Annotated in this window: 42 protein-coding genes and 1 tRNA gene; 24 read left to right on the forward strand and 19 right to left on the reverse strand. The window is 61.2% G+C overall.

The features are described from left to right. From B5E41_RS28435 to B5E41_RS28455, 5 genes are all read right to left on the reverse strand, one after another. Positions 1 to 493 (reverse strand): electron transfer flavoprotein subunit beta/FixA family protein (locus B5E41_RS28435; RefSeq protein ID WP_088396257.1); only part of this gene is annotated, 493 nt, incomplete at its 3' end. 184 nt (positions 494 to 677) lie between these two features. After that, positions 678 to 1,460 (reverse strand): rhomboid family intramembrane serine protease, encoded by a 783-nt coding sequence (locus B5E41_RS28440; RefSeq protein WP_088397007.1) that lies wholly within the window; start codon positions 1,458 to 1,460, stop codon positions 678 to 680. Between the two features lie 32 nt (positions 1,461 to 1,492). Beyond that, positions 1,493 to 2,071 (reverse strand): cob(I)yrinic acid a,c-diamide adenosyltransferase, encoded by a 579-nt coding sequence (locus B5E41_RS28445; RefSeq protein ID WP_088397008.1) that lies wholly within the window; start codon positions 2,069 to 2,071, stop codon positions 1,493 to 1,495. Between the two features lie 415 nt (positions 2,072 to 2,486). Continuing rightward, entirely contained in the window at positions 2,487 to 2,690 is a 204-nt protein-coding gene (locus B5E41_RS28450; protein WP_088397009.1) for a twin transmembrane helix small protein, read from the reverse strand. Between the two features lie 18 nt (positions 2,691 to 2,708). Then, positions 2,709 to 3,542 (reverse strand): SDR family oxidoreductase, encoded by an 834-nt coding sequence (locus tag B5E41_RS28455; RefSeq protein WP_088397010.1) that lies wholly within the window; start codon positions 3,540 to 3,542, stop codon positions 2,709 to 2,711. A gap of 75 nt (positions 3,543 to 3,617) precedes the next feature. On the opposite strand from B5E41_RS28455, the gene B5E41_RS28460 reads away from it, so the two are divergent. Then, positions 3,618 to 4,541 (forward strand): YihY/virulence factor BrkB family protein, encoded by a 924-nt coding sequence (locus tag B5E41_RS28460; protein WP_088397011.1) that lies wholly within the window; start codon positions 3,618 to 3,620, stop codon positions 4,539 to 4,541. Here the strand turns inward: B5E41_RS28460 and gluQRS are convergent. Further along, a complete protein-coding gene (gene gluQRS, locus B5E41_RS28465; RefSeq protein WP_088397012.1) occupies positions 4,506 to 5,387 on the reverse strand; it encodes a tRNA glutamyl-Q(34) synthetase GluQRS in 882 nt (293 codons plus the stop codon). The genes B5E41_RS28460 and gluQRS overlap by 36 nt on opposite strands. Between gluQRS and B5E41_RS28470 the strand changes: the two genes are divergently transcribed. Further along, positions 5,386 to 6,078 (forward strand): DNA-3-methyladenine glycosylase family protein, encoded by a 693-nt coding sequence (locus tag B5E41_RS28470; RefSeq protein WP_088397013.1) that lies wholly within the window; start codon positions 5,386 to 5,388, stop codon positions 6,076 to 6,078. The two genes, gluQRS and B5E41_RS28470, sit on opposite strands and share 2 nt — an antisense overlap. Positions 6,079 to 6,189: 111 nt before the next feature. Further along, positions 6,190 to 6,747: an HNH endonuclease gene (locus B5E41_RS28475; protein WP_088397014.1), complete on the forward strand. Its 558-nt coding sequence runs from the start codon at positions 6,190 to 6,192 to the stop codon at positions 6,745 to 6,747. Positions 6,748 to 6,757: 10 nt separating this feature from the next. On the opposite strand, the gene B5E41_RS28480 is transcribed toward B5E41_RS28475, so the two are convergent. Both B5E41_RS28480 and B5E41_RS28485 read right to left on the reverse strand, forming a co-directional pair. Then, the gene (locus B5E41_RS28480) at positions 6,758 to 7,273 is read right to left on the reverse strand and encodes a disulfide bond formation protein B (protein WP_088397015.1); all 516 of its coding nucleotides are present in this window, start codon (positions 7,271 to 7,273) and stop codon (positions 6,758 to 6,760) included. 22 nt (positions 7,274 to 7,295) lie between these two features. After that, complete coding sequence (locus tag B5E41_RS28485; RefSeq protein WP_088397016.1) at positions 7,296 to 7,886, reverse strand: YqaA family protein; 591 nt, start codon at positions 7,884 to 7,886, stop codon at positions 7,296 to 7,298. Between the two features lie 195 nt (positions 7,887 to 8,081). Here B5E41_RS28485 and B5E41_RS28490 point away from each other — a divergent pair, with 195 nt between their 5' ends. Then, a complete protein-coding gene (locus tag B5E41_RS28490; protein WP_088397017.1) occupies positions 8,082 to 8,372 on the forward strand; it encodes a hypothetical protein in 291 nt (96 codons plus the stop codon). A gap of 13 nt (positions 8,373 to 8,385) precedes the next feature. On the opposite strand, the gene B5E41_RS28495 is transcribed toward B5E41_RS28490, so the two are convergent. Beyond that, a complete protein-coding gene (locus B5E41_RS28495) occupies positions 8,386 to 10,131 on the reverse strand; it encodes a cation:proton antiporter domain-containing protein (RefSeq protein WP_088397038.1) in 1,746 nt (581 codons plus the stop codon). A 209-nt stretch (positions 10,132 to 10,340) separates the two neighbouring features. Between B5E41_RS28495 and B5E41_RS28500 the strand changes: the two genes are divergently transcribed. After that, a complete protein-coding gene (locus tag B5E41_RS28500; RefSeq protein WP_088397018.1) occupies positions 10,341 to 10,622 on the forward strand; it encodes a hypothetical protein in 282 nt (93 codons plus the stop codon). 168 nt (positions 10,623 to 10,790) lie between these two features. Further along, positions 10,791 to 11,078 (forward strand): hypothetical protein, encoded by a 288-nt coding sequence (locus tag B5E41_RS28505; protein WP_064697599.1) that lies wholly within the window; start codon positions 10,791 to 10,793, stop codon positions 11,076 to 11,078. 161 nt (positions 11,079 to 11,239) lie between these two features. Here B5E41_RS28505 and B5E41_RS28510 read toward each other — a convergent pair. Both B5E41_RS28510 and B5E41_RS28515 read right to left on the reverse strand, forming a co-directional pair. Then, positions 11,240 to 11,324: transfer RNA gene (locus B5E41_RS28510), tRNA-Leu, on the reverse strand. A 124-nt stretch (positions 11,325 to 11,448) separates the two neighbouring features. Continuing rightward, positions 11,449 to 12,744 (reverse strand): MFS transporter, encoded by a 1,296-nt coding sequence (locus B5E41_RS28515; protein WP_088397019.1) that lies wholly within the window; start codon positions 12,742 to 12,744, stop codon positions 11,449 to 11,451. A gap of 125 nt (positions 12,745 to 12,869) precedes the next feature. Here B5E41_RS28515 and B5E41_RS28520 point away from each other — a divergent pair, with 125 nt between their 5' ends. Next, complete coding sequence (locus B5E41_RS28520; RefSeq protein ID WP_088397039.1) at positions 12,870 to 13,448, forward strand: TetR/AcrR family transcriptional regulator; 579 nt, start codon at positions 12,870 to 12,872, stop codon at positions 13,446 to 13,448. 64 nt (positions 13,449 to 13,512) lie between these two features. On the opposite strand, the gene B5E41_RS28525 is transcribed toward B5E41_RS28520, so the two are convergent. After that, positions 13,513 to 14,493, reverse strand: a complete 981-nt coding sequence (locus B5E41_RS28525; RefSeq protein ID WP_088397020.1) for an aldo/keto reductase — start codon at positions 14,491 to 14,493, stop codon at positions 13,513 to 13,515. 186 nt (positions 14,494 to 14,679) lie between these two features. Here B5E41_RS28525 and B5E41_RS28530 point away from each other — a divergent pair, with 186 nt between their 5' ends. Further along, positions 14,680 to 16,308: an AMP-binding protein gene (locus tag B5E41_RS28530; protein WP_088397021.1), complete on the forward strand. Its 1,629-nt coding sequence runs from the start codon at positions 14,680 to 14,682 to the stop codon at positions 16,306 to 16,308. Between the two features lie 15 nt (positions 16,309 to 16,323). Here the strand turns inward: B5E41_RS28530 and B5E41_RS28535 are convergent, their stop codons facing one another. From B5E41_RS28535 to secA, 3 genes are all read right to left on the reverse strand, one after another. Then, positions 16,324 to 17,601, reverse strand: coding sequence for a GNAT family N-acetyltransferase (locus B5E41_RS28535; RefSeq protein ID WP_088397022.1), 1,278 nt, complete (start codon positions 17,599 to 17,601; stop codon positions 16,324 to 16,326). Further along, positions 17,602 to 19,017: a lipopolysaccharide biosynthesis protein gene (locus B5E41_RS28540; protein WP_088397040.1), complete on the reverse strand. Its 1,416-nt coding sequence runs from the start codon at positions 19,015 to 19,017 to the stop codon at positions 17,602 to 17,604. A 178-nt stretch (positions 19,018 to 19,195) separates the two neighbouring features. Continuing rightward, on the reverse strand, positions 19,196 to 21,910 hold the full coding sequence (gene secA, locus B5E41_RS28545) for a preprotein translocase subunit SecA (protein ID WP_088397023.1): 2,715 nt from the start codon (positions 21,908 to 21,910) through the stop codon (positions 19,196 to 19,198). Positions 21,911 to 22,156: 246 nt separating this feature from the next. Here secA and B5E41_RS28550 point away from each other — a divergent pair, with 246 nt between their 5' ends. The 6 genes from B5E41_RS28550 (at position 22,157) to B5E41_RS28575 (ending at position 26,384) form a co-directional block, all read left to right on the forward strand. Beyond that, positions 22,157 to 23,038 carry a peptidylprolyl isomerase gene (locus B5E41_RS28550; protein ID WP_088397024.1) on the forward strand — a complete coding sequence of 294 codons (882 nt, stop codon included), beginning with the start codon at positions 22,157 to 22,159 and terminating at the stop codon, positions 23,036 to 23,038. 113 nt (positions 23,039 to 23,151) lie between these two features. Next, positions 23,152 to 24,393, forward strand: coding sequence for a bifunctional glutamate N-acetyltransferase/amino-acid acetyltransferase ArgJ (gene argJ / locus B5E41_RS28555; protein WP_088397041.1), 1,242 nt, complete (start codon positions 23,152 to 23,154; stop codon positions 24,391 to 24,393). Further along, positions 24,374 to 25,180 carry a GNAT family N-acetyltransferase gene (locus tag B5E41_RS28560; protein ID WP_088397025.1) on the forward strand — a complete coding sequence of 269 codons (807 nt, stop codon included), beginning with the start codon at positions 24,374 to 24,376 and terminating at the stop codon, positions 25,178 to 25,180. Before argJ ends, B5E41_RS28560 begins: the two co-directional genes overlap by 20 nt. Then, entirely contained in the window at positions 25,177 to 25,590 is a 414-nt protein-coding gene (mutT, locus tag B5E41_RS28565; protein ID WP_088397026.1) for an 8-oxo-dGTP diphosphatase MutT, read from the forward strand. The genes B5E41_RS28560 and mutT overlap by 4 nt, the downstream gene beginning before the upstream one ends. 227 nt (positions 25,591 to 25,817) lie before the next feature. Next, entirely contained in the window at positions 25,818 to 26,135 is a 318-nt protein-coding gene (locus B5E41_RS28570; RefSeq protein WP_064697586.1) for a hypothetical protein, read from the forward strand. An 81-nt stretch (positions 26,136 to 26,216) separates the two neighbouring features. Further along, the gene (locus B5E41_RS28575) at positions 26,217 to 26,384 is read left to right on the forward strand and encodes a Flp family type IVb pilin (RefSeq protein WP_088397027.1); all 168 of its coding nucleotides are present in this window, start codon (positions 26,217 to 26,219) and stop codon (positions 26,382 to 26,384) included. Positions 26,385 to 26,399: 15 nt separating this feature from the next. On the opposite strand, the gene B5E41_RS28580 is transcribed toward B5E41_RS28575, so the two are convergent. Then, positions 26,400 to 27,284 carry a methyltransferase domain-containing protein gene (locus tag B5E41_RS28580; RefSeq protein ID WP_088397042.1) on the reverse strand — a complete coding sequence of 295 codons (885 nt, stop codon included), beginning with the start codon at positions 27,282 to 27,284 and terminating at the stop codon, positions 26,400 to 26,402. 77 nt (positions 27,285 to 27,361) lie between these two features. Between B5E41_RS28580 and B5E41_RS28585 the strand changes: the two genes are divergently transcribed. Genes B5E41_RS28585 through B5E41_RS28600 form a run of 4 tightly spaced genes read left to right on the forward strand, consistent with a single transcriptional unit; the run spans position 27,362 to position 29,718 of the window. Further along, positions 27,362 to 28,138, forward strand: coding sequence for a ComF family protein (locus B5E41_RS28585; RefSeq protein WP_088397028.1), 777 nt, complete (start codon positions 27,362 to 27,364; stop codon positions 28,136 to 28,138). A gap of 28 nt (positions 28,139 to 28,166) precedes the next feature. Beyond that, the gene (grxC, locus tag B5E41_RS28590) at positions 28,167 to 28,424 is read left to right on the forward strand and encodes a glutaredoxin 3 (protein ID WP_088397029.1); all 258 of its coding nucleotides are present in this window, start codon (positions 28,167 to 28,169) and stop codon (positions 28,422 to 28,424) included. An 11-nt stretch (positions 28,425 to 28,435) separates the two neighbouring features. Further along, positions 28,436 to 29,293 carry a carbon-nitrogen hydrolase family protein gene (locus tag B5E41_RS28595; RefSeq protein ID WP_088397030.1) on the forward strand — a complete coding sequence of 286 codons (858 nt, stop codon included), beginning with the start codon at positions 28,436 to 28,438 and terminating at the stop codon, positions 29,291 to 29,293. Further along, positions 29,290 to 29,718, forward strand: coding sequence for a DUF1178 family protein (locus B5E41_RS28600; RefSeq protein ID WP_088397031.1), 429 nt, complete (start codon positions 29,290 to 29,292; stop codon positions 29,716 to 29,718). The genes B5E41_RS28595 and B5E41_RS28600 overlap by 4 nt, the downstream gene beginning before the upstream one ends. Before the next feature lie 82 nt (positions 29,719 to 29,800). On the opposite strand, the gene ubiG is transcribed toward B5E41_RS28600, so the two are convergent. Then, a complete protein-coding gene (gene ubiG / locus B5E41_RS28605; protein WP_088397032.1) occupies positions 29,801 to 30,547 on the reverse strand; it encodes a bifunctional 2-polyprenyl-6-hydroxyphenol methylase/3-demethylubiquinol 3-O-methyltransferase UbiG in 747 nt (248 codons plus the stop codon). 296 nt (positions 30,548 to 30,843) lie between these two features. Between ubiG and B5E41_RS28610 the strand changes: the two genes are divergently transcribed. The 6 genes from B5E41_RS28610 to clpB all read left to right on the forward strand — a co-directional run bounded on the left by B5E41_RS28610 (position 30,844) and on the right by clpB (position 40,364). Further along, the gene (locus tag B5E41_RS28610; RefSeq protein WP_064697592.1) at positions 30,844 to 32,118 is read left to right on the forward strand and encodes an aspartate kinase; all 1,275 of its coding nucleotides are present in this window, start codon (positions 30,844 to 30,846) and stop codon (positions 32,116 to 32,118) included. An 89-nt stretch (positions 32,119 to 32,207) separates the two neighbouring features. Beyond that, positions 32,208 to 34,475 carry a phosphoenolpyruvate--protein phosphotransferase gene (gene ptsP, locus B5E41_RS28615; RefSeq protein WP_088397033.1) on the forward strand — a complete coding sequence of 756 codons (2,268 nt, stop codon included), beginning with the start codon at positions 32,208 to 32,210 and terminating at the stop codon, positions 34,473 to 34,475. Positions 34,476 to 34,503: 28 nt separating this feature from the next. Then, positions 34,504 to 35,583: a peptide chain release factor 1 gene (gene prfA, locus B5E41_RS28620; protein WP_088397034.1), complete on the forward strand. Its 1,080-nt coding sequence runs from the start codon at positions 34,504 to 34,506 to the stop codon at positions 35,581 to 35,583. Continuing rightward, positions 35,580 to 36,440: a peptide chain release factor N(5)-glutamine methyltransferase gene (prmC, locus tag B5E41_RS28625; RefSeq protein WP_088397035.1), complete on the forward strand. Its 861-nt coding sequence runs from the start codon at positions 35,580 to 35,582 to the stop codon at positions 36,438 to 36,440. Before prfA ends, prmC begins: the two co-directional genes overlap by 4 nt. 342 nt (positions 36,441 to 36,782) lie before the next feature. Then, on the forward strand, positions 36,783 to 37,511 hold the full coding sequence (locus tag B5E41_RS28630) for a DUF4167 domain-containing protein (RefSeq protein WP_088397036.1): 729 nt from the start codon (positions 36,783 to 36,785) through the stop codon (positions 37,509 to 37,511). A gap of 252 nt (positions 37,512 to 37,763) precedes the next feature. Then, positions 37,764 to 40,364, forward strand: coding sequence for an ATP-dependent chaperone ClpB (gene clpB / locus B5E41_RS28635; protein WP_064805196.1), 2,601 nt, complete (start codon positions 37,764 to 37,766; stop codon positions 40,362 to 40,364). A 57-nt stretch (positions 40,365 to 40,421) separates the two neighbouring features. Here clpB and B5E41_RS28640 read toward each other — a convergent pair whose 3' ends face one another. Then, entirely contained in the window at positions 40,422 to 42,362 is a 1,941-nt protein-coding gene (locus B5E41_RS28640) for a M23 family metallopeptidase (protein WP_088397037.1), read from the reverse strand. Positions 42,363 to 42,754: 392 nt separating this feature from the next. After that, positions 42,755 to 43,016, reverse strand: a 262-nt coding sequence (locus B5E41_RS32025) for a hypothetical protein (protein ID WP_176439453.1), incomplete at its 5' end; no start/stop codon positions are given.

A 43,016-nucleotide genomic window follows, 5' to 3' on the forward strand; every position in this document is an offset into this window, starting at 1 on the left:
TCTGCAGGCCGCCATCGACCTCGCGAGTGACCTGCGCCTTGCCATCCCCGATCTCGATCTTCGAGGCGAAGGTCGCCTGGGCCGAACCGAGCAGTGCCGCCAGCATCTGGCCGGTCTGATTGCTGTCGTCGTCGATCGCCTGCTTGCCGACGATGACAAGCCCCGGCTGTTCGGCATCGGCCACACCCTTGAGGATCTTGGCGACGGCGAGCGGCTCGACTTGCTCGTCGGTCTCGACCAGGATCGCCCGGTCGGCGCCCATGGCGAGCGCCGTCCGCAGCGTCTCCTCGGCCTTGGCCGGGCCGATCGACACCACCACCACTTCTTCCGCCTTGCCGGCCTCCTTCAATCGCAGCGCCTCTTCCACCGAGATCTCGTCGAACGGGTTCATCGACATCTTCACATTGGCAAGCTCGACACCCGAACCATCCGGCTTCACCCGGATCTTCACGTTGTAGTCGACAACCCGCTTGACGGGCACGAGAATCTTCATGGGAGCCTTCCTTCAAGAGAAACTGATTTCACGAGTTTTTTGAAAAATGCGCGCTCAGGCGCCGCTTCGATTGTCGAATGGCGACATGGATACGCGTTTTTCCTCCAAATACAACGCTTGCATGACGCCAGCGGGGAATCGCCGCGGCAATATATGGACGTTTACGTACACGTCAACATGTTGATCAGCGCCGGCCTCGGCCCCAGGGAAGACGCTGCTCGTTGCGGCCGCCCGTGGCGGCCGCAACGGCGCCGGCGTCATCCCTTACGGCGCGGGGCGTTACGATTTCCCGGTCGAAGAGTGGCACGCCTGGACGGCGCAGGACGAGGATCAGCAGGGCACCGACAAGGATGCCGCCGACATGGGCGCCCCAGGAAACATCGCCATCCGGCGCACTCGCCAGCATGAAGAATTGCTGTCCGATCCACAAAAGCAGCGGCACGAAGGCCGGCAGGGGCAAGGGCACACGCAGGAACACCAGCACCCAGACCCTGACGCGCGGATGCAGCATGACATAGGCGGCAACGACGCCGGAGATCGCCCCGGAAGCGCCGACCAGCGGCGCTTCCGACGTCGTCGTCAGCAGACCATGGCAAAGGGCGCCGGCAGCCGCGCAGAGGAGGTAGAAAAGCAGGAAACGCATATGCCCCATCGCATCCTCGACATTGTCGCCGAAAACCCAGAGGAAGACCATGTTGGAGGCCAGATGCCAGAAACCCGCATGGACGAACGCATAGGTGAGATAGGTCAGCGGCTCCGGCACGATTTCCAATCCCTGTGCCAATTGTGCGTGCCCGAAGGCGATCGCCGGGATGAAGCCGAGGCCGACCGTCGTCGCCTGGGCTGCCAGTTCGCTCTCCAGACTGGTGAAGAGCCAGACCGCGACGTTCAAGGTGATCAAGGCCAGGGTCACCCACTGGACCTTGATATGCTTGAGCGTATTGGCATCGTGAAGTGGTATGAACATAAGGCCCCCCGGCGATCGTGATCGCGGCAAACCTATCTGTTTTTTCCCGGAACCCAAAGCACATCCGCGCGACCGCGGTCATTCGCATGACGGGCCGCGACGAAGAGGAAATCAGAGAGCCGATTGATATATTTCATCGCGGTTTCGCCGACGATCTCTCCGTCCGTGCGCGCAAGCGTGACCATCAGGCGCTCGGCCCGGCGCGCGATCGTGCGGGCCAGATGCAGATGGGCGGCAGCCGGGCTGCCGCCCGGCAGGATGAAGGATTTCAGCGGATCCAGATCGGCGTTCAGCCGGTCGATATCGCATTCGATCCGCTCGACCTGCGTCTCGACGATCCGCAACGGCTCGTAGACCGGGGGCTCGCCGGTGTCGGGAGTGGCGAGATCGGCGCCGAGGTCGAAGAGATCATTCTGGATCGACATCAGCATCGCGTCGAGCTCGGGCAAGTCTGTCGTGTGAAGCCGCGCCAGGCCGATCGCGGAATTGGCCTCGTCGATCGTGCCGTAGGCGGCGACGCGCAGGTCGTCCTTCCTCCGGCGCCGGCCAGCGGCCAGTCCAGTCGTGCCGTCGTCGCCGGTTTTGGTGTAGATCTTGTTGAGTTTCACCATGTTGCACCATCCATGGGCGGGAGGGCTTTTGCACGGCAGGAGATCGGCGAGGCCGGCCCCTCATCCGGCTGCCGCCACCTTCTCCCGGTGTTTGCGGGGAGAAGGGAACATGCCGCACCCTCTCCGCTCCTCACCCACGTCTCGCAGGGCACGTGCCCTCTCCCCGTCAGAACGGGGAGAGGGTTAGGACGAGGGGCAGCCATTGGTACCAACCGAACGGCCGGGGGCTTGACCCGAGCATCCACACATCCATCAGCAGCCGTGGCATGGATCCTCGGCTCAAGGCCTCGGATGACGGAGAGTGGAATTGGCCTTTTCGTCAAACTTGATGCTGCGCGAAGAGACACCTCAGCCGGCATCACGTCTCCTCTGTCATTCCCATTCGTCATCAAACCAACCATTCCACGGTTTTCCGTCAGCTCGGACGGCCGCCGCCGGTGATCCAGAGTGTGATCATAATCAGGACGACGGCGATTGCCTGCAACAGAACACGAAGCTGCATCAGCTTATTGGAAAGGTTGGCATTACCGCCCTTCATCATGTTGAAGAGGCCGCGGATCAGCACGAGGGCGACGAGGCCCATGACGATGATTGCAAGGATATAGGTGGCCGTGGACATGGTATTCAACTTTCTCGATCAATCGGTCCAGCGCATCAGATTGTAGAAGAGGTCCGCCGGAAGCAGCCGCTTCAGGAGCATGCCCTGTTTAGCCGGAGTCGTTACAGGATAATGTGGCCTTGGTCTTTTCGAGTTCAATGCGTGTTTCAATACCGAGTAGACCGCGGCCGGACCAAGTTTGTGGCGGTTGACCGGCCCGGAGCCGTCAAGCCTCGCCAACTGTCTGGCATAATCGGCTGCGTGCGGCGAATTCTCGAGATCGATATTTTCCTTGATCTTTGCGAGCGCGTTGGCGGTGAAACGCGTGGCGATCGGCCCGGGCTCGATCAGGCTCACATGGATGCCGCTGCCGTAGAGTTCCATGCGCAGGGTGATGCTAAGGCCCTCGAGGGCAAATTTAGAGGCAGTATAGGCACCGCGATAGCGATAGGGAACCAGGCCGAGAATGGAGGAGCATTGCACGATCCGTCCGCGACCATGTTTGCGCATCGACGGAATGAGCTGCCGCGTCAATTCGTGCCAGCCGAAGAAGTTCGCTTCGAACTGCGCGCGCAACGCCGCCGTCGACAGATCCTCGACGGCGCCAGGCTGGCCGTAGGCACCGTTGTTAAAGAGCGCGTCGATGCGGCCGCCGCTGCGATCGAGGACCGCGGCTACCAGGTCGGAGATGGTGTCGGCCCTGGCATAATCCATCATGAAAGCTTCGATGCCGTCGATTTCCAGTGCCGGCAGATCATCGGCTTTGCGCACCGTCGCAAAGACACGCCAGCCATCGGCTTTCAGTGCTCGGGCACAGTAAGCGCCGATGCCGGAGGAACAGCCGGTGACGACGATTGTGCGCTGTTCCGCCATGGAATGATTCCTGTACAAAATGGGACTCGTTTCCCATATTCGGCCAGAGGATACAATCTGGAAGCCGGGGACGGAATGCGGAAGGTGCTGCGCACGATCTACGACGTGGTCTATGACGCGATCTGTCACATGGTCGAGGACGATGGCTTTGCAATGGCAAGCCACGTGGCGCTGTCGAGCCTGCTTGCGGTTTTCCCGTTCCTGATCTTCGGCACGGCGCTCGCAAGCTTCCTCGGCGCCGATCAGTTTTCCTCCACCGCCATTCACCTGATCTTCGATACCTGGCCTGAAGCGATCGCCAAGCCGCTCGCCGACCAGGTGCTGCAGGTCCTGACCATTCAGCGCGGCGGGCTGCTGACGATCTCGGTGCTGGCGGCTGCCTATTTCGCCTCGAACGGCGTCGAAGCGCTGCGCATTTCGCTCAACCGTGCCTATCGGGTGCAGGAAACGCGGCCGTGGTATTTTACCCGCCTCGCCAGCCTCGGCTATGTGCTGATTGCCGTCATCATCTTCGCGGCGATCAGCATTCTGCTGGTCGCTGTGCCATTGGCTCTCGACTATGCCCGGAAGTGGCTTCCGCTGTTTGCCGATACGCTCGACGTCGTCTTCAGCTGGCGCATCTACGGCACACTTGTCGTGCTCACCGTCGGCCTGCTGGTCATGCATCTGTGGCTGCCGGCCGGCAAACGGCGGGTGTTCGACGTCATTCCGGGCGTGCTGCTGACGCTGCTTCTGTGGCTCGCCGGCGCGTTGGTCTTTGCCTATTATCTCGCGACCTTCGCCAATTATACCGCGACCTATGCCGGTCTCGCCTCGGTGATGATCGTGCTGATCTTCCTCTACATGGTCGGCGTCATCTTCATCATCGGCGCAGAGATCAACGCGGCGCTGATCAAGTTCCGCGTCTTCCGGATGTTCTCGCACACACTTTCGATCGTCGGCAGAGAGCGTGTCAAACGGCGGTCAGAGCCCGACAAGGCGGCGAATATCGGCCCCTGACATGCCCTGGGCACGCAATTCGGCAAGGCCGCTGTCACCTTCACTTTTCGAAAGCTTGCGGCCATCGGTGTCGAGAATGAGACGATGGTGGTGATAGAGGGGCTGCGGCAAGCCGAGCAGCACCTGCAGCAGCCGGTGCACCGATGTGGCGTGGAAGAGGTCGAGCCCGCGTACGACATGAGTGACGCCCTGCAGCGCATCGTCGACGACCACCGAAAGATGATAGCTCGAGGGGGCATCCGAGCGAGACAGGATGACGTCGCCCCAGACCTCGGGTTCGGCGGCGATCTCGCCCGTCCTGCCGTCGCCGGTTTCGGTCCAGAACAGCAGTTCGCCGATCAGGTCGAGCGCCTTGCGCATATCGAGCCGCCAGGCATGTTTTTTCCCGGAGGAAAGAATATCACGCCATTCGGCCTCGGACCGCTCGCGATCAATCGGCGGATAATGAGGCGTGCCATCGGGGTCGCGCGGCCAGGACTGGCCCGTTACCTCGTAGGCGGAGACACACGCCTTCACCTCGCCGCGTGTCAAGAAGGCCGGGTAGACCAGGCCGCGCTCGATCAATGCATGGAGCGCCGCTTGATATTCCGGGAAATGTTCCGACTGGCGCCGCACCGGGCTTTCCCAGTCGATAGCAAGCCAGTCGAGATCCCTCAGGATGCCGGCCTCGAATTTGGGGGTGCAGCGCGTCTGATCGATATCCTCGATGCGCAGCAGCAAGCGGCCATTTTCGGCTTCGGCCATGTCGCGGTTCAAAAAGGCCGACAACGCGTGGCCGAGATGCAGCGGTCCGTTGGGACTCGGCGCAAAACGAAAGACAGGTTTTTGACGCTCGCTCGTGGTCATGCTTTCTTCTGCCACGGATTCAAGTTTCGAACCACTGGGAGGACGCGTGCAGATCATCCGCAACGACGATGACGTCAGGCTGGGACTCGACGCGCTGCTTGTCCTCGATCCGCGGCTTGCACCGATTGCAGCGGATGCAGGGCCCGTTCCGCTGCGGCTGCGCGAACCCGGTTTTGCCGGCCTTGCCCATATCATCGTCTCGCAAATGGTCTCGCGCGCCAGTGCCGAGGCGATCTGGCGGCGCATGCTGCCGGCGGATGGGCCCCTGACCGCCGAAAGTTACGTGCTGCTTGCGCCTGACGCTTGGCGGGAATTCGGCCTGTCGCGCGCCAAGGCCGACACGCTATCGCGGATTGCTGAAGCCGTTGCCTCCGGCCGCCTCGATCTTTCCGGACTCTGCCTGAAGCCGCCGGACGAAGCGCTTGGCGAACTCACCGCCTTGAAGGGCGTCGGTCCATGGACGGCGGAGGTCTATCTGATGTTCTGCGGCGGCCACGCCGATGTCTTTCCGGCCGGCGATGTGGCGCTGCAGAATGCCGTCGGCGCTGCGCTTGGACTTGCGGCGCGGCCGCAAACAAAGGCGCTTGCCAAGCTTTCGGAGATCTGGTCGCCATGGCGCTCCGTGGCGGCGCGGCTTTTCTGGGCCTATTACGCCACGAAAATGCGGCGCGACATGTTGCCGATCGCCTGATCGGCAACACTCTTCAAATTGCCTTTATCCTCTGAATTTATTCGACTTCACAATCCTGTAACAACCGGCCTAATATACAGGTGCAGATGCCGAATCGATCAGGAGAGTCCCTTGACGATTGCAGTCTCCCCGCAGGCCCTGCCGGCGCTCGTCCTGAACGCCGACTACCGGCCGCTGAGTTATTATCCCTTGTCGCTCTGGTCCTGGCAGGACGCGATCAAGGCGGTCTTCCTCGACCGTGTGAACATCATCGCGGAATATGAACACTCGGTCTCCTCACCGAGCTTTTCGATGCGGCTTCCCAGTGTCGTGTGCCTGAAGACTTATGTTCAGCCATCGCGTAATCCGGCTTTCACCCGGTTCAACGTCTTCCTGCGCGACCGGTTCGAGTGCCAGTATTGCGGCTCTCATGACGACCTGACTTTCGACCACGTCATCCCGCGTGCCCATGGCGGCGAGACGACCTGGGAGAATGTCGTGGCAGCCTGCTCGCCCTGCAATCTACGCAAGGGCAGCAAGCTTCCGAAGCAGGCGGGCATGTTCCCGGCGCAGAAGCCCTTTCAGCCGACGGTGCAGGATCTGCACAATAACGGCCGGCTGTTTCCGCCCAACTATCTGCATGAAAGCTGGCTCGACTATCTCTACTGGGATACCGAACTGCAGCCCTGATAGGCTCGCCTCACGCAGATTTGCGGACGCCGACGAAGGCGAAAGCTGCGAGCAGAATGCCGGCGATCACGTTCCAGCCTGCAAAAGAGAGGCCAAGCACCCTGAGCGCCGCATCGGTGCAGGATGGGCCTTTGATCGTATTGAGCTCGGTCAGCAGATCGCCGGCATTGCTCGTCATGCTGTTTGCGGTCGTCGAGCAGGTCGCCGGCCCCGGCCAGAAATGCCATTCCACGCCAGCGTGATAGACGCCCATGCCGGCCGTCACCAGCATCAGGATGCCGGCAGCAAGCAGCATTGCGCGGGAAATCCAGTTCGGCAGACCGGCAAGCTCGCAGATGGCAGCGAGAATGGCGATCGGGATGGCATAATAATAGGGCTGGCGCTGCAGCAGGCAGAGTGCGCAGGGAATATAGCCGCCGATATACTGGAAACCGAGCGCGGCACCGACCACCGCCGCCATGCCGATAGCGAGCAATATGGAATAGGTAAAGCCGGGGCGGGCGAGCGGCGAGGAAATGGCAGTCATGGCGGAACTCCGCAAAATGGGCCTAGTGAGCGAAAGAGCGGTAGCCGACATATAGCACGATCACCGCACCAGCACCGATGCCGACGATCTGGCCGAGGCGCTTTTCGATGAAATGCCGGATCGGCTCGCCGTAGCGGCGCAGCAGCCAAGCGAGGAACAGGAAACGCGCGCCGCGCGCAACGATCGCCGAAACGATGAAAAGACCGAGATTGACGTGGATGACGCCGGACAGGATGGTCACGATCTTGATCGGCGGCAGATGTGCGAGACCTGATGTGACGAGCAGCAGCAGGATCCACTCGTAGGTGACATAGGCCTTCATCTGCTCAAAGGCATCGAGCTTGCCGTAGAATGCGAGAACCGGTCGAGCCACTGTCTCATAGGCGTAATAGCCGAGCGCCCAGCCGGCAATGCCGCCGAGCACGGAAGCGACGGTCGCAATCAGCGCATAGCGATAGGAGCGTTCCGGCTTCGCAAGCGCCATCGGCAGAAACAGAACATCGGCGGGGACGAGAAAGACGGAGCTTTCGACGAAGGCGATGACGGCGAGCCAGACTTCGGCCGATTTGCGGGAGGCCAGAGACATGGTCCAGTCGTAAAGTCTGCGAAGCATTCCATTCCTTTCCTATTGCGGTGCAAAAAGCTTTAGGGGTCGTATGCGGCGCTGTAAATGCTCGCCCGTGTCCTTCGTGCCACCGCCGCCTAAAAATTTTGTGATGCGGAGGCGTCGCCGCCTCTCCCAAGGTTTCATGGGATTGCGAATCGGCCATTCTGCGGCAAGGTTTACGTGGTCGACGTGCAGGGTGGCATGAGAATGTTCAAAGTGATCGAAGGCGGCCTTGGGCGGGCCGTGCAAATGAATGACCGGGCCGAAGTGGGGCCGGGTCCGAGCCGTGACGATGTGCGGCAGGAAGCGAACCGGCGGCTCAAGGAAAGTGGTTATCACTTGTCACGCATCCGGGAAATTGCCACCGGCGTGCCGATGCTGGCCTCCCTGAAATACCTGTCGCTGCAGATCGATTTCGCAGCCGAGACCTTGTCGCGGCTCGACCCGATCCCGGACGATTTCCGTTCCGACGGCTACTGGCCGGCGGGTTGAGACGATCACCGTTTCAGGACAGATCCATCGACTTTTCCCATTGCTGACGCAGAACGTTCATTTCCGTGCGTTTCTGGGCCATTTCGCTGACGATGGCGCGCAGGTTGGGATGATGTGACATGAACATGTTGAAATCGCGCCGCTCGAGCACTTCGAATTGGCAGAAGTCGACGGCGATGACGTCTGCCGTGCGCCGTCCGCCGCTCAACAACGCCATTTCGCCGAAGAAGGCGCCCGGTTCCAGGCGGATCGCGCCGCTGGCAAGGCGCACTTCGACCGCGCCCGAGGAGATGAAATACATGCTGTCGCCGCGGTCGCCGCGACGGATGACACGTTCGCCGGGTGGAGCCGACTTCGCCTTGAAGAGCAGCAGCAGCTCTTCCTGCGCATCCTCCCCGACCTGTGAGAACAGCGGAAAGGTTTCGATCAGCTGCTGCATCTTCAGCTGATGCTGGCGTTCTCGTTCCTCGCCGACCGCCCTGATCTTTTCCAGTTCTTTGCCGAGCGTCTTCTGCCTCTTTCTGCCGAAACTTTCGAAGAGGGAGGGCCATTGCGCATGGATATGTTTCTTCAGGCCCTCGGTTGCGACGATCACGATCGGGTTGAGGGTGATCGACAGGATCGCTGCTGCAAGGATCAGATCCTGGCCTTCATGCGGCAGAAGCCCGAGCGAGACGCCGAGGCCGGCGAGGATGAAGGAAAATTCACCGATCTGGGCAAGGCCGCCGGCCAAGGTCAGCCCCATGCCGATCGGATATCTGAGCAGCATGACGATGGCGAAGGTAATGACAGCCTTGCCGAGAATGACGAGGGCTAAGGCGCCGATCACGGCCAGCGGCTGGCGAACCAGGATCGAGGGGTCGAAGAGCATGCCGACCGAGACGAAGAACAGCACGGAGAAGGCGTTCTGCAAGGGCAGCGAATCGGCCGCTGCTCTGTGGCTAAGCTGGGATTCGCTCATGACGACTCCGGCGAAAAAGGCGCCGAGTGCAAAGGAGACGCCGAAAATCGCCGCCGAACCGAAAGCGATGCCGAGCGCGATCGCCAGCACCGTCAGCGTGAAGAGTTCGCGCGAGCCGGTGCGGGCGATCATCGTCAGCAGCCAGGGCACGATACGGGGGCCGAGGAAGATCGCCATGGCGGCGAAGGCCAGCACCTTGAACAAGGTTAGTCCGATCGTCAGCACCAGCGGCAGTTCACCGAGGCCGTGATTGGTATCGACGGCGTGGCCGCCGAGAAGCTCTGCCAGTGCCGGCAGCAGCACCAGGGCCAGCACCATCACCAGATCCTCAACGATCAGCCAGCCGACGGCGACGCGCCCGCTGGGCGCATTGACGAGATTACGTTCCTCCAGCGCCTTCAGGAGCACGACCGTGCTCGCTACCGAGAGGCTGAGCCCGAATACGACGCCGGCGCCGAGGCTCCAGCCCCAGAGCATGCAGAGGCCGATGCCCAGCAGCGTGGCCAGGATAATTCGGCCGATCGCGCCCGGCACGGCGATCCCGCGTACGGCAAGCAGGTCGGAAGCGGAAAAATGCAGGCCGACGCCGAACATCAGCAGGATGACGCCCATTTCGGCAAGTTGGCCGGCAAGGGCGGTATCGGCGACGAACCCTGGCGTGAGCGGTCCGATCAGGATACCGGCCATCAGATAGCCAACGAGCGGCGGCAGCCGCAGCCGGTCGGCGCCATAACCGAGGACGGCCGCGAAAACAAAACTGACGGCGACCGTCGCAATGAGTCCTACTTCCTGATGCACGTCTGCCCTCGCCTGATGGTAACGGCCGCCACCTTGGACGAAGCGCAAGCAAAATTAAATAGTTGATTTCCGTTTTGCACGTGCTCTGGGAGGCTTCGGCTTAGTCGCGAACAATAAATTCCACGCCTATTCGAGAATGACAGGGTTGCCGCTGATGTCGGAACCACTTCCCTTTTGCTTCGTTGGCCCTTTAGACAAGGAGAAGCGACATGAGAAAGATCATTCTGAACTGTGCCGTGACGGCCCTTGCCGCCTGCTCGTTTGCAGCGCCTGTCCTCGCCGACAGCGTCTATGTCAGGGAGCGTTCCTATGACGATGACTATCGTTACGAGCGGGTGCGGCCCGGCATCACCATCAGCGAGCGCGGCGTGACCTTCGGGGTTCGCGAACGCGAGCATCGTCGCTATCGACATGATGGCTGCGAAACCAGGAGCGTCACCCGTCAGACCGATGAAGGCGAAGTGACCAGGACGGTTAGGCGCTGCTATTGACGAAAATTCGCGAGAAAGACGAAGCCCGGCTCCCGCAAGTCGGGTTTTCGCCTTTCGCGTGGCACGCACGCGCAATGCGGTGGTGGAAGTGATCGGGCGGTGTTATCAGCACCCTTTCGTTCGAAGCGCATTTTCGGCGCACAGAACCCCGCACAGGAATTTTTCAGTATGATTGAGCTTACCCCATCCCAGATCGTTGCACTCAAACTCGCCAAGGCCGGAGATCTCTATCCTCAGCCGGCGAATAAATGGACGCATCAGAACGCGACGGTGACCTACGCAAAGACCGACCGCTGGAAAGAGCGGCCGCAGAAGGTGAAATCGGTCACGGCTAAGACGCTGGGCGAGTTGAAAGAGCCGGGCTTCCTCGAGCGGCGTCACCTCGACGATGACGCATCAAAAGATGTCTACGGCATCACGATGGCCGGCAAGATGTGGCTGCTGAAGAACAAGTAGTTTCGGGCAGATGTGAATTCGTTCCGTGCTTCCGCGATGCGGAGGCGTGACACGATTGTATTCGGGATAATGGCGCCGCTAAGCGGAGCATCATCGAACCAGTCCGCCTTCGCTTAGCTGCTCTCTTCGGCTCGCCGAGTCGAAGCTCATAGAGCGGAGGCTGGTGCCCCATGCCGGGGTCGAACCAGCACTTCTTTCGAAACTCGATTTTGAGTCGAGCGCGTCTACCAATTCCGCCAATGGGGCAACGGATACGGACGGGCGGCTGTCTAACATGCGAGAACCCGCGTGCGCAAGACGGGCCGGCGAAGTTATCGCAATGAAGCGTTGGAGGATCCGGCCTGGTTTCGAGGCCGGATCCTGTTTCATATCAATGGACGGCGGCAGGTGCCGGGTTGGTCAGGCCGGACTTCTTCAGCGTGATTGCCAGGAGCGAAGCCAGCAGGCAGAAGGCGCCGGCGACGAAGAAGGCGGGCAGGTAGCTCGACAGCTCCGTGCGCGACAGGCCGGCGCCATAGGCGGCGGTGGCGGCGCCCAGCTGGTGGCCGGCAAAGACCCAGCCGAAGACGAGGCCGGCCTTTTCGCGGCCGAAGCGGTCGGCGGCAATCTTGACGGTCGGCGGCACGGTGGCGATCCAGTCGAGACCGTAGAAAATGGCAAAGATCGAGAGACCGTAGAAGCTGAAATCGCTGAAGGGCAGGTAGAGCAGCGAGAGACCGCGCAGGCCGTAATACCAGAACAGCAGCCAACGATTGTCGAATCGGTCGGACAGCCAGCCGGAGCCTATGGTGCCGAAGAAATCGAAGATGCCCATGACGGCAAGGACGCTGGCGGCTGCCACCGGTACAATGCCGAAATCGCCGCAGAGCGTGACGAAATGCGTCTGGATCAGCCCGTTGGTGCTGAGGCCGCAGATGAAGAAGGTGGCAAACAGGATCCAGAAAGTCGAGGTCGTCGAGATTTCGCGGAGGGTGGTGATCGGCGTCATCAGCGCAGCGCCGAGCGTCGTGCGGGCCGGCGCCGGCGCGACATGGGCTTCTCCCAGGGACGGCAGGTTCACGTCCGAAGGGCGGTCACGCATGAAGAGAAGGACGAGAAGGGCGGCAAGCATGATCATGGCGCAGACGAAGAATACGGTGGCACGCCAGCCGTAACGTTCGGTGAGTTCTGCCATCAGCGGCAGGAAGACGAGCTGGCCGGTTGCCGAACTTGCCGAGAGCATGCCGACGACAAGGCCGCGGTGCTTGACGAACCAGCGCGTCGAAACCGTTGCCGCCAGCACCATGGCTGTCAGGCCGGTGCCAAAGCCGACGACGATGCCCCACAGCGCCAGCAGATGCCAAAGCTTGGTCATGAACAGCGAACCGATGAAGCCTGAGCCGATCAGCGCCATTGCAAAGACGATGACCTTTCGCACGCCGAAATAATTCATGAAGGCAGCGGCGAACGGACCCATGAAACCGAAAAGGAGCAAGCGAATCGCCAGTGCGGAGGAAATCTGCGACGTTTCCCAGCCGAACTCGTCCTGGAGTGGCTTGATGAGGACGCCGGGGGCGCCCATGGCGCCTGCCGTCACCAGCATGGTCAGGAAAGTCGCGGCAACGACGACCCAACCGTAATGAATGTTGCGCCGCGCAAGGGAGGAGGCAAGAACTGCTGAAACCATGAGGGGATTCCATTCGAATTCAGGTGGGAAGATACAGAGCCGCTTTACATGATGGTCATCATATTTGTTGCTTATTGATGATAGACATCATATATTTTGTCAAGCGTCAATTTCTGGAGATGAAGATGCGGGTCAGCCGCGAAAAATTTGTCGAGAACCGCGAGAGGATTCTCGATGTTGCCGGCGTGCTCTTTCGCGAGAACGGTTTCGACGGCGTCGGCGTTGCCGATATCATGAAAGCGGCCGGGCTGACGCATGGCGGCTTCTACGGCCACTTCAGTTCGAAGGACGAGCTGGCGCTTGAGGTCAGCCGCAAGCTGATCGACAAGGTCGAGACGCGCTGGAAAGAACATATTGCCGAGTCACCCGATCGGCCGCTGCAGGCACTTCTCGACCATTATATTCATTGGCGCACGGTTGACGATCCGGGCGGCAGCTGTGTTTTCGCGACCTTGATTCAGGAGGTGAGCCGCAGCCGCGGCGCGATGCGCGCGGTCTTCAGCGACGGTCTGTCCGTATTGGTCGACACACTTGCCGATATCGTTGCCGGCGAGACCGAGGAGGAGCGTCGCGCCAATGCAGCGACGACGCTCTCATCGATGATGGGGGCCGTCATTCTTGCCCGCGCCGTCGAGGATAGGGCGCTTGCCGAGCAGTTTCTGGTGACGATGCGCCGGCAGCTCGATCCCGCCAACCGGACATAATCTGAGCCCGGAAGCCGAGGGTCCGACCCTCTCCATGCCAGTCTGCCGATCGAGATGCCAACGGCTATTTGAAGCCGGCGATGGCGTGCGGGATGTAGGGCGCTTCGAGTTCCGCGATTTCCTCGGCGGTGAGTTTGACCGATAGCGAAGCGACGGCATCCGCCAAGTGGTTCGGCTTGGAAGCGCCGATGATCGGGGCGGTCACCACACTCTTCTGCAGGATCCAGGCCGTGGCTATCTGGGCGCGCGGGATGCCGCGGGCTCTGGCGATTTTGGCGACGGCATCAACGATTTTGCGATCGGCATCGATGGATTGCGTGTAGAGCGTCTTGCCGAATTCGTCGGTTTCGCTGCGCGCCGTCGTCTCGTCCCAGTCGCGGGTCAGGCGGCCGCGGGCAAGCGGGCTCCAGGGAATAACGGCGATCTTCTGGTCTTCGCAGAGGGGCAGCATCTCGCGCTCTTCCTCGCGGTAAAGCAGGTTCAGGTGGTTCTGCATGCTGACGAACTCGGTCCAGCCGTTCAGCCGGGAAACGTAGAGCGCCTTGGCGAATTGCCAAGCATACATCGACGAGGCGCCGATATAGCGCGCCTTGCCCGATTTGACGATGTCATGCAGCGCTTCCAGCGTTTCCTCGATGGGCGTCGTATAGTCGAAACGATGGATCTGGTAGAGGTCGACATAGTCGGTGCCGAGGCGGCGCAGGCTGTTGTCGATCTCGTTGAAGATCGCTTTGCGCGACAGACCGGCGCCGTTCGGTCCCGGCCGCATGCGGTTGAACACCTTGGTCGCCAACACGATGTCCTCGCGCTTGGCGAAGTCTTTGATGGCACGGCCGACGATCTCCTCCGAGGAGCCGTTGGAATAGGTGTTGGCGGTGTCGAGAAAGTTGATGCCGAGGTCGATCGCCTGCTTGATCATCGTCCGGCTTTCCTCTTCCCGCAGGCTCCAGGCATGATTGCCGCGGCCGGGCTCACCGAAGGTCATGCAGCCGAGGCAGATTTTCGAGACTTCGAGACCGGTCTTTCCGAATTTGACGTATTCCATGAAACGCTCCAAGACTTGAGATAACCCCGCGCGGATCTAGTGCGCAACCGCGAAAGTCGCAGGGGCTGAATGAACAAACTGCGGACTATGCGGACAATGATGCGTGATCGGCCACCGTTTCGTCTGCGGCTTGCGTATCCGCGCCGCAAGGTGTTAGCTGCTGCAGCATTTCACCGGAATTCGACTATGCGACTGCCGTCCTTCGATCGTTATGGCGATCTCTACCGTGATTTTTCCTGGCGGATTCCGGAGGATTTCAATATCGGCCGCGCTGTCAGCGACGAATGGGCGGTGCGAGATCCCGAGCGCGTCTGTCTGGAGCATTTCAGCCCGGACGGCGACCATCTTTCACTGACCTATGGTAAACTTTCCGCGGCCTCTTCGATGTTCGCCAATGCGCTGGCATCGCTCGGCATCAAGCGCGGTGATCGCGTCGCTTTGCTGATGCCCCAATCCTTCGAGACCGTGATTGCTCACGTCGCAATCTATAAAATGGGCGTGATCGCCCTGCCGCTGGCGCTGCTGTTCGGCATCGAGGCGCTTGAATATCGGCTCAGAATCTCAGGCGCGGCGGCAATCATCACCAATGATTTCGGCCTCGATCGTATCCGGCAAATTCGCGCTCGGCTGCCGGAGCTGCGACATGTGATCAGTGTCAGCGAGGCTGCCGACGCCCTCTCCTTTGCCGATCTGACCGCCTCGCATGCGCCGGTCTTCGAGGGAGAGAAGACCACGCCCGACGATCCGGCGCTGATGATCTTCACCTCGGGCACGACGGGGCCGCCCAAGGGCGCATTGCATGGCCACCGTGTTCTGCCCGGGCATATTCCCGGCATGCAGTTCGCCCATGAAGGGTTTCCCAAGGTGGGCGACAAGGTCTGGACCCCGTCCGACTGGGCTTGGGCCGGCGGTCTGCTCAATGCGTTGCTGCCGAGCCTTCTGCTCGGCGTTCCCGTCGTCTCGTCGCCGGCGCAGAAATTCGATGCAGACACGGCCTATCGGATCATGGCGGAGATGAAGGTGCGCAATGCCTTCATCCCGCCGACGGCGCTGCGGCTGATGCGATCGGTTTCCGATCCGCGCTCGAAATATGATCTGGTGCTGCGCACAATCGGCTCCGCGGGAGAAGCGCTCGGCCGCGAGACCTATGACTGGGCGCGGCGCACGCTCGGCGTCACCGTTAACGAATTCTACGGCCAGACGGAGTGCAATTTCGTGCTGTCGTCGAGTGCCGCCTTTGGTGTCACCAAGGCCGGCGCCATCGGACGCGCGGTGCCGGGACATCGCGTCGCGATCGTCAGCGAGGCCGGCGACGAACTGCCGGCGGGCGAATCCGGTCAGATCGCCATCGCCAGTCCCGATCCCGTCATGTTCCTCGGCTATTGGAACGATGCGGCGGCGACCGAGCGAAAATTTCTCCACGGCTGGCTGCTTACCGGCGACATCGGCCGGCAGGACAAAGACGGCTACGTCACTTTCGAAGGCCGCGACGACGACGTCATCACCTCGTCCGGATATCGCATCGGTCCGGCCGAGATCGAGGATTGCCTGATCGGCCATCCCGCCGTGCAGCTTGCCGCAGCCGTCGGCAAACCCGATGCGGTGCGCACTGAGATCGTCAAGGCCTACATCGTGCTGTCACCCGGTCATCCCCCGAGCGAGGCGCTGGCGGCCGAAATCAGGGAATGGGTGAAGATGCGGCTTTCGATGCATGAATATCCGCGCGAGGTGGAATTCGTCGAGTCATTGCCGTTGACGACAACCGGCAAGGTCATCCGCCGGCTGTTGCGGGAGAAAGCTGCGGCTGAGGGCTAAGCTCCCGGAGATGCTTTAGCCCCGGCCGGCGATCGACATGATCTTCTCGCGCAACATCTTCGCCATGTTACGCGTGCTGCGATACATGTGGAGCTGGGCGGCGGCCTGGCGCATGTCGCGGTCGCCGTTCTGGGTCAGGCCGATGACCAAAGTTCCCATCTCCTCGCGCTCCTGCCAGAAGCGGCTCATGATCGGATGATCGGAGACGGCGCAGGAATCCGAGCGCACGATGTTGGCATCATCGAGGTGCCATTCCGTGAGTTCGCTCATCAAGAGCTTGCCCGGCGAATAGCGGGCATAGTTCTCGTCATAGGCGGTCTTCCAAGTATAAGCTTCGCCGCCCATCATCAACACCACGATGGCGGCGATCGCTTTGCCGTTAAGATCGATCGTATGAATGCGCACGGCGTCGACGGCGGCAAGGTTCGACACGGCCTCACGCGCGAAGGCGGTATGATAGCGATCGGTGACGAGAGCGCTTCGCCGTTTGCCCTTCCAGCCGCCGGCCTCCATCGCCAGGAATTCCTCGAAGCGGACGTGGACGTCGCGCGGCTGGCGGGCGACGGCGTAGACGGCCGTTCCCTGTTCCTCCAGCAGGCGCCACTGGCGGCGCATCTCACGCATGTGTGACGAGGATATGGTTTTGCCGAGATAGGCGGGCGCCTCTTCCTCACTCTGCAGCATCGGGCGCAGATAGGGATTGGTCACGGTGAGCGGAAGGTTGCGGCTGAGCGCCACGGCCTTGAGCATGCGCACGAAAATGCCGTTCAATCTCAGATCCGGCAAGACCAGGGTGCTCGGCAGGTTGAGATCAGGAACGGTCAGGCCGTCGAGGAAATTGTCGAGGGTTTCGGCCGCATCTTCGCCATCGACGAGTGGCGTGCCGAGCGGCCCGAAGCTGTTCGACCAGCCGCGGATGATCGAGGGGCCGACGGCAAAGCCCGGTCTGTCGACCGAAAACGGCAGGAGGAAGCGCATGCGGCTGCGGCCGGCGCTGTGATCGCGGATGAGGGCGAAATTGACCTGCCGGTCTTCGATCCGCGGCATGGCCGGCGCAAGGAAGCGGCCGGAGAAAAAGACGTTCGGTTCCATCGCCCGGTTGGACAGGAAGTCGAGCTCATCCTGAAGTTCGTAGCCGAGCTTGCCGGGATAGAGGCAGAGCTCGCGCCCCGGCCGGCCGATCTCGGCGCGGGCCTCGGCCTGCGGCGCTTCGAAATGCAGCGCCGCGAGCTCATGGATCATGCGGTTGCTGATGCTGTCGGTGCTTTCGGTGACGGGGGGCAGGCGCACCATCTATCGAACTCTCATTTCTGGCGTTGCGGCGGAGGGGCTGGCGAAGGCGAAGAGGGCGATGCCGAGCGTGCGGCGCACGGCGACATGCAAGAGGATGGCTTCGACCGCCATGGCCGAGGCTGTGGCGACAGCGGTGCCTTCGATGCCGTAATCCGGGATCAAAGCAAGGTTGAGGCCGACATTGGCGGCCAATGCGCCGGCATAGAGCGCCACACATAGGTTCTGCTTGCCCGCCATCATCAGCAGTGTTTCAGCCGGGCCGACCAGTGACTTGGCAAGGATGCCGGCGAGCAGGATCGCCATGACAAGATAACCTGACGTGAAGGCGCCGCCGAATAGCGACAGCAGCAGATGGCCGGCCGCGAGCACGGCGAGGCCGACCCCGAGCGCCGGCCAGAAGGTCCAGCGGGCGGCGTCGGCAGCGGCGTTGGCGAGCTGGGATTGATCTCCTTCGGCAATGATCGAGGAAAAGCGCGGGCCGGAAGCGGCCTTGACCGAGAAATTGATGAAATGCACCAGCGCCATGGTCTTGGCGGCGGCGAAATAGATAGCGACGTCGTGCGGTTCAAGGAAAATGCCGACGACGATGACATCGGAATTGGTGAGCAGGAAACTCACGCCCTCGATCAGGAAGATCGGAAAGGCGACACTGAGCCAGGCGAGGAAATCGATTTTGCGCGGACCTTCGTCATAGTGCCGGCGAAGGCGATAGAGTGTCGCGCCATACTGGCCCAGCGCGGTGACGAAGGTGGCGGCAAGTGCTGCATGCATGGCGGTGACGGCCGTATGCTCTGCACCCATTGCAATCGCGATCAGCATGAAGGCGATGATGAGAATCGGCCGGACGATATAGACCGGGCTCAGCGCCATCACCGGCCAATGGTTCGCCCTCGATGTGCCTTCCAGAATATCGCCGAGCGCGATCATCGGCATGGCAAGCAGGCCGAGGAAGATCGGGACGAGATAATAGGTCTCGATCCTATCGCCGAAGAAATGCAGTCCGATCATGCCGGCGGCGAGCATCACTGTGCCGGAAAGCATCGCGAAAATGCGTGCCGTGCCGGTCAGGCCGCGGATTTCGTCGAAGGCGCCTGCCGCCTTGTACTGCGGCAGAAAGCGGACGATCGCGGTATGGAAGCCAAGGCAGGAGAGATCGCCGAAGACGACGATCAGCACCCAGACGAAAACGAAGATGCCATATTCATATTCGCCCATCAGCCGTGCGAGCACGATCTGCGAGATAAAGGCGAGGGCGGCGCTGAGGATGCGGATTGAGAAGGCCGTCAGCGCCATCCGCCGGGCGGCGGCTTTTTCGCCGCCTTCGGTGAGCATGGCGGCAAGCATGCGCAGCGTGCGGCCGCCGATCGGGCGCAGGCCCGCGGGCAGCAGTTTCTCCGCTGTTTCTATGACCGCCATGATGAACACGCAAAACTCTGAGGTCAGGCAAATCGTCCCCGAAGTCTTGACAGAACAGGGTTAAGAAACGGTTCTGGATCGGGCTGCCATTCGGTGGTGAAGGCCAGGTTTTTTGTGCTGCCGCAGAAAAGAAAATGCCGCCCGGAGGCGGCATTTTCCAGCTTTTCACGATTTATCCTCAGACCTGCTCGAAGGCACCGTGGCAATGCTTGTATTTCTTGCCGGAACCGCAAGGGCAAGCCTCGTTGCGCCCGACCTTGCCCCAGGTCGCGGGGTCGTCCGGATTCCGGTTCTCAGGTGAGACGATGACTTCGGAAGCCTGGTAGATCGGGGCGAAATCGTCCTCGCCGGTCGTCGGATCGAGATGATGGGCCTGCATCAGCGGCGGTTCCGGCTCAGCAGGCGCCTGCTGCACCAGCTCGACGCGCATCAGCTGGGCGGTGACGGCCTCGCGCAGATTGATAAGGAGGCCGGTGAAGAGTTCGAAAGCCTCCGACTTGTATTCCTGCAGCGGATCGCGCTGGGCATAGCCGCGGAAACCGATGACGGAGCGCAGATGGTCGAGGTTGACGATATGCTCGCGCCAGAGATGGTCGAGCGTCTGCATGACGATCGAGCGTTCGACATAATGCATGATGTCGTCGCCGAAGCGCTCGGCCTTTTCGGTAAAGGCGGCATTGGCGGCTTGCGTCAGGCGCTCGCGAATATCGTCCTCACCGATGCCTTCTTCCTTGAACCACTCCTCGATCGGCAGATCGAGGTTCAGGATATTGGCAACGCCGGTCTTCAGGCCGACCGCATCCCACTGTTCGGCATAGGCGCGCTCGGGGATATGCTTCTCGACCAGATCCTCGATCACTTCGCGGCGCATGTCGGAGACGGTCTCGGAAATATTGGTCGATTCCATCAGTTCGAGACGCTGCTCGAAAATCACCTTGCGTTGATCGTTGAGGACGTCGTCGTACTTCAGCAGATTCTTGCGGATATCGAAGTTGCGGGCTTCGACCTTCTTCTGCGCGCGCTCGAGAGCCTTGTTGATCCAAGGATGGACGATCGCCTCGCCCTCCTTGAGGCCGAGCTTGGTCAGCATGCTGTCCATGCGGTCGGAACCGAAGATGCGCATCAGGTCGTCCTGAAGCGAAAGGTAGAATTTCGAGCGGCCGGGGTCGCCCTGGCGGCCGGAACGGCCGCGCAGCTGGTTGTCGATGCGCCGGCTCTCGTGGCGTTCGGTGGCGATGACGTAGAGACCGCCGGCGGCGAGCGCCTTCTGCTTGAGCTCCTTGATCTCCTCGACGATCGCCTGGATCCTGGCATCGCGCTCCGGACCAGGTTCGAGTTCACCGAGCTCGCGCTCGATGCGCATCTCCAGGTTGCCGCCGAGCTGAATATCGGTGCCGCGGCCGGCCATGTTGGTGGCGATCGTAACGGCGCCCGGCACGCCGGCCTGGGCAACGATATAGGCTTCCTGCTCGTGGTAGCGGGCGTTCAGCACCTGGAAATCGTTGAAGCCCTGCTTGCGCATGCGCTCGGCGAGCAGTTCAGACTTCTCGATCGAGGTGGTGCCGACGAGCACCGGCTGACCGCGCTTGTGAGCGTCGAGGATCTCCTCGATGATGGCCTTGAACTTCTCGTCGAAGGTCCGATAGACCTCGTCGTCCTCATCGATACGCTTGATCGGCAGGTTGGTCGGGACTTCGATGACATCGAGATTGTAGATATTGCCGAATTCTTCCGCTTCCGTCTGCGCCGTGCCGGTCATGCCGGCGAGCTTGTCGTACATGCGGAAGTAGTTCTGGAAGGTGATCGACGCCAGCGTCTGGTTTTCCGGCTGGATCTGCACCTTTTCCTTGGCTTCGAGCGCCTGGTGCTGGCCTTCCGAATAACGCCGGCCCGGCATCATGCGGCCGGTGAATTCATCGATGATGACGACTTCGTCGTTGCGGACGATATAGTCCTTGTCGCGCTGGAAGAGTTTGTGGGCCTTCAGTGCATTGTTGATGTGGTGGACGATCGCGACGTTCTCGATGTCGTAGAGCGCGTTACCCTTCAAGAGGCCGGCTTGACGCAGCAGGTTTTCCAGCTTCTCGGTGCCCTCCTCGGAGAAGTTGGCGGAACGCTGCTTCTCGTCGATCTCGTAATCGCTGGGTGCGAGCAACGGAATGAAGGCGTCGATCGTATTGTAGAGTTCAGAGCGGTCATCGAGCGGACCGGAGATGATCAACGGCGTGCGCGCTTCGTCGACGAGGATCGAGTCCACTTCGTCGACGATCGCGAAGTTGTGGCCGCGCTGGACCATCTGATTCTTCTCGTACTTCATGTTATCGCGCAGATAATCGAAGCCGAGCTCGTTGTTGGTGGCATAGGTGATGTCGCAGGCATAGGCCGCGCGGCGCTCCTCGTCGGAGAGGCCATGGACGATGACGCCTGTGGTCATGCCGAGGAAGCCGTAGACGCGGCCCATGGTCGCCGCATCGCGCTGGGCAAGATAGTCGTTGACGGTGACGACGTGCACGCCCTTGCCGGAAAGCGCGTTCAGATAGACCGGCAGGGTGGCGACGAGGGTCTTGCCTTCGCCGGTCTTCATCTCGGCGATCGCATTCGAATGCAGGATCATGCCGCCGATCAGCTGTACGTCAAATGGTCGCAGGCCGAGAACGCGGCGCGACGCCTCGCGCACTACGGCAAAGGCGGGAATCAGAATGTCGTCGAGCGTCTTGCCTTCGGCGAGAAGGGCGCGGAATTCGACGGTCTTTGCCGCGAGCTGCTCGTCCGTCAGCGCCTTCGTCTTCTCTTCGATGGAGTTGATCGCGGCGACGTTCGGCTGGAAGGACCGCACGCGGCGATCATTGGACGACCCAAATAACTTGCGGGCTATACCGCCAAAGCTGACCATGTGACTGGTCCTTTCTCAATATTCATCCGCGACGTTTCTTGTCCGCGGCCCAGCCGAAAATCAGGCGCACGCCTTGAAACGCCCGGAAACTGTTCTGGACGCGAGGTTGCGTGACAGATAAGAGGGGGGTCGAATGATGTCAACGGATTTGGCGGATACAGAAAGGCCACAATCCGGTGTTGATGGCTATTTTGAGCTGGAACGGGCGATGCTGACGCCGGCGATGAAACTGTGAAGGGTTATTTGATGTTGAGCACCAATAAATTCGCCGTGCTGGCGTTTGCAACTTTCGTTGCATTCCAGGCTCCGGCCCATGCAGAGGACGCCGTCGTCGCCAAGGTCGGCAATCTGGAGATCCACCAGTCTGAGCTCGATCTCGCCGTCGCCAACCTCGATCCGCAGCTGGCGCAGCTCCCCGACGACCAGAAGAAGGTCGCAGCCCTGTCCGCCGCCATCGATGTGAAGCTGCTAGCGGCCGGCGCGACAACGGAGAAGCTCGAGCAGACTGACGAGTTCAAGAAGCGCATGCAGTACCTCACCGACCGCGAGCTTCACAATGCTTATTTCAAGAAGCACGTCGTCGACACCGTGACGCCCGACGAAATTAAGGCTCGTTACGACAAGGAAGTCGCCGCCCTGCCGAAGCAGGAGGAAGTCCACGCCCGCCACATCCTGGTCAAGACCGAGGACGAAGCCAAGGACATCATCAAGCAGCTCGACGCCGGCAAGGATTTCGCCGAACTCGCCAAGGAAAAATCCACTGATCCGAACAAGTCGGAAGGTGGCGATCTCGGCTATTTCTCGCGCGGCCGTATGGTGAAGGAATTCGAGGACGCGGCCTTCGCACTCGAGAAGGGCACCTATTCGAAAACGCCCGTCAAGACCGATTTCGGCTATCATGTCATCAAGGTCGAGGACAAGCGCGACGCTCCGCCGCCGCCTTTCGACCAGGTGCAGGACCAGGTTCGTCAGCTCGTCATGCGCGACAAGTATCTTGCCCTCCTCAACCAGGCCAAATCGTCTGCCAAGGTCGAGATCTCGGACGAGACGCTGCGCAAGGGTTACGACGAGGCCAACAAGCAGCCGGAGCCGGGCAGCGAGCCTGCCCAGCCGGCGCCGAAGCAGTAATATTCGCATCAGGGCCCGGTTCTTCCGGGCCCTTCCTTATCGTTGTTGTCGCATTTCCGGACGGCGAGCCGGTTCTTTCAGTCGCCGGGAAATGCTCATTGGCAGGTTTCATCATGTCAGGTTCCGTTTCGCCGCTCGCCCCGAAATCCTTCGTTCCGATGCCTTCGCTGCGCGGCGTGCGCATGGCGACGGCTTCGGCCGGCATCAAGTACAAGAACCGCACCGACGTGCTGATGATGGTCTTCGATAAGCCGGCATCGGTCGCGGGCGTCTTCACCCGTTCCAAATGCCCCTCCGCGCCAGTCGATTTCTGCCGTGCGAACCTGCCGCACGGCACTGCGCGCGCCGTCGTCGTCAATTCCGGCAACGCCAATGCCTTTACCGGCATGAAGGGCCGCCAGGCGACCGCCCTGACGGCGAAGTCGGCTGCTGCGGCCGTCGGCTGCGGCGAAAACGAGATCTATCTGGCATCGACCGGCGTCATCGGCGAGCCGCTCGACGCCACCAAATTCTCAGGCGTCCTTGGCAGGATGCAGGCCGAGGCGACCGGCGATTTCTGGTTCGAAGCCGCCAAGGCGATCATGACGACCGATACCTATCCGAAGGTTTCAACCCGCAGCGCCGAGATCGGCGGCGTGGCCGTGACGATCAACGGCATTGCCAAAGGCGCCGGCATGATTGCGCCCGACATGGCGACCATGCTCTCCTTCGTCGTTACCGATGCCGACATCGCGTCCGAAGCGCTGCAGGCGCTTCTGTCCGACGGCGTCGGGCCGACCTTCAATTCCATGACCGTCGACAGCGACACGTCAACCTCCGATACGCTGATGCTGTTTGCGACGGGGGCTGCGGCCGAGGACGGCCAGGCGCGCATCGAACGCGCCGACGATCCGCGCCTTGCCGCTTTCCGCGCCGCGCTCAACGAAGTGCTGAAGGACCTGTCGCTGCAGGTTGTGCGCGACGGCGAAGGCGCCACCAAGATGCTCGAAATCACTGTGACCGGCGCCGAGAGCGATGCCGCCGCCAAGCGCATTGCGCTGTCGATCGCCAATTCGCCGCTGGTCAAGACGGCGGCCGCCGGCGAAGACGCCAATTGGGGCCGTATCGTCATGGCGGTCGGCAAATCCGGCGAGATGGCCGACCGCGACCGGCTCGCCATCTGGTTCGGGGACATCAGGGTCGCCGTCAACGGCGAACGTGACCCGGATTATTCCGAGGCAGCCGCGTCAAACGTGATGAAAGCGCAGGATATCCCCGTCAAAGTCGATATCGGCCTCGGCACCGGGTCGGCGACCGTCTGGACCTGCGACCTCACCAAGGAATATGTTGCGATCAATGGCGACTATCGGAGCTGATCGTCTATTGGTGCAGGCATCCATATCTTCAACGAATCTGCCGTTGGTCCGCAGGCTGGAGGCCGTCGGCTTTCGTGCCTGGCCGGCGGCGTCCGTGCAATATGACGGCAGCTGGCAGGTGCGGCTGACGGCGGGCCACCCGTCCAACCGGCTGAATTCCATCGTGCCGCTCGACCCCTCGGACCATCGCGATGTCGAGATCCGTCTGGAAAAGGCGAGCCGGAAGTTCGAGGCCTATGGCCGCGCCGCCGTGGTCCGTCAGACGCCGCTCGCCTCGCCGGTGCTGATCGAGCTTCTCAGCGCCCGGAACTGGACACGGTTCGACGAGACCATGGTGATGACCTGCGATCTCGCCGAGGCCGAGCTGCCGGATACGCTCGATCATCTGCCGACCCATGATGTCGGCCGTTTCGTCGATGCCAACCTGGCGGTCGACAGGGCGCCGCTGAGCCTGAAGCCGGCGCTTGCCGAAATCATTTCGGCGATCAAGCCGCCGTCGGGTCTGTTCATGATTGAGAATGCCGTGGAGGGACCGCTCGCGACCGTGCTCTGCGTTCAGGACAACGATCTTGCCGGCATCATGTCGCTTTCAGTCTGCGAAGCGCGGCGGCGCGAGGGGCTCGGCACCGAAATCCTGACTTCGGCGCTCAGGTGGGCGCGCATGCGCAGCGCCCGCTCGGCTTGGCTGCAGGTCAGGCTTTCCAATCGCCCGGCCATCGCGCTCTACGAGCGCCTCGGTTTTCGCGATGCCTATCATTATTGCTATTGGCAGCGAGGTCCGCGATGAGCGAGGCAGGCCGAAAAATATTGCTGGTCGCCGCCTGTGCGCTGATCGATGCCGATGGGCGTATCCTATTGGCACAGCGTCCCGAGGGAAAGTCGCTGGCCGGACTTTGGGAGTTTCCCGGAGGGAAAGTCGAGCCCGGCGAAACTCCGGAGGAGACGCTGGTGCGTGAGCTCGAGGAAGAGCTTGGTGTCAAGACCAAGATCGCCTGCCTGGCGCCGCTCACCTTTGCCAGCCATTCCTACGAGACGTTCCACTTGTTGATGCCGCTCTATATCTGCCGGCGCTATGAGGGGATTGCCCAAGGCCTTGAGGGGCAGGCTTTGAAATGGGTGCGTGCGCAGGCGCTGCGCGAATACCCCATGCCGCCCGCCGACGAGCCGCTTATCCCGATGCTGCAGGATTTACTTTAAAGCGCGTCCCGTTGAATTTAATCGGTGCGACCCGCTTTGAATTCTTATTCCATTGCATGTCATCCGTGAACCACTGCAGAGTTCCGGCCGACATGTATTAGCATTGTCTGATTTTTATTGTGCCGCAGCGTTTTCGGCTGTGGATATTAATGGATCGTTTAACACCTTCTGCCAAAGATCGGCCTCAATCAAGCATCTGGCGTGCGTGTATTAAAAGGCTTGACGTCATGGACGATGATTTCTGGAAAGCTGTCCGGGAAAAGGAACGGGCTTCGTCTGCCTCGCGCAGGACGGGTGCGCTCAATATCGCCCTTCTGTTCGGCACGGCGGTGGTCGCGTTGACGTTGATTCTGACGCCTATGCTTGCGGATTCCTCGAAGAAAAGTGTCTTTGCGAGTGCACCGGTCGATTTCGATACGATCACGACCGGATCGATTCCGAAGAACGAAAGCGGCAAGCACTATACCATTCGTCGTAGCGTCCTTCAGGACACGCCCGGCTCAGTCTGCGTCGTCCAAGGCTACGGCGTCGGCGCCGGTTGCTGAAGCGGACGCTTGGGATGACGGCCATCGCTCGGTGGCTGTGGAATTGATCGTTGCAGGCGGTTCACGCAGAAGGTTGGGGTAATGCGTCTTTGGAAAGCATTTCTTGCAGATGACAACGGCGCAACGGCGGTAGAATACGGCCTGATCGCCGCCATCATTTGCACAGCGCTTGTCTCCGGTCTCGGCATCTTTAGCGGCAGCCTGCATAACGTCTTCAACGTGGTCGGCAACAATATCACCGTCAATTGACGAAGCTGCGGACGATCACTGCCTGAGCTTGTGTTCGTCCACTTTCAGCGCGTCGGCAAGGCGTGCTTTCGCCGAGCCCGGCTGGAGCGGCTTCTGCTGGCTCTCGTGCGGAGCCCATCCGGAGACATAGATGATCGAGAATGTCGCGCGAATGCGTCCGTCGGGATCGGAATGGCGTTCGGCGTAGATCTCTGCGGCGCGCAGGAAGAAGGCGCGCGTCAGCGGCATGCGACTGCGGGCTGCAAGCGGATTGCTCATGCCCATTGCCCTGAGATCGCGCATCAGCGGGAAGAGCGAGTCGTATCGGACCGTATAGTTCTCAGCGTCGATCACCGGAAGGGTGAAGCCGGCGCGCTGCATCAGACTGCCGATATCGCGCACATCGGCGAAAGGGATGACGCGCGGGCTTGCGCCGCCCGTCATCTCGACCTCGGCTGCCAAAAGCACGTCGCGCAGTTCCTGCAGCGTCCCGGCGCCGGGAATGGCCGCCAGGAACAGGCCGTCCGGCTTCAGGGCGCGGCGAATCTGGATGAAAACGCCGGGCGTATCGTTGGTCAGATGAAGGTTGAGCGGCGCGAGGATGAGATTGACCGATTGCGGCGCAAGCGGCACGTCCTCGAGCGTCGCCTCGACAAAAGTTTCGCCTGGGCCCGCATACGTCTTCTCGCTCTCGACGCGGATCATCGTGCCGATCTTGCCCGTCGCCATTGCCGCGCGGGCGGCTGCACCGGTCGTGCCATGCAATTCAACGGCGGTTTCGAAGCGCCGCTCGACGACATCAAGCCTCTCGGCTATTTCCTCGGCCGCGATGTCGAGCAGGAAGGCGGCTTTCAAATCGTTGTTAACGAGCGCGCGATGGCGATGTGCGGCGATCAGGGCTCTGTCGAAGATCGTTTCCATGGGGATGTCCATAGTCCCGGCTCGCTGCAGCGGCAAGGCGATTTTCCTTTCGAAGAGAACAGGCTAGTCTCGACCTCATGAAACGGATCCACTCCGAACGGCCGGCAGATTTGCTCCGGGCGCATCTTCTGCGACCGTTTTTGGCGCTTGCCGATTTCCTCTATCCGCCCGCCTGTTCCGTCTGCGGCATTTCGACCGGCGGCCATCGCGGACTGTGTGCGAAATGCTGGTCCGGCATCCGCTTCATCGAGCGGCCCTATTGCGAAGTGCTCGGTATTCCCTTCTCGCATGATCTCGGCGCCGGCATCCTCAGCGCCGAGGCGATCGCCAATCCGCCGCCTTTCGACCGGTTGCGGTCAGCGGCGACGCACGACCATGCCGTCCGAGATCTCGTTCACGGGTTGAAATATCGCGATCGCACCGATCTGGCGCCGATGATGGCCGGCTGGATGCTGCGTGCCTCCGACGGCGCCGTGGAAAGCTGCGATGCGCTGATCCCGGTGCCGTTGCACCGCACCCGCATGCTGTCCCGTAAGTTCAACCAAGCTGCCGAACTTGCCCGCCATATGGCGAGCCTATCGGGCAAACCGTTGCTTGCTGCAACGCTCATCCGCGTCAAGCGCACCAGCCAGCAGGTCGGCCTCGGCGCCAAGGCGCGCGAGGACAATGTCAGAGGTGCTTTCGCGATTGCCAAAGGCTGCGAGAACGACGTTTTCGGCAAGCGTATTGTGCTTGTCGACGATGTCTACACAACAGGCGCGACAGTCGCCGCCGCCAGCCGGACGCTGCGGAAGGCGGGTGCGGCCGAGATAACGGTTTTGACCTTTGCAAGGGCCCTTTCCGAGCCTATATGACAGAAAATACCCGGCATCCGGAGATATCATGGTACCCGTCACCATCTATACACGGCAGTTCTGCGGCTATTGCAGCCGCGCCAAGTCCCTTCTCGAACAAAAAGGCGTCCACTATATCGAGTACGACGCGACCTATTCGCCGGATCTTCGCCAGGAGATGGTCGGCAAGGCGAATGGGCGCGCGACCTTCCCGCAGATCTTCATCGGCGCCGAACATGTCGGCGGTTGTGACGACCTCTTCGCGCTCGATCGCGCCGGCAAGCTCGATCCGATGCTGGCGGCCTGAAGGAAGACCCGATGAGCTTCAAGGCCGCCGCCGTTCAGATGTGCTCCGGGGTCGATCCGGCAAAGAACGCCACCGCCATGGCGCGGCTGGTGCGCGAGGCGGCCGCCAAAGGCGCCACCTATGTGCAGACGCCTGAAATGACCGGTATGCTGCAGCGTGACCGCGCGGCGGCACGCGCCGTGCTTACCGATGAGGCGCGCGATATTATCGTCAAGACGGGCTCCGAGCTTGCCAGGGAACTCGGCATCCACATGCATGTCGGCTCGACGGCGATCGCGCTTGCCGACGGCAAGATCGCCAATCGTGGCTTCCTCTTCGGTCCTGACGGGCGGATCCTCAATCGCTACGACAAGATCCATATGTTCGACGTTGATCTCGACAATGGTGAGAGCTGGCGTGAAAGCGCGTTCTATACGGCCGGCTCGGAAGCCCGCGTTCTGTCGCTGCCCTTTGCGGAAATGGGTTTTGCTATCTGCTACGACGTTCGCTTCCCCGCACTTTTCCGCGCTCAGGCCGTTGCCGGCGCCGAGGTAATGACGGTTCCTGCCGTGTTCACCAAGCAGACCGGTGAGGCGCATTGGGAAATCCTGCTGAGAGCGCGCGCGATCGAGAACGGCGTTTTCGTCGTTGCCGCGGCGCAGGCCGGCCGGCACGAGGACGGGCGCGAGACCTTCGGTCACTCGATGATCATCGACCCCTGGGGCACGGTGTTGGCCTCGGCCGGCCCAACGGGCGAGGCGGTCATCGTCGCCGAGATCGATCCCGGCGCGGTCAAGGCCGCCCATGACAAGATCCCGAACCTGAAGAACGGTCGGGAATTCTCGGTCGAGAAAATCGCGGGGGCAGTCGCAGGAGGCGTCGCCGCTTGATCCGCTATTCCCTCACCTGCGACAATGCCCATGAATTTGAAGGCTGGTTCTCAGAAAGCGCCGATTTCGACCGTCAGGTCGCGAGCGGGTTTCTGACCTGCCCGATCTGCCATTCCGCCGCCGTCTCCAAGCTCCTGATGGCGCCTTCGGTGTCGACTGCGCGCAAGAAGGACGAGAGGCAGACGCTGGCGATGGACGCCATGCGCCGGGAGGCCCTGCAAAAGCTGAAAGAGGCGGTCGCCGCCGTCAAAGCCAATTCCGAGGATGTGGGCACGAAGTTCCCTGAGGAAGCCCGCAAGATCCATTACGGCGAGGCGGACGCCCGCGGCATCATCGGCCAGGCGACGGTCGACGAGGCCCAGGCGCTGGTGGAGGAAGGCATCGAGATCGCCGCCATTCCGGTACTGCCGGAAGACGTGAACTGAGATGCATTCAGTTCACCTGGCCCCTCTTGAAAGTTGGCGGGAAGGCGCCGCAGAAAGTTAGCCGATTAATTGTCTGCGGGAACTATGCCGGCCGCTTTGCCAGCAACATGTAGTTCACGTCCATATCCTTGGACAGGTTCCACTGGTTGGACAGTGGATTGAAGAAGACGCCGGTGCGGTCGGTAATCTCAAGGCCGCTTGCCGTGAGCGGCTTTTCCAGCTCTTCCGGGCGCACCAGCTTTTCATACTGATGGGTGCCGCGCGGCAGCCAGCGCAGGATGTTTTCAGCGGCGAAGATGGCAAGGGCCGCCGCCTTCATCGTGCGGTTGATCGTGGCGACGAAGATCAGGCCGCCGGGGCGGACCATCTTTGCGCAGGTCGTCATGAAGAGTTCGACGTCGGCGACGTGTTCGACCACTTCCATGTTCAAGACGATATCGAAAATCTCGCCGGCGTCGGCAAGTTCCTCGGCGGTGACGGCGCGATAGTCGACCGGAACGCCTGAGGTCTTCGCATGGGTCGAGGCGATGCCGATATTCTTCTCGGAGGGGTCCGCGCCGACGACAGAGGCGCCCATGCGGGCGACGGGTTCGGACAGGAGACCGCCGCCGCAGCCGATATCGAGCACGCGCAGGCCTTCGAGCGGGCGGGCGCTTTTCGGATCACGGCCGAAATTCTCGCAGGCCTTGTCTCTTATATAGGCGAGACGGACGGGGTTGAATTTGTGCAGTGGCTTGAACTTGCCGGTCGGGCTCCACCATTCCGCCGCCATCGCCGAGAAGCGGTCCACTTCGCCCTGGTCGATCGTGCTCCTGGCGCCTTCCGTCATCATCTACTCCTTGCGTTCGTGACAAGTGAAGTCGGACGATCGGCGGCATAAGTCAAGGGCGGAGGTTATCGAGGAGCGACGGGCGTGCAGACGCTCGGCAATTGCTTTATATCGTGCGCTTGCCTCCCCCCGCCAAACTCGCTAAGAGACCCCGCAACTTGGGGCCTTCAGGGCCTGGGCTTTTAGAGCGGTTCCAAAAACTAGGAGCCCGGCTCTTTCGCCAAGCCGTTCGCCCCAGAGCTTTCGTGATGCCGGGTCGGGTTTCCGCTTCCCGGCGCCAGTCGTGGTAGAGGCATATGGCACGCATCGTAATGAAATTCGGCGGCACGTCCGTCGCTGACCTGGACCGCATCAAGAACGTTGCCCGCCACGTCAAACGCGAAGTCGATGCCGGTCACGAGGTCGCGGTGGTGGTCTCGGCGATGTCAGGCAAGACCAATGAGCTGGTCGGCTGGGTGCAGGGCACGCCGAAGGTCATCGGCGCCAATTCGCCGTTTTACGATGCGCGGGAATATGATGCGGTCGTCGCCTCCGGTGAGCAGGTGACCTCGGGGCTGCTGGCGATCGCATTGCAGGCGATGGATATCAATGCGCGGTCCTGGCAGGGATGGCAGATTCCGATCCGCACGGACAACGCACATGGCGCAGCCCGGATTCTGGAGATCGACGGTTCCGACATCGTCAAGCGGATGGGCGAGGGGCAGGTCGCCGTCATCGCCGGCTTCCAGGGGTTGGGACCGGACAACCGCATCGCCACTCTGGGACGCGGCGGGTCGGACACGTCGGCCGTCGCCATTGCCGCGGCTGTCAAAGCGGATCGCTGCGATATCTATACCGATGTCGACGGTGTCTATACGACCGATCCGCGCATCGTGCCGCAGGCGCGCAGGCTGAAGAAGATCGCCTTCGAGGAAATGCTGGAGATGGCCTCGCTCGGCGCCAAGGTGCTGCAGGTGCGTTCGGTCGAGCTTGCCATGGTGCACAAGGTGCGTACCTTCGTGCGCTCGTCTTTCGAAGATCCCGATGCTCCGGGCATGGGCGATCTGTTGAACCCGCCCGGAACGCTGATTTGTGACGAGGATGAAATCGTGGAACAGGAAGTAGTCACCGGCATCGCCTATGCCAAGGATGAGGCTCAGATCTCGCTTCGCCGTCTTGCCGACCGGCCGGGCGTCTCCGCGGCGATCTTCGGGCCGCTTGCCGAATCCCATATCAATGTCGACATGATCGTCCAGAATATTTCCGAGGACGGATCGAAGACCGACATGACCTTCACCGTGCCGTCAGGCGACGTCGAGAAGGCGATCAAGGTGCTCGGCGATCATAAGGAGAAGATCGGCTACGATGTCGTGCAGAACGAATCGGGGCTGGTGAAAGTCTCAGTCATCGGCATCGGCATGCGCAGCCATGCCGGCGTCGCTGCCACCGCGTTTCGCGCCCTTGCCGAAAAAGGCATCAACATCAAGGCGATCACCACCTCCGAGATCAAGATTTCCATCCTGATCGACGGTCCCTATGCAGAACTCGCTGTCAGGACTTTGCATTCCTGCTACGGTCTGGATAAGAATTGATTCCCAGTGGGCGGCCTGCCCCTTCAGGTTGAGTAGACGAGGGCCGGCCTGCCGGGACTGAGTGCGTTGTTTCGGGAGCTTGAGACGCCATGAGAGACCTTTCCGGCGGTCCGCGCGTGCTGCTCAGGCGGCTGCGCGAGTTAATGGCAGAGCCGCTGGAGCCGCAGGATCGTCTTGACCGGATCGTCCGCCAGATTGCCAGCAACATGGTGGCGGAAGTCTGCTCCGTCTATGTGCTGCGCGCCGACGGTGTGCTCGAACTCTACGCGACCGAAGGCCTCAACCGCGAGGCGGTGCACCTTGCGCAGCTGAAGATGGGGCAGGGCCTCGTCGGCACGATCGCCGCCTCGGCGCAGCCGCTGAACCTTTCCGACGCGCAGTCGCATCCGGCCTTCCGCTACCTGCCGGAGACGGGCGAAGAAATCTACCATTCCTTCCTCGGTGTGCCGATCCTCAGGACCGGGCGCTCGCTTGGCGTTCTCGTCGTCCAGAACAAGGCGAGCCGCAACTATCGCGAGGAGGAGGTGGAAGCACTCGAAACGACGGCGATGGTGCTTGCCGAGATGATCGCCACCGGCGAGCTCAAGAAGATCACCAAGCCGGGCCTCGAACTCGACCTGACGCGTTCGGTGACGATTGATGGCGACACCTATAATGACGGCATCGGCCTCGGCTATGTCGTCTTGCACGAGCCGCGCATCGTCGTCACCAACCTGCTGAACGAGGATGCTGAGAAGGAAATCCGCCGGCTGGCGGAGGCCATGGGGTCGCTCAGGATCTCGATCGACGACATGCTGTCGCGCCGCGACGTGTCGATGGAAGGCGAGCATCGCGAGGTGCTCGAAACCTATCGCATGTTCGCGCATGACCAAGGCTGGGTGCGCAAGCTCGAGGAAGCGATCCGCAACGGCCTGACGGCGGAAGCGGCGGTCGAAAAGGTGCAGAGCGACACCAAGGCGCGGATGATGCGGTTGACTGACCCTTATCTGCGTGAACGCATGCACGATTTCGAGGACCTGGCGAACCGGCTGCTCAGGCAGTTGACGGGTTATACCGGGCGCACGACCGCCGAGGGTTTTCCCAATGACGCGATCATCCTGGCGCGGGCCATGGGGGCGGCCGAGCTGCTCGATTATCCCCGCGCCAATGTGCGCGGACTGGTGCTGGAAGAGGGGGCGGTGACGAGCCATGTGGTGATCGTGGCCCGTGCCATGGGCATTCCCGTCATCGGCCAGGCGGCGGGTGTTGTGGCGCTCGCCGAGAATGGCGATGCCGTGATCATCGACGCCGACGAAGGGCATGTGCATCTCCGTCCGATGGCCGATCATCGGCGCTCCTACGAGGAAAAAGTGCGTTTCCGCGCGAGGCGGCAGGAGCAGTTCCGGGCGCTACGCGCCATCGAGCCGGTCACGAAGGACGGCCAGCGGATCTCGCTGATGATGAATGCCGGCCTGCTGGTCGACCTGCCGCAGCTCTCGGAATCGGGTGCGGAGGGCATCGGTCTCTTCCGCACCGAGCTGCAGTTCATGATCGCTTCGACCATGCCGAAGGCGGAAGAGCAGGAGCAGTTCTACCGTAATGTGATCAAACAGGCGGCAGGCCGCGTGGTCACCTTCCGCACGCTCGATATCGGCGGCGACAAGGTGGTGCCGTATTTCCGAGGTCATGAGGAGGAAAATCCCGCACTCGGGTGGCGCGCGATCCGGCTGTCACTCGACAGGCCGGGATTGTTGCGCACCCAGCTGCGCGCCCTGCTGAAGGCATCGGCCGGCACCGAGCTGAAGCTGATGGTCCCGATGGTGACCGAAGTTTCCGAGCTGAAGATGGTGCGCGAACTCCTGCAGAAGGAAGTGCAGCATCTGTCGCGCTTCGGGCATGGGCTGCCGCGCAAGCTGCAATTCGGAGCGATGCTGGAGGTGCCCGCGCTGCTCTGGCAGCTCGACGAGCTGATGGAGGCGGTCGATTTCGTCTCGGTCGGTTCCAACGACCTCTTCCAGTTTTCGATGGCGGTCGATCGCGGCAATGCGCGCGTGTCCGATCGCTTCGACCCCCTCGGCAAGCCGTTTTTGCGGATCCTCCGTGATATCGTGCGCGGGGCGGATCGGAACACGACGCCAGTGACGCTTTGCGGCGAGCTTGCCGGCAAGCCGCTTTCGGCAATGGCGCTGCTCGGCATCGGCTTTCGGTCGATCTCGATGTCGCCGGCCTCGATCGGTCCGGTAAAGGCGATGCTGCTCGGGCTTGATGTCGGGGCGCTGGCGAAGGTGATGGACGAAGTGCTGGACGATCATCGCAGCACGGTGCCGATGCGCGAGGTGCTTGCCCGCTTCGCCGAGAGCCACAATATTCCCCTTTAGAGAAATATAAGAAGAATCGGAGTGAAGGGTGGCGAAGCTTCCCGTTGAAAAGATGCGCGAGCTGGAACGCCGTTTCGGCGAGATCGAGGCGCGCATGTCGGCCGGTCCGGCCGCCGATGTCTATGTGAAGCTCGCATCCGAATATTCCGAGCTGCAGCCTGTCGTGGCGAAGATCCGCGCCTATGAGAAGGCTGTCGCCGAGCTTGCCGATCTCGAAACGCTGCTCGAGGACAAATCGGTCGATCGCGAGATGCGCGATCTTGCCGAACTCGAACTGCCCGAAGTGAAAGCGCGGATCGAGGTGCTGGAGCAGGAAATGCAGATCCTGCTTCTGCCGAAGGACGCAGCCGACGAAAAGAGCGCGATCCTGGAAATCCGCGCCGGCACCGGCGGCTCGGAAGCTGCCCTTTTTGCCGGCGATCTTTTCCGGATGTACGAACGTTTCGCGTCGGAAAAGGGCTGGAAGGTAGAGGTGCTCTCGGCAAGCGAGGGTGAAGCCGGCGGCTACAAGGAGATCATCGCGACGATCACAGGCCGGGGCGTCTTCGCCAAGTTGAAGTTCGAATCCGGCGTGCACCGTGTGCAGCGCGTGCCGGAGACCGAAGCAGGCGGGCGCATCCATACTTCGGCCGCGACGGTGGCGGTGCTGCCGGAAGCCGAGGAGATCGACATCGACATTCGGCCGGAAGATATTCGCATCGATACGATGCGCTCGTCGGGCGCCGGCGGCCAGCACGTCAATACGACGGACTCGGCGGTGCGCATCACCCATCTGCCGACCGGCATCGTCGTCACCAGCTCGGAAAAATCGCAGCATCAGAACCGCGCCAAGGCGATGCAGGTCTTGCGTTCCAGGCTTTACGATGCCGAGCGGCAGCGGGCCGATAGCGAGCGCTCGGCCGATCGCAAGAGCCAGGTCGGCTCCGGTGATCGTTCGGAACGCATCCGTACCTACAATTTTCCCCAGGGGCGCGTCACGGACCATCGTATCAATCTGACGCTTTACAAGCTCGACCGGATGATGGAAGGCGAGATCGAAGAGGTCGTCGACGCACTGATGGCCGATTATCAGGCAAGCCAGCTGGCGCAGCTCGGCGAACAGCAATGAGCGGTACGGTCGCCGATATGCTTGCCGCAGCGCGCCGTCGTTTCACAGAGGCAGGCATTGTCGATCCGGTGACCGATGCGCGGCTGCTTGTCGCAGGCATTTTGAAACTGTCGTCAACGGAGCTTTTGACGCGGTCGGCCGAGAGGCTCTCTTCAGATCAGGCGCAGGCGATTTCGAGGGCCCTGGAGCGGCGTCTCGGCCATGAGCCGGTGCATCGTATTCTGGGCGAGCGGGAATTCTACGGCCTGCCGCTTGGCTTGTCGGCGGAAACTTTGGAGCCGCGTCCGGATACGGAAATCCTGGTCGATACAGTGCTTCCTTATCTGAAGGACCTTGCAAAGGCGCAACGCCATCTCCATATTCTTGACATCGGAACCGGGAGCGGGGCGATATGCCTCGCGCTCTTGAGTGAATGTCCCGAGGCGTCGGGTATCGGCAGCGACATATCGGCTGATGCACTTAGGACGGCGAAGTCAAATGCAGAAAGAAACGGGTTGCAGGATCGTTTTCAGGCCGTGCAGTCGAATTGGTTCGAGAACATCCAGGGCTCCTTTCACGCGATTGTCTCAAATCCGCCCTATATTGCCTCCAATGTCATTCACGATCTCGCTCCCGAAGTGACGAAATTTGATCCGGTTGCAGCGCTGGATGGCGGCCCGGATGGGCTTGACGCTTACAAAGCCATAGCCAAGGATGCGGCAAGGTTCATGAGGCCCATCGGGGTTCTCGGACTGGAAATCGGCTACGATCAGCGAAACGATGTGACGGCGATCTTCGAAGCGAAAGGCTTCAAGTGCCTCAAATCCGTGAAAGATTATGGTCAGAATGACAGGGCGCTTGTTTTCGCGCTTGCGTAAAAGGCGATAACTGCGGCATCGGACGGGACATTATTGCTATTGCGAAGAAAAGGCTTGGATTTCCCAGGGAAGCAATATAGGTTGCGGACACGTGTTGGGCAGATAGGAATGAACGAGATTCGTTCGGTACTTGGTTTGCCTCGGGGGTCCGCTCTTTTAAACGAGAGTTTCAACGGTTGAACACGACCCAACGCGTGAATCAGTCAAACTGACTTGAGAACCAAGCGGCAGGTCGGCGCAAAGGCGCAGTATGCTCGCGGCACAAAGGTCCTGACCCGGTTTCCGGTCATGGCGGTTGGTGCCATGTATCCATCACAAACAGAGAATTCAGGTGAACGATCTATGAGGCCAGGACAGCAAAACAAGCGCGGTCGAGGGCGTGGTAACAACAATAACAATGGCGGCGGCGGAAATAACAATAACAACAATTTCAACCGCAAGGGCGGTAACCCGCTGACCCGGAGCTATGACAGCTCCGGCCCCGATGTGAAGATTCGCGGTACTGCACAGCATATCGCCGAGAAATATGCGCAACTTGCCCGTGATGCCCAGAGCTCTGGCGACCGCGTGATAGCCGAGAATTATCTTCAGCACGCCGAACATTACAATCGGATCATCGCCAGCGCTCAGGCGCAGATGCAAGAGCGGTTCCAGCGCGACGATCGCAGCGACTACAATGACCGCGACGCGGCGGATCGCGACAGCGACGACATCGATACCAGCGACAATGATGGCGACGATGTCGTCATCGTCCAGCCGCCGCAGAGCAGGCAGCATCAGCCGCAGGCACAACCAAAGTCCGCGCCGGCACCCGTTGCGGCGCCTGCCCCGGCACCCCAACCCGAAATCATCGACGGAACCGGCCCGCAGCCGGAGATCGAAGGCATTCCTGCCGAGGTCGCCATGGACGAGGAAGGCTCTGCCGGCCAGTCACGCGAACGCCAGCCCCGTCGTCGTAGCCCCGGCAATCGTCCCCGTCGCCCGCGCCGCGGCGCAGACGGCGATGCAGCCTCCGAGGGCGAGGGTGCTTCCGCCGAGGCGCCGGTTCTGGCGGATGCCGCATCGGAATAAGGGATCTGGCCGCTCCTTTCGGGGAGGGTCGGGTGCTCATGCCATCTGTTCGAATTTCCTTGAAAATCCCCGGCCTCGTGCCGGGGATATTCGTCTTATGGGCTCTTTAAACTCCCGAAACAGCGTACCATATTCTCCTCGACTGCTTCGCCCAATTCCCAGATGGGCTAAGCGCGGCCTGCCTTTTCAGGGGGTCGATCTCAATCATCGGTCTGCGCCTCGTAAGGGCAGGGCGATCAATGGAGGTAGAATATGAATATCGAGAAATATTCCGAGCGGGTGCGCGGTTTCATTCAGTCGGCCCAGACCTATGCGCTGGCGCAGGGGCATCAGCAATTTTCACCCGAACATGTGCTCAAAGTTCTGCTCGATGACGATCAGGGCATGGCGGCGTCGCTGATCGAGCGTGCCGGCGGCGATGCCAAGGCTGCTCGCCTTGCCAATGATGCGGCTCTTGCCAAGTTGCCGAAGATATCGGGCGGCAACGGCAACATCTACCTGGCGCAGCCGCTCGCCAAGGTGCTTTCGACCGCCGAAGAGGTGGCCAAGAAAGCCGGCGACAGTTTTGTCACGGTCGAACGTCTGCTGCAGGCGCTGGCGATCGAATCCTCGGCTTCGACCTATTCGACGCTGAAGAATGCGGGCGTGACAGCCCAGGGTCTCAACCAGGTCATCAACGATATCCGCAAGGGCCGGACCGCGGATTCCGCCAGCGCCGAGCAGGGCTTCGATTCACTCAAGAAATTCGCCCGCGACCTCACTGGCGAAGCCCGCGAGGGCAAGCTCGATCCGGTGATCGGCCGCGACGATGAGATCCGCCGCACCATCCAGGTCCTGTCGCGCCGCACCAAGAACAATCCGGTGCTGATCGGCGAGCCGGGGGTTGGCAAGACGGCGATCGTCGAAGGTCTGGCTCTGCGCATCGTCAACGGCGACGTGCCAGAATCGCTGAAGGACAAGAAGCTGATGGCGCTCGACATGGGCGCGCTGATTGCCGGCGCGAAATACCGCGGCGAATTCGAAGAGCGGTTGAAAGCGGTCCTCAATGAAGTCCAGGCGGAAAACGGCGAGATCATCCTGTTCATCGACGAGATGCACACGCTGGTCGGCGCCGGCAAGGCGGACGGGGCGATGGATGCCTCCAACCTTCTAAAGCCTGCGCTTGCCCGCGGCGAGCTGCATTGCGTCGGCGCAACCACGCTCGACGAATATCGTAAACATGTCGAGAAGGATCCGGCGCTTGCCCGCCGCTTCCAGCCTGTCGTCGTCGACGAACCGACAGTCGAAGATACGATCTCGATCCTGCGCGGACTCAAGGAAAAATACGAGCAGCATCACAAGGTTCGCATCGCCGATGCGGCGTTGGTTGCCGCCGCGACGCTGTCCAACCGCTATATCACGGATCGCTTCCTGCCCGATAAGGCCATCGATCTGATGGATGAGGCGGCGGCGCGACTGCGCATGCAGGTGGATTCCAAGCCGGAAGAGCTCGATGAACTCGACCGCCGGATCATTCAGATGAAGATCGAGCGTGAGGCGCTGAAGAAGGAAACCGACGTCGCTTCCGCCGACCGGCTGAAGCGGCTGGAGACCGAACTCACCGCGCTTGAAGAGGAGGCCGATGCGCTGACGGCCCGCTGGCAGGCGGAAAAGCAGAAGCTCGGCCTTGCCGCCGATCTCAAGAAGCAGCTCGACGACGCCCGCAACGAACTGGCGATTGCCCAGCGCAAGGGTGAATTCCAGCGCGCTGGCGAGCTCACCTACGGCGTCATTCCGGATCTCGAAAAGCAGCTGGTCGAAGCCGAGAAGCAAGATGGCGAGCGCGGCGCGATGGTGCAGGAGGTGGTCAGCCCCGACAATATCGCCCATGTCGTTTCCCGCTGGACCGGCATCCCGGTCGACAAGATGCTGGAAGGCGAACGCGACAAGCTGCTTCGGATGGAAGACGAGCTGGCGAAATCGGTGATCGGCCAGGGCGATGCGGTTCAGGCCGTGTCGCGCGCCGTCCGCCGCGCCCGCGCCGGTCTGCAAGATCCGAACCGGCCGATCGGCTCGTTCATCTTCCTCGGCCCGACCGGCGTCGGCAAGACGGAGCTTACCAAGGCACTCGCCCGCTTTCTCTTCGATGACGAAACGGCGATGGTGCGCATGGACATGTCGGAATACATGGAGAAACACTCCGTCGCCCGACTGATCGGCGCGCCTCCCGGCTATGTTGGTTATGACGAAGGCGGGGCGTTGACGGAAGCCGTGCGCCGCCGGCCATATCAGGTCGTCCTATTCGACGAGATCGAGAAGGCGCATCCCGACGTCTTCAACATCCTGCTGCAGGTGCTGGATGACGGACGCCTGACGGACGGCCAGGGCCGGACGGTCGACTTCCGTAATACGATGATCATCATGACCTCGAACCTCGGGGCCGAATATCTGACGCAGCTCAGGGACGGCGATGACAGCGATACGGTTCGCGAGCAGGTGATGGACGTCGTGCGTGGGCATTTCCGGCCGGAATTCCTGAACCGCATCGATGAGATCATCCTCTTCCACCGCCTGAAACGCGAGGAGATGGGCGCGATCGTCGATATCCAGCTGAAGCGGCTGGTGGCTCTGCTGTCCGAACGCAAGATTGTTATCGATCTCGACGAGGAAGCTCGCCATTGGCTGGCGAACAAGGGGTATGATCCGGTTTACGGCGCAAGGCCGCTGAAGCGGGTGATCCAGAAATTCGTGCAGGACCCGTTGGCCGAGCAGATCCTGTCGGGCCAGGTGCCGGACGGATCGACTGTCAAGGTGACGAACGGTTCGGACCGGCTGCAGTTCAGCACGCGGCAGACGGTGAGCGCAGCGGCTTAATTTGGGTTGTCGAGAAATGAGAAATGGCGGCTTCGGCCGCCATTTTTCGTTTAGAGACTACTTGCTCGCCACCTGATCCGGCGTCTGGTTGTTCAGCAGCGTATCGATACGCTTTCGCTCGTCCTCGAATTTCGCCAGCGCCTCACCCTGCAGCGATTTGCCGCCCGGCAGACGTATGCGCAGCGGATCGACCTTGGTGCCGTTGACGATCAGCTCGTAATGCAGATGCGGGCCGGTGGATTCACCCGTCGTGCCGACCCAGCCGATCACCTGGCCCTGACGTATTTTCGCGCCGGGAACGACGCCTTTGGCAATGGCGCTCTGGTGATTGTAGGAGGATTCATAGCCATTGGCATGGCGGATGATCGTCTGATTGCCGTAGCCGCCGGAATCCCAGCCGGCTTTTTCGACTGTGCCATTGCCGGAGGCGATAATCGCGGTGCCACGCGGCGCCGCCCAATCGACGCCGGTATGCATTCGCGCGAAACCGAGGATCGGATGGCGGCGCATGCCGAAGCCCGACTTGAAAATGCCGTTCGGAACCGGGTTGCGCAGCAGGAACTGACGGATGCTCTTGCCGTTCTCATCGAAATAATCGACCGTACCGTCGTCGGGATCCTGGAAGCGATAGAAGCGCGTCTGCGTATCGCCGAAACGAGCATTGACGTAGAGCAGTTCGGAATCCTCGGTCGCCTGGCCGGTGCTGTCGGCGACGGAGAAGAAGGCCTCCAGCTTATCGGTCGATCTCAGCTGCGCCTGGAAATCGACATTGCTTGCGAGCAGCTTGATGATCAGCGCGGTCATATCCTTGGTCATCCCATAGGAAAGGGCGGCACGATAGATGCCGTCATAGACGCGCGGCAGGTTCTGTCCCGGCGGCGGAGCGAAGGTATTGTCATCGAAAGCCGTGGCGATTGCATCCAGCATCGGCGGCTCGCTGCCAGGCACGTATTTGCCCTTGTCGTCGAGGGCTACGGTGACGAGATGGCGCGTGCCGCGGTAGACGCTGGCCCGGATGATCTTTGCCTGTTCGCCCTTCTGGATGATGCCGATGCGCAGCACGTCACCCTTTTCGAGATCGCTGGCGCCGAGTTGCTCCGAGATATAGTTGGCAATGCCATCGGCATATTGCTGTGGGTAGCCTGAATCCGTAAGCGCCTTGGCGATCGGTGTATCGGCGCGCACCGGAAGGATGTCATCGGCGAATTCTTCGGTCTGCGGCGTGATCGATTCCGGCGCAGAAACCGTCATGTTCTGCTCGAGCACGCGGGCGGACAGGCCGGCCGTCAGATCGACATCTGCTTCCTCGTTGGAGAAACGACGTGGATCGACGTAGTAGAGAGCCGCGAGCTGCGTATTGCCGTCGGTCAGCACGGAGCCGTTGGAGCGGACGTTTTCCTCGACCTCCTCGAGCGATAGGCCTGAGGCCATTTTCATACTGGTCTTGGCGGTCGGGAACGGAACCGTCTTCAGGCTGACTTCAGATTCAACGTCCGAGCCATAGAGTGCGCCGGTGCGGCTCTGCGGGGCGGGCTGCGGTTCGTCGGCGGAAAATATCGCCAGGGGATCAAAATCGGGATAGTCCTCGGTCGCCACATGGTTGGCGGCCAGCGTCATCTTCACATGCGCGAAGGGCTGGCGGCGCACGACCTCCTTCTCGCCGTCATGGACAACGGTCGATACTTCCATAATCGCCCGATCGGAAGGTTTTGCGGCAATGGCGGGCGCGATCAGCCGGCCGCCGCGGACCACGGCCGTGTCCACATGCGTCTCTGGGGCAGCACTCGCATAGGCCTCGGCAGGAATCGCCAGCTGTTGGCGACCATCAAGCGCGGCAAAAAGGGCGACACCCATCAGGACAGAGGATGTGATACCGGTGAGAAACGTGCCCGAGAGCCAACGCAAGGAAACTTCGCGCTTGTCGGGCGCACGCCTGCCATCGGCCAGAAGCGGGGGCTCGTTGCCCAACGAGCGGATCATCATTTTCTCCGTCATCATGGCAGTCGGGTCCGCGTCCTTACATTTGACGTCTCTGGAAGCATTTCTCGGCCATCCTGGCTGGGGCGAAAGATGTGCATATTTTGGGCACCGAAGTCAAATCGCGCACTGGAAAGGCAGCCTATCTGCATTTGCCTGTGTGAATCATGTGTCCGTAAAGACCAGCAGATTGTGATCATGTCGGGGCGCGAGAGACGAAAGAGCGCTCTTTCCACGAAAAGTCGACGAATGTTCACTTCTCTGCCTCGGTGGAAACGGCTCAGAATCCGGGAAATGCTGGCATCGACCGGCTTCGCAGAAAGTTCGCCTGAAAAAACAACGGCTTGAAAGAAAAATGATTTTTTTCGAAAAGGGCAGTTGACTTAGAAAAGGGGTTAGCTCTATAAGCCCACTCACTGAACGAGGGCGGCGGCGCTGCTGGCGACGAAGTCTTTCGTTCTGAAGAAACTCAAGCGGATTGGCGATTGCTGGTTTGTTGCTTCGGGCTTAGGTTTGGAGCGGGTTTTGGTGACGGCTGATGGTCGTCGGTTCTTTGACAATTGAAGATGAGAAGAAAGAGAAACGTGGGCGGCGGAGCTTGCGGGATCGGCAGCGATGCTGGTTCTTTGAAAGAGACTTTGGCGGTCACGTTTATCAAGAGAAGTTACACTGGTT

This window comes from Rhizobium esperanzae, assembly GCF_002204185.1.
Classification (GTDB): domain Bacteria; phylum Pseudomonadota; class Alphaproteobacteria; order Rhizobiales; family Rhizobiaceae; genus Rhizobium; species Rhizobium esperanzae.

Excerpts from the sequence above, each read along its gene's own strand:
- B5E41_RS28440 (WP_088397007.1), bottom strand. The coding sequence starts at position 1,460 with ATGTTCATACCACTTCACGATGCCAATACGCTCAAGCATATCAAGGTC.
- B5E41_RS28445 (WP_088397008.1), bottom strand. The coding sequence starts at position 2,071 with ATGGTGAAACTCAACAAGATCTACACCAAAACCGGCGACGACGGCACG.
- B5E41_RS28450 (WP_088397009.1), bottom strand. The coding sequence starts at position 2,690 with ATGTCCACGGCCACCTATATCCTTGCAATCATCGTCATGGGCCTCGTC.
- B5E41_RS28455 (WP_088397010.1), bottom strand. The coding sequence starts at position 3,542 with ATGGCGGAACAGCGCACAATCGTCGTCACCGGCTGTTCCTCCGGCATC.
- B5E41_RS28460 (WP_088397011.1), top strand. The coding sequence starts at position 3,618 with ATGCGGAAGGTGCTGCGCACGATCTACGACGTGGTCTATGACGCGATC.
- B5E41_RS28470 (WP_088397013.1), top strand. The coding sequence starts at position 5,386 with ATGCTTTCTTCTGCCACGGATTCAAGTTTCGAACCACTGGGAGGACGC.
- gluQRS (WP_088397012.1), bottom strand. The coding sequence starts at position 5,387 with ATGACCACGAGCGAGCGTCAAAAACCTGTCTTTCGTTTTGCGCCGAGT.
- B5E41_RS28480 (WP_088397015.1), bottom strand. The coding sequence starts at position 7,273 with ATGACTGCCATTTCCTCGCCGCTCGCCCGCCCCGGCTTTACCTATTCC.
- B5E41_RS28485 (WP_088397016.1), bottom strand. The coding sequence starts at position 7,886 with ATGCTTCGCAGACTTTACGACTGGACCATGTCTCTGGCCTCCCGCAAA.
- B5E41_RS28490 (WP_088397017.1), top strand. The coding sequence starts at position 8,082 with ATGAGAATGTTCAAAGTGATCGAAGGCGGCCTTGGGCGGGCCGTGCAA.
- B5E41_RS28500 (WP_088397018.1), top strand. The coding sequence starts at position 10,341 with ATGAGAAAGATCATTCTGAACTGTGCCGTGACGGCCCTTGCCGCCTGC.
- B5E41_RS28505 (WP_064697599.1), top strand. The coding sequence starts at position 10,791 with ATGATTGAGCTTACCCCATCCCAGATCGTTGCACTCAAACTCGCCAAG.
- B5E41_RS28515 (WP_088397019.1), bottom strand. The coding sequence starts at position 12,744 with ATGGTTTCAGCAGTTCTTGCCTCCTCCCTTGCGCGGCGCAACATTCAT.
- B5E41_RS28520 (WP_088397039.1), top strand. The coding sequence starts at position 12,870 with ATGCGGGTCAGCCGCGAAAAATTTGTCGAGAACCGCGAGAGGATTCTC.
- B5E41_RS28525 (WP_088397020.1), bottom strand. The coding sequence starts at position 14,493 with ATGGAATACGTCAAATTCGGAAAGACCGGTCTCGAAGTCTCGAAAATC.
- B5E41_RS28530 (WP_088397021.1), top strand. The coding sequence starts at position 14,680 with ATGCGACTGCCGTCCTTCGATCGTTATGGCGATCTCTACCGTGATTTT.
- B5E41_RS28535 (WP_088397022.1), bottom strand. The coding sequence starts at position 17,601 with ATGGTGCGCCTGCCCCCCGTCACCGAAAGCACCGACAGCATCAGCAAC.
- B5E41_RS28540 (WP_088397040.1), bottom strand. The coding sequence starts at position 19,017 with ATGGCGGTCATAGAAACAGCGGAGAAACTGCTGCCCGCGGGCCTGCGC.
- secA (WP_088397023.1), bottom strand. The coding sequence starts at position 21,910 with ATGGTCAGCTTTGGCGGTATAGCCCGCAAGTTATTTGGGTCGTCCAAT.
- B5E41_RS28550 (WP_088397024.1), top strand. The coding sequence starts at position 22,157 with ATGTTGAGCACCAATAAATTCGCCGTGCTGGCGTTTGCAACTTTCGTT.
- argJ (WP_088397041.1), top strand. The coding sequence starts at position 23,152 with ATGTCAGGTTCCGTTTCGCCGCTCGCCCCGAAATCCTTCGTTCCGATG.
- B5E41_RS28560 (WP_088397025.1), top strand. The coding sequence starts at position 24,374 with ATGGCGACTATCGGAGCTGATCGTCTATTGGTGCAGGCATCCATATCT.
- mutT (WP_088397026.1), top strand. The coding sequence starts at position 25,177 with ATGAGCGAGGCAGGCCGAAAAATATTGCTGGTCGCCGCCTGTGCGCTG.
- B5E41_RS28570 (WP_064697586.1), top strand. The coding sequence starts at position 25,818 with ATGGACGATGATTTCTGGAAAGCTGTCCGGGAAAAGGAACGGGCTTCG.
- B5E41_RS28575 (WP_088397027.1), top strand. The coding sequence starts at position 26,217 with ATGCGTCTTTGGAAAGCATTTCTTGCAGATGACAACGGCGCAACGGCG.
- B5E41_RS28580 (WP_088397042.1), bottom strand. The coding sequence starts at position 27,284 with ATGGAAACGATCTTCGACAGAGCCCTGATCGCCGCACATCGCCATCGC.
- B5E41_RS28585 (WP_088397028.1), top strand. The coding sequence starts at position 27,362 with ATGAAACGGATCCACTCCGAACGGCCGGCAGATTTGCTCCGGGCGCAT.
- grxC (WP_088397029.1), top strand. The coding sequence starts at position 28,167 with ATGGTACCCGTCACCATCTATACACGGCAGTTCTGCGGCTATTGCAGC.
- B5E41_RS28595 (WP_088397030.1), top strand. The coding sequence starts at position 28,436 with ATGAGCTTCAAGGCCGCCGCCGTTCAGATGTGCTCCGGGGTCGATCCG.
- ubiG (WP_088397032.1), bottom strand. The coding sequence starts at position 30,547 with ATGACGGAAGGCGCCAGGAGCACGATCGACCAGGGCGAAGTGGACCGC.
- B5E41_RS28610 (WP_064697592.1), top strand. The coding sequence starts at position 30,844 with ATGGCACGCATCGTAATGAAATTCGGCGGCACGTCCGTCGCTGACCTG.
- ptsP (WP_088397033.1), top strand. The coding sequence starts at position 32,208 with ATGAGAGACCTTTCCGGCGGTCCGCGCGTGCTGCTCAGGCGGCTGCGC.
- prmC (WP_088397035.1), top strand. The coding sequence starts at position 35,580 with ATGAGCGGTACGGTCGCCGATATGCTTGCCGCAGCGCGCCGTCGTTTC.
- B5E41_RS28630 (WP_088397036.1), top strand. The coding sequence starts at position 36,783 with ATGAGGCCAGGACAGCAAAACAAGCGCGGTCGAGGGCGTGGTAACAAC.
- clpB (WP_064805196.1), top strand. The coding sequence starts at position 37,764 with ATGAATATCGAGAAATATTCCGAGCGGGTGCGCGGTTTCATTCAGTCG.
- B5E41_RS28640 (WP_088397037.1), bottom strand. The coding sequence starts at position 42,362 with ATGATGACGGAGAAAATGATGATCCGCTCGTTGGGCAACGAGCCCCCG.